The organism is Exiguobacterium sp. SH1S1 (assembly GCF_004337245.1).
In the GTDB taxonomy this organism is placed as follows: Bacteria; Bacillota; Bacilli; order Exiguobacteriales; family Exiguobacteriaceae; genus Exiguobacterium; species Exiguobacterium aurantiacum_A.
Genome location: NZ_SJUZ01000009.1, coordinates 1 through 57,671, shown reverse-complemented (window position 1 = coordinate 57,671; position 57,671 = coordinate 1). Strand labels below are relative to the sequence as shown.

Below are 57,671 nucleotides of genomic sequence, written 5' to 3'. Positions count from 1 at the left end.
TCTTCCCCAGCCTCATGCCCTTGCATGATACCGAAGACTTCTATGACGTCCTGCTCGTCATATAGTGACAACTTTCTACCATTGGCATCCACCCAATTCCCTCGCGGTTTTAATCTATACGGATGTATAGGGTAAGATACAAATTGTTTTATTCGTTCGAGCGATAACCTCTTCGTCTTTTCATATGTATCGTCTCCTGCAAAAAGTTGAAGACCCACTGATATATCGCCTGATGTCAGAAGGATGTCGCTTTTCACAAAAAGATCATGGGAAAAACTCATCTCTACTGAATCAAATATTCCGGATTCGACTAAAAGGAAATAGAAATGGATATCTGTCAACAATGACTTGTATGCGATATTGACTTGTGTCCTCGCAGCCTCACGATCAACTCCTGGATAATACTTGTCAATGATTCTCTCTTCGAATGCACTACACGGTGGGACACATTCTTTCTCGATAATCATTTCATAGAGTTCTTTTGTGAAGAGTGGGGCGCTCCTGTTTCTCGTCCGTGGTTGCACATATGAGTGCTTATGTCGAATATACTCCGTTCTCAGAACGTTCTCGATAGTACCAGAACCGTCTATAAATCGTAGGACCTCTTTCATATCTATCAAACAGAACACCTCCAGACATACTTGATTCTTTATTTTGTTGCTCTCCATGGTGTTTCTTATGTATACATTTCGGTTTCGAAATAATTCTACCTCCATATTTCATGAGTTGATTTCCAAATATCATTTCTATCGAATTGTAATAATACGATTCCGAATTTGGTCGATTCTTCAATAAGATGAGCAGACAAGAAAGAAATGGGCATCAAAAGACGCCAGGGACTTCCCTGGCGCGGATATCGTTTCTTTCATAGCTTATTGAGTTATGAACTCTGCTATTTTTTGCCCTGATTATTAATATAAAAATTCAAGGCTCGACGTATAATCTCATCCTCAGAGACATCTTCTTTTCTTGCGACTTCCAACAAAGATTGATAAAGAGCATCTTCCTTGCCTTGAAAGCGGATTCGAATATTCATCGGCTTGCTCTCTTGTGTCTCGATGACTCCTCCTCTGTCTTGCCGATTAATCAACATCCGTTTGATTTCACGAAGTTCATCTCGTGTCATCTCATAGACGGTTTTGTCACCGTTCTGAGTGGGATATCGTTTTTCTTCGAGGAGCGCCTTCTTCGGGTCTTCGGGCCAAGAAAGAAGTTCCGCGAGTTTGGTCGCACTAAAATCTTCTTCTATTGTTTTTTGTAATATGTTCGGCCCAAAAATATTCCAAAATGAGACGAAACGGCTGACTTGAGGATGTGACATCCCAATTTTACCTAAAAATTCTTTCCAAGATCCTTGTTCTTTCTGAAACTCTTTTTTCGTTTCTGGATTGCGGAACAGACTATTAGCATGGGCGAGGATTCGACATTTCTCGACAAAACTGGTCGCTTGAATGGCATCAATATGGTTGTAGTATTGAACGATTCCATCCATGTCCTCAGGAAGCTTCTTCGTGATGATACGCGATAATCCTGTGGCGGGGAGTGCCTGATAAGGGTTCGGGACATTCGTCGTTGCAGAAAACTCTTTCACGGCCTCAACTTGATCTGTCCGGCTATCTGCAGCTTGTTGATTTTGATTCACGGGAAGATTCGCACTGAAAGTCGAGATTTTTGGTATGTGCTTCTTTCGGTTGCGTGTCATAACGAAAGTACCTCCTGAGCTAGTTGTAAATAGGCGTCGGTTGCTGGGCTCTTGTGATCAATGACGGGACGCGACTCCCGTTGCAACGTCTGAACCTTCACCGCGTAAGGTATCGTCGTCAAAACCGGAATACCGACCTCTTTCCCGAGTTCTTCAAGTTCTTCGACTGTCGTGACATCTCCTTTCGAGCGGACACTCACCATCGTCGGGATGAAGGCAGCGATATGGATGTCTTCCCGGAATCGTTTCATCTCTTCCAACTCTTCAGGTGCCGAGTAGACGGCATCCATCGAGAACTTCTGCATCTGGACAGGCATCACGATACAATCTTGGGCGACAAGCGCGCAACGCGCATATGGGTTAAGCGCTGAAGTCGAACCCGGACAGTCGATGAGACAGATGTCAAACAGCTCATCGATTTTGGTAAGTTCTTCGCTGAGGCGATACTCATACCCGATTTGGCTCGTCAGGTCACTCGGTGAAGCTGAACGTCTCGTTGGAACAAGGTAGACCGTTCCCGTTTCATACTCGCAGGTCACGATCACCTGTTCGATTGGTGTATAGAATGGATCATTCTCTTCAAGCAGGCAATCGAGTAAGACTTTTCCTTCGTAGTCATTTGTCAGACCTAGTCCGTTTGTAGAAGAAGCCTGGTCGTCCGCATCGATGACGAGGACGCGCAATCCGTCACGTGCATAAGCATGAGCCAAATTGATGGTAGTCGTCGACTTACCGACTCCACCCTTTCGATTGTACAGGGCGATTTTCTTCATGATTCGTCTCCTCGCTTCTCGTCTGTGTCATTAATGATGTTGTCGTTCACGGTCCGCTCAATGATTTCCGTCAGTAGTTCACTCACACTCCGATTCTGGGCATGCGCATACTGTTGAAACTGATCTGATAGATCGGATGGGATTCGTGCTGAGAGAACAGCAGATGGTCTCTTTGTTTTATGAAACGGACTGACTTTGACCTGTTGCACGGCTTCACGATTTTTACGGGCCTCGCGGATTTGTCTGACTGTCAACTCGTCAACGCTTCGCGACTCTCCGTCAATATAGAGTCCTTGTTCGACGACTTCCTCGACATTGTCGAGATACATCAGTTCAAACAGTTTAGAAGCCGGTAAGCTCGCAAGTGATGCTTCAAGTGGATGTAATGTCTCATAGGTTTTGATATACCGGGATGCAAGAGAGTTCGACATCGAAACTGCCTCGAGGAATCCAATCCATTCTTTTTTGTCATGCATCTCGGAACGAGCGATGACGAGACGTTTCCCAATCTCGAATACAGAAATCGTTTGGACCCTCGAAAGTTCATTGATTTCATGAACGAGATCCTCGACTTCTTTTGAGACCGGAAGTTTTTGAACGAGCGCACTGATATTCGTCAAACCGCTCTGGTAAGGATGCTGCTCACTCGGTTTGATTTTATGAATGTTGCGATTACGTGCTTTCATGATGATTCACCTGCTTGTTCGACGACTTGTTTGGCCAATAGTCGAAATGGTTCAGCGAGCATCTTCGATTCCTTTGAGCGATACTGGATGACACTCTTTCCACTATCGGCAGCTTTCTCAATGAAGGTAGATCGCTTGATCATCGGAAGAATCTCTAATCCCTCCACCTTTGCGATTGCTTCCATTGCTTCATAGTACTCTTTATCTGCCTTTAAAGAGGCATCCATGGCGACAGGAAGAATACCCGTGATGACGAGATTTGGGTTATAGAACTTTTTCACTTTTTGTACAGTTCGGACTGTACTCGCAAGCTGGTCGAAAACGAGCTTCTTTGGCATGAACGGGATGACGGTCATGTTTGAAGTCGAAAGCACGACTTTTGAAAGTTCGTTGATCGATGGGACCGAATCTAAGATAATCCAATCAAACTCATCCTCGAGCGGTGCAATCATATCCTTTAATAGAAAGAGCTTGTCTTGCTCGGAAATCAAATTGATCAATCTGGCATTTCGTTCATTCGAAGGGAGAAGACTCACATGATACGTTTCGTCGTCAAAAAGGACTTCTTTGATATCGAGATTACGTGTATGTACATCAAACATCGTCATGTACTTGATTGTGTCGGATTCTTTTAACATCAGCTTACTGAGTGAGCCTTGAGGATCTAAATCAATAATCAGGACTCGTTGCCCCAGCTCACCCAATGCGTAAGCCATATTCAAAGAACAGGTCGTCTTACCTGATCCACCTTTCGAAATGTAAAACGTGAGTATGTTCATCTTCTCTCCCCTTTCTCTCTCATATCATGTCACAATCTCTTTTTCCTTACAATATAAAAACAGTAAAGACATCAATATATTCCGTATACTAATGTATACAACCGCATTTTGAGTATGTATACGCAAAATGAACTGTAAACAGTTTCTGTATACATTTCGACATCGAACTGTATACAGCTTGTTATTTGAAGTACTAACGATTTTATACAATGTTGTTGTCACCAAGCTAAGTCGGGCTCTTAAATCGATTAATAAAGGAAATGCGTTATACATCTGTATATGACTAAAATAATAGAAGAAGATATAAAAGCATATTCTTCTGAGTTAAAAGAATATAAATAGATTATAGAGAGTTAAATAAAGATTAATAGAATTAGAAAAACAAGAAGGTCTCTAGAGCCAGTCATACGAATCGTTCTGACAGGTTAAGTAAAAGGAGAAATTTCAAATGGATTACCATTTCTTTCACTACGACTCTTTTTTTTTCAATAATGATTTGGAATTTAAATAATAAGAGATGATTTATTTCGTTCAATGCTTGATTCTTTAGCTAATCGATTTGATTTTTTTCCTAAAAATAAAAACAGGACACTTGATGTGCAGAAATGACTTAAGATGAGTGTTAAACAATATAATCAGATGGAAATCCCTCTAATAATGAGGCATTTTCATATCTTTTTTCAAAACAGAGCATGCCAAAAAGACCATCATGCGATAGCCATTTTTGCCTGGGCCGATTTTAGTTGTTGATGAAGGTAGAAAATCGGCTCTTTAAAGAACAGCTTATGGGTGCTCGAGTGGACCAAATCCTCACGGTGATGAATGAATGCTTGCTTTACCTCTTCGACGACCTGTTTGAATATTTCGGCCCCATACGTATCGCTCATCGAGAAGAGCGAATCGCGGTTGACCTTGAGCGCGTCAAAGTCGAAGAATTCCCCTACTCGCTTTCGCAATTCAAACCAAAGGAGCTGAACTTCAGAGCGGTCCTTCTCTTTGATCTGCTTACTGTCTTGCGCAGCGGATAGGTGAACTTCAAGTAAGAGCGGTCTCGTCACGTCTTGGACTCGTTTCTGGAGAGAGACATTCTGTTTGATCATATTCAAAAAACGCTTACTATCTTCGACAAGAGAGACCTGAAGGAACTTGAGACCGGACATCATCTTTTGGATGGCGAGCTTGTGACCACAGTATTTAGGAAGGAATCCTTTAATCTCATCGTAGGTCAGGATGGCCTGTTCATTTGCCTGGACATGAACATCTTTTTCAACCTGAACAAGTGTCCGTAACGCGAGTCGCAATGTATTCACGTTATCGAGCGCAATCAATTCGGATAAGAGGCCGTGCCAAACAGACGTATACCCCGTCTTCGAACCAACCGTGGCACCGTCTATAAACAAATCACGATAGTTTTCAAGGTAATCTGTCAATTGGATTGAAATCACTCCTGGGAAGTGACGTACGACCGTCATGAGGCCATTCTGTTCAAAGGTCTTCAAGTTGTTATGTAGAGAACGTACCGACGTGCAGGCAAAATTTGCGAGCATGTTGTCTTCTGCAAATTCCATCTTCCCTTGGTCATCAGCGTAGGCGAGAATAGAGAGAATATGACGGATTCGGGACTTGGTCCATTTAAAGGCAGTGAAACAGGCCGGGATGTTATAGTGGTGTTGCTCGTAGCGATAGTGATCTGCGCGCTTCGTCCAACGCGTCAATCCGCTCATTGCGACCAATAGCTTGTTTGCGACCAAAATATGTCGATTCGTCTCCATCATCTCTCCTACACCTCCCCTATCCTAAAATATGCTAGTTTCAGTATCTTGTTCTTTCCAAGTGGTGTCAAAGTGCGGTTTTAGTACGACGAATTGCGACCAAATTTTAAAAAACGTTGATGTTGAGCCATTTCATAGGGAGGAATAGATGTCGTTTCAGTACGACGAATTGCGACCAAATTTAGAGGAAGGGCTTCGTTAAGCCGTTTTTAGCTAATTTAGAGAAGAATTTTCAACGTAAAAGAGTGGGGAATGTCGTTTCAGTACGACGGTTTGCGACCAAATTGGTGAAAGTGTCGTTTCAGTACGACACATTGCGATTAAAACCATTACAAATGTCATTTCAGTACGACGAATTGCGACCATTTTTATGGAATGGTCGCTTTAAATTATTTTAAAAACTCATCAAAAAAGTGAGAGATGTCATTTCAGTACGACGGTTTACGACCAAAACATCAAAAATGTCGTTTCAGTACGATGATTTGCGACCAAATTGATGGAGGTGTCGTTTCAGTACGACGATTAGCGACCAAATTTAGCAAAAATATCGTTTCGGTACGCTGTTTTACGACCAAGTCGAGTGAATTATAAGGGTTCAATGCAGATGTTCCCTCCTAAAAATATAAAGATGTCGTTTCAGTACGATTGACTTCGCACCAAAGCGGTCAGGAAAAAGATTGTTAATGAGAGATACATGTGAGCTTGAAACTCTGACGTGACTTGATTGGCTCATCGCAAATATTTACTCAGTTTTCTTTCGCTACATAGTAGACAACACGTAAATGTTCCATGTGAAACAGTAGCTGAAAAGCATGTACATAAGAAAAGAAGCCTGTTTGTAAAAAGGCTTCTTCTGAGCAGTCGCTTCTATTAAAGGAGTAACGTGTCTGTATGGTTCAACAATTCCCATGATTCGAGCGGATAGAACGTGAAGAAATAGTAATCGCCGGAGCGGTGCCAGTCTTTCAAGATGAACTCGTGTTCTTTGATGCGGTCAAGGTTTGCCTCAAGTTCTAGTAAGTTCTCTGACTTACGAGATTTATTGAAGCGAATGGAATAAGTAAATTGACGCCAATGTCGGCGGACCGGACTTTGTTCCCCTGTCTGGATGGCAGCCATTCGTTCCTTTTGAAGTACGAACGCTAAGTGATAAGCGAAGCTCCCCTTCAACTGTTCAATCTGTTCACCATAGATACTAACAATCTGCTGCTTGAGCAAATCGTCATAGACTTCCTCTGTCACTGTGACGATCACCTGGCTGTCTGCGAGTGTCGTCGCATTCTTAATTGTGACAGAAGAGAAGAGTCCACGGATAAAAAAGTCCCCTTCATCGTTGTGTCCCGCGACACGGTAGTAGCCAAGCTTCATCAGTCGCTTTGTTGTCAGGTCGTAGCTCTTCCCGCTCTTGTTGGCATAAAGCTTTTCAACCAATTGAACTAACGGAAAGATGATTTTACGACTTGTCTGGAAAGAGATATCACGGTAAGACAAAATCTCGGTGAAGGCTTCAAAATCCTTCGAATCAAGATCAGGTACTTTACCATTCAACTCTTGGATGAACTCTTTACTGACTAAGACGGAGAGGTTTTGCGGAACGCCCTCTTTGTATTTTGGTACGACGGAGTCATAGTTTAGCAGTTCAAGATTGAGCTGTGAGGCGTCATTGAGTTTCTCATCAAGTTGATCGGTTTTGTTCTTGATGCGATCTGACATCCCGAAAAACGGGATGTCGACAGCAAGTGTCGGTGAATGGTGGGCAACACGTTTGGTTGAATCGATTTCCTTGGCGACTTCCCCTAATATCATGAGCACATCTGTTTTCAACGTCGTCGTTTTTTGGTTGATGGTCTTTTGAGACCAATACGGATAAGTATGGATTAACTGATTTGGGTCTTCTGCCCAATCCTCAATCTCGGTGATGCAGAGAGTCATATAGTCTTCAATCGTTTTCACGTGAAACTCTTTGTAGAGTCCTTCGAGACCTGCGACTTTCACATATGCTGAAATCATGTCGTGCTTGGCTCGTAGTTCTTTATTGTACCCGCGAGACTCTTGGTAATTCCGGACGGCTGTTTTGACCCACCGACGTTTTAATTTCATGAAGGAATAATAGCGAATTTTTTTATAGGCACTTTCGATATTCTCAAGCGCGTAGTGTTCTTGATAAAGTGATGCGACAAATTCATTGATATCGAAAATAGATACGCTATGGAGGATTTCTTCCATACCGTGCCGCTTGATCGTATTGACCGCTTGCGAGATAATGAGTTGCTGAGAGCGGCCGTTGGAGGATGAGTGGTTCTCCATGTTAATCACCTCTTCTCATCTAAATATAGCATAGGTCTTTGAGATAAAAATTTAAAATCAAAAATTAGTTTTATTTCAAATACCGATAATGAAAAGTGTGCGCCGGCGCACACTTTTCATTATCGGTTTATGTTCGGAATCAATCATTCAAATTCAGTTTATATGGTAAAATTTATTAAATAGTAATGATAAAAAAGTAAGGATGAATTTCATGATTGAGAACAAACTGAAACTACACTTGAATGAAGGCGTCGTCAAACTCCCTGACTGGGTCGTCTTTTCTCTGGAGATTGGGAGATATTTAAAGGAACATACCCGTTCACAAGGTAAACCGATCCGTATGATGATTTCCCTTCCCAACAATGATTACATACCTCTATTGATTGCCATCGGAATCGCTGATGGGGATTTTGAGCTGAATGAAGATAGAGGAGCGGTCAAAGAGAAAATCATGAGCCTTCAAGAAGGGCACCGAATTATCTACTTAAAAGATGGGCAACCGACGAATGTGTCCGTCATTGAGGTCGGTCCTAGTCCCGTGACTGAAAGTGAGATGATGTTACATGTTCTGATAGAGGGTATGAAGTTTGGTATCCCAGAGAGGCAGTGGTCCGATCGCATAATATTGACGAACGGAGATGAGGGGATGGTCAAGCGTTCAAGAAAAGTGAGCGACAAAAAGACACTCGGAATCAAGGGGAACGGACTCTTGAAGAAAATATACCCCCTAGAAAATCTCCTCAACTCCTCCTCTTATTCAGAAGACATCTTTTATATGATAGGAAATCTTAAAAAGGTTCACGAGCAGATGAATGAACATTTCTTTTACACGGACGATGTATATGGGAGTCCGAAGGACTTCTTATATACTGATGACGAGAACAGTTATACCAATGGTAAGGTGATCTCTTCTCAAAAACGAGACATGGATTTCAAGGTGATGGAGAGTGTTCCAGTGATTTATTGGGGTTGCGATAGTTACTTGAGACAAAGGCACCACTTTAAAGGCAACCCTTCCATTACTATTTTTAGCAGAACCGAAAACGAGAGTAGAATTGCTGAATTGCTGAATGATGTCGAACGAGAGATGATCCATGGAGGTCGCGAATATATGATCGACCACATGAGACGTTATCTGGATGAAAAAAGAGTAGACTTACCTAGGGGTATCGAACTGATGGTATGGAGGTGACGGTATGATTTCTGAAGTTAACAAGCTGTACAGGAAAACAGACATCAGTATAAAGGTGGAGGAAGTTTCTTCGGATACGGTCACACGATTTTCGGCGAGTATGAGAGAACTTAAATCCGAAGTGGTTGCCAACTATCAAGGTTATGAAGATGTAACGGATTTGGTGTTTCTCTTCCGAAAAATCTTATACAAAATCACGACCGGGCTTTTGGATTACAATGAAATCTTGAAGAGTGAAGATAAGGACGAATTGCGTTCATCTCTGTCCCAGGCCTATAAGTCTTATCCCTCTCTATTTGATGCCCATTTGAGAAAGGTCGGCAATAGTTTGAAAAGTGTCTTGGAGACAGAAGGGAATCCACTCACCGAAAGGGTTATAGATTCAATCAATGATCTTAGATTCGAGATGAGAGATATGAGGGTGGCCGTCGTCACCAAGAAATCGTTGATTGAAGAAGAAAGATACAAAGTGACCAGTCATTTAAGACTCACAACATCAGTTAGTTTCTTTACTGAGAACGGCTTCAGGGTTGACACCGAAGGCTACGACAAAGTCATTTACATAGGAAGTCCAAATCATTGTGGTATGTATGCGACAAATACGTTCAAATCGGAATCGGTTACTTTCATCACCTATGACTTTTATGACAATTCGTTTGTGAGACGCGAAACCCTCAACAGGTTTGGGAAGGATCGTTCGATTAGTACGGTGTACGAAGATGTTGAGATTGAACAGCCTTCAATGAACAAGAAAGGATTATTGATGCCACCCTCTATGGAACCTTCAGAACTGCTAGAGCGCTTTCTGATGAAGGCTCAAAGAGAGAGTCGGGATGAGGATTCGGAATTGGTTGAAGCAATGGTGGTATATCTTGAAAACAACCGCTTCATCTTCATTCCAAGGGGTGTGAAGATGAAAACACTGACATCTGAAGGGGAAGTGAACGACACCGAGGTAGAAAGCATAGATGAAGGCTCTTACATCATCGTTCGAAACAAGAGTGAGAGCAAACTGATAGGTGAGGTTGCAGATGAATTCTTCCTAAAAGACAGCAGAGATGAGTTCAGGGACTTGCAACTTAAATGGAAAGAGCGACTCGTAGAGTCAATAAAAAAATATGGGTTGGATCGGTTTTCTTACTTGTTACGGACAAAACACTCAATCGCTTACGCCAATCCGATCATATTAAAAACATGGATTAAAGAAGAGACCATTGCACCAAGGGCCATCAAGGAACTGTTGTCAGCCTTGAAATATGGTGAAGCAGAAATAGAGGAGACTCTGATTGCGACGAAGGAAATCCGAAGCGCACACCAAAAGGCTGGCAGATTGATTGCTAAGAGCATCATGGACGCTATCTCACCTGAGATGATAGAGATTGTGAAAGAGAGAGGGTTCCACACCTTCGAGTCTGAAGAGTTCACCGATGTCACCTTTAACATAGAAAAGGTCATATACATCGATAATGAAGTCAGAGAAGTGACAGCAAGCCAGCTCATGAAACTGTATAAGCTTATATAAGAATAAGGGGGATACCATGGGAATTCAACTTGAACAATCACTGAAGAATAGAGAATCCATTATAGACGGTGTAAGAGAAGAAATGATTGGGCCCTCGACGGTAATGGAGCATTGGCATGAGTTCAATCCAATCGGGAACGCGACCGTCACAAAGATGGACGCTCCATTATTTTGGAAAAAGGGAAGTCTCAAAGAGGAAATCCTACAATTTCAAACCCCGACACAACGTTATGTAAGCGGATTGTTGTTTCCGCTAGGAATCTCTGAAAATGAAATGGAATCACTAGAAACGTTACTTTTAGACAAAGAAAAAGACGAAGATACCACCACTAGTAAAGAAGATGATGTATCTTTTCATGCAGATGACGAGGAATCCATTACCGAGGAAGAGGGCGACATGGAATTGCTTCCTCAGAAGAACGATTACATGCCCTCCTCTATGGGAATCACTTTTTGTTTGGATAAGGACGTCGAGACCATCCATGTAAATGTCACCGGAGGGACGTACGATCCTCAAAACATCAGAGTGGGGGATAAGGACAAAAACAGCACGTTGTGGCTACGATCTTCACTTCGAGGGGGGGAAGATGTTGATATTGCAACGGCTCTGAAGCAAGGTACCTTGATACGCGATGTTCGCATGTATGATGCCACGTCGCAAGAGGTCAACCGTTTCAAAATGCAAATCCAAATCGTCATAAGGGACGTCGGTGAAAAATACATCACCACGATCAGTTTGACCAATCGGTCCGAAAAAGCAATCGAGCAAAGTGAATCGAACGAGACGTATCATAGGAAGGAACAACTGATATTGTTCCAGGCGATGATGGAGGTCCGTGTGAAGGAAGGTCGGGGATTCTCAACTTATCCGAGCAGATATGACCTGACATCAAAAAAAAATCCCGACAGCGAGCTTGAGACTGAAGAATTATCGATGGAGTTACTGTACAGGAAGAATGGGAACTATGCTTTTGGACATGGGTGTTCGGTTCATTGGGACCAAAATGTCGAGAATGTCGCTTCTTTGAAAACGACATTCTTACCAGAGTACCAAGCGATGAGCATGACACCAGATATACAAATCATGGTCGATGGAAGAATGGTTGAGTTGAAGATACTGATGGCGGACCTGGCTGGAATCACAGCAAACAGGAACCCTAAAAAAATGTTAGAATCGCTAATCAAAGGATATCAGAATTGGATTATATCCAAAGAAAGAGAGCTAGACCTGATACCCGCCCATTTGAAACCTGTAGCAAAAAAACATCTCAAGCTGTGTACTGAAAGTCACGACCGGATGCTGAAAGGACTAGATATCCTAGAAGAACCACAGGCGCTTAAAGCGTTTCAATTGGCGAACCTCGCAATCTTGTTACAACAGAGAAACGGCAAAGAAAAACGAGATGGTGTGATCGACAAGGGTTCCCTGGTATTTGATGAGGAAATCGATGTAGAGAAAAACAGTCTACAAAGACTCGCTGAGAGTGAGAACTCTTGGAGAGCTTTTCAAATCGCGTTCATTCTCATGTCTCTCGATTCGTTCGTAAACGAGACCGGCGAGACGAGAAATATAGTCGATCTCATCTGGTTCCCAACAGGTGGAGGGAAAACAGAAGCCTATCTGGGAGTGGCCGCTTTCCAGATGATATATAGAAGACTTAAGAATCCTGATGACGCTGGAGTGGACGTCATCATGCGATATACCTTACGTCTGTTGACGGCAGACCAGTTCCAAAGGTCATCCAGGCTCATGTGTGCATTGGAATACATCAGAAGACGACATGAGAAAGATTTGGGTAAGATTCCTTTTTCGATAGGTATTTGGGTAGGGTCAGCGACCACGCCTAATAGAAACAAATATGCAATTAAGCAATTGAATAAACTTCAGGGGAACAACAAGAAAGACAATCAATTCATCGTGAACAATTGCCCTTGGTGCGGAGCCAAGATGGGATACTACAATGACAAGATGACTAAAGGCAATCCTCAATACCAAGGCTTCAAGAACGAAGAAAAGAGTTTGATATTGTATTGTCCGGACAGGAACTGTGAATTTTCTGAGAGTCTCCCCATCTATATCGTCGATGAGACCATCTATAAAAAACGTCCAACATTTTTGATAGGAACCGTGGATAAATTTGTTCAATTGGTCTGGGAGCCTGAAGCAAGGTCACTGTTCGGATTGGATGGGAACGGGGAACGGATTTATAGCCCACCCTCCCTGATTGTACAAGATGAGCTACACCTTATTTCAGGACCCTTGGGCACATTGACAGGGTTATTCGAAGTATTGATAGAAGAGCTTTGCCTTAAATATATAGACGGACGAGTAGTAAAGCCCAAAATCATCGCTGCCACCGCGACAATCAAACAATATGAAGAACAGACGAAAGCACTCTTCGGAAGGCCTGTCGCAAGGCTTTTCCCTAGTCCCGGACTGGAGAGTGAAGATTCTTTCTTCGCCAATCCTGCGCTGGATGCCGTCGGGAAACCGATGCCAGGACGGAAATATGTCGGCGTATACACGACCACTGTACGAATCATGATGTCGCAGGTCATGGCGTTCTCATCCATTATTCAGAGTGCAACAGACATTGACCCTCTAGAAAGAGACCCATATTGGACGCTCCTGGCTTTCTATAACACGCTGAGGGAGCTCGGAGGGGGGCTGACCTTGACACAGATGGACATATCTCAGTATTCGAATGCCATGTCCAAACGGAAAGGCAAGAAAGGGTCGTTGAGATATTTAAACAATGTACTGGAGCTGACGTCGAGGAAACAGAGTCACGAAATCTCAAAGGCTATTGATGACCTCAAAACAAGTTATAAAGAGCCTGTCAAAACGACCGGTAGGAAAAGGGAGACGAAACAGACCATTGATATGTGCCTGGCCTCTAATATCATCGAGGTGGGGGTGGATATCGATAGGCTATCTGTCATGGCCATCGTCGGACAACCCAAAATGACTGCACAATATATTCAAGTGAGTGGTCGGGTCGGACGTAAATGGTGGGAGAGGCCAGGTCTCATCTTCACACTGTACTCGAATACCAAATCGCGAGATAAATCCCACTTCGAGCATTTCAGAGAGTACCATGAGAAACTGTATTCACAGGTCGAACCTACGAGTGTGACACCCTTTTCAGACGCAAGCCTAGAAAAGGGATTGACGGCCGTGATGGTAGGTTATTTGAGACAAGCGTTAAGCAGAGATTTAGGGAAAGCTCCTTCTTCGGAGAGTATTAAGAAGCATCGGGGCAATATCCAAACTTTTTTGCGACGAATTATCGAAAGAGCTGAGATGGTCGACCCTGAACAGGTGCCTGTATTGAAAGAAAAATTAAATAGAATTATGAGAGAGTTATTAGTTACCCCTTTCTCGACCTGGGAAGTAAAGGGCGATGATACCGCATACATGTATCGGGCAGGGATGGTCGTTTCTCGTACGATTGAGAGCGAATCTGTCCCTATGATCAACTCGTTACGGAACGTGGATTCCGAATGTAGAGGGATGATCACCTCGCTCTATAACAAACTACCTTCGGATGATGAAGATGTAGATGGATGGGAGTTTTTAAAATGAAAGACCTACCATTAAGAAGAGGACAGTTGGTGACGACATTCGGACCCGGCTCTTTGGTCATCAGCCCGGAAGGTGAGACTGCGATGGTCGGTGCTCTTGATAAATGGTATATCAATGATCAAGGGAATCGAATCGATATCAACCAATATGAGCTTCAAGAACCGAGATTAAAGACCTTATTGAAGGTACAAAGATTATTGGCACCCCCAGACTACAGGGCGGGTTATAAGATGAAAAATGTCTCTTCAGCGATGAAGCAAGAAAACACTGACATTTTCATTCCGCTCTTGCGTTTTCCTCAGTGGCATTATTGCCCGAATTGCAGAACCATGCACAAGAAGGGTTTGTCGGAACGGACGAACCGTTATTATTGTAGGGGATGTGAAAAGGAAGTCAACATGAATCAGGTCCCATTTGTCATGGTCTGTAGTCATGGTCATATCTCTGATTTTCCTTGGCGTGAATGGGCGCATAGAGACGAACATACCAAGTGTGAGGGAATGCTTAGATTAATCAGCACTCCCGGCGCGACACTAGACTCTTTAGAGGTAAGGTGTTCTTGTGGCAAGAATCGATCATTGAGAGGAATCACGACTCGCAAAGGCGTCATTTGGGAGGGTGAGGAGCCAGTCAGTGAACTGAGCAAGAAAATGAATCAAGGCGGGGATGAAATATACATCTGTCCGGGATTCAAACCGTGGTTCGGGTCAGATCAGAATGTCGGCGGTTGTACACAGTCTCCAGTGGCCGTCTTGAAAAACTCGCTCAATGTATACTATCCCAACACAATCAGTGCGATATATCTGCCAGGAAAAACCAAAGAAGCAGAAGAAATCATAGATTTTCTGACTAAAAAACATGTGACTGCGACGCATCTGTCAGGATATTCGACTCCAGAAGATAAATTGCACTATGCGATGATAGGGGCACCAATACATATCAAAGACATCGATAGAGATATGTGGGAGCTAGCTATCGCTTATATTGAGAATGGTCCAAGCATCGATTCGAGCAGACACGAGGGGCAGTCAGACGATGCGAATGAGCGGTTGAAGCAGGCAGAGTACGATAAGTTGTTAAAGGAAATGGATAGTAAGCATTTAAAAATACGAAAAGAATGGAACCATGCCGATTCTCAGAATCATCATAGGTTCTCGGGAAAATTCAATCTAATCAATCGTGTGACGAAGCTCAAGGAAACTATCGTCCTCACGGGGTTCAATCGCCTGACGACCGGAACAGAGGCGATGACTCAAGAGAATTTGTTGGAGGGAAAAAAACTGCTGTTCAACGAACCGGATGCCCCCCAAAATGACTGGTTGCCCGCTCATGAAGTATATGGGGAAGGAATCTTTTTCACTCTCCCCTTGCAAAAGATTAAAGCATGGGAAAAAGACCCCGAAGTAAAAAGATATTTTGAGAAATTCAAATCTAGATTAAGAAGACAAAAATCAAGAATCGATCCTGAATCCCTGCTTCCACGAAAAGTATTGCTGCACACGCTGTCACATCTTGTCATAGATGAACTCGCCCTGACATGTGGGTACAATGCATCCTCTATACGCGAAAGGCTTTACGTTTCTGACGAGCATGTAGGCGTGCTTATCTATACGTCATCCGGGGACGCGGACGGCACCTTCGGTGGATTGGTACGGATGGGAAGGGAGGACCACTTCTTCCCCATCATCGAAAAAGCCATTGAGAAGGCGAGTTGGTGCAGCTCAGACCCGGTCTGTACAGAAATCGGGAAGGGTTCGGGCCAAGGTATAAATCAGTTGAACGGTGCGGCATGTCACAACTGTTGCTACTTGCCAGAAACCTCTTGTGAGCTTGGTAACCTACTATTGGACCGATTGTTATTGATTGATCCTAAATTGGGATACTTCTCTTAAAGAAAAATCATAAAAAGAATAACATTAGATTCGAGCTATAATTGTTCATAGAACGAGACTGGGACATAACTAGCCAGTTCTATAGTATTTCAATCAAAAAGAGGGGTCCGGTCACCGATTTCGGTGGCCGGACCCCTCTTGTAAAAGCAACGTTCTCGTCATATGCTTTTGTTCTTCCCAGGCCAAGTTCACGCCGACCTGGCGGTGGTTCCCTTCCCCTGCCTTTGTGCACAGGTCGTGGAACGGACACCCGCCGCAGCCCTCGCTAAGATACATGCAGGACTCGCGGACGAATCCGTCCCTGTCGGTCTTCGAGTAGCTGTTTCGGTTTCCAGGCAACGAAGTCGAAGGCCTGTTTGTCGAGGCGACGGGGTTCCCTTCATTTCGCGCGCAGTCTTTGCCGTTCCTTGACGTCGGTCGTCGAACCGTTTTTCTCTTCGATCGAGTCGACCTTTTCCCTGAGTCGCGCCAGGTGGCCTCTTTCTTATAAAACTACTGAGTTATTTCTCAGCCTCGTCGACTTTTATGAAATCCCTTCAATTGTTTTCAAATGTGTAAATTTCATCGATGAGTAAGTCATCTAACTCGAAGAGTGTTCATGGACAATCTTAGCAAATTTTGTCCAATCTTCTGGGGTGTTCCTCAACCATTCTATGGGTAACCCGTAATTGACAGCGCAGTCCAGCTTCGGTCCAATATGTTTGTGTGAACCTCCAGGCGCATCGTTTATCAGTCTGGTCAGATTCCCCTGAAACGATCGATGATTAGAAATCACATTGTTGTTCTTACCTCGAAGATTTTTGATTAGCTGGGGGTTATATAGACGTTCGCCGGCCTTATATTCTATCCAACCTTTCCTCGTTTCGGGATCAACCAGGTCTCTGTTCAATGCATACCCCAGTATGCTGACCCTCCAGTCATGCCCTCTAAATTTATATGGGTCATTTTCGAAGTCTTTCCCATCAGGCATGTTTGAGAGGATTCCAATCACGTATATCTTCGTATCAAAATCAGTCATCTTTTGTTTTTCGACTAGTAACCATTTCGAAGAGCTCCTGCTGCCTTTGATGTCTGTCTTGAGTCGGAAAGGTCTCTCTTTCCCGTCTATGTTCACCACAGCCATATCGTGTCCGTTGTCGTGCACATGTGGGTCGTCCCAAACCGTCAAATCGACGGAGAAGCTAATATTGAAGTTTTCTTCTAAAAAACGTCTGAAGCCAAACTCCACAACTTTTCCAATCACGTGGTCAGCGATATAGTCATTTCTTCTCCTTAAGATATCTGGTCTTCCAAACTGTTTATTGCTTGCGGCCTTCTTGTCATGTAGTTCTTCAGCGAAAGTAAAACTTTTGTTCACCTCATATTCAGTGATACTTACGTCCATAATTAATCTTTCTTGGTCCATCCTGACACCTCGAGAATTTTTATAAGTAAATTATGTGAGAAGAAAAAATGGATTACACCTTACAATCGATTATAGATAAAAGTGAGATAACCGAGAGCAAATGTGAGGATAAGAGATGATGAAGGAATTTATATCGATAAATAAGAAGACAATCAAGTTGATTCTGTCGGTAGACAGACATCACAGAGCCTTATCATTGTTGAGCAATCTTGACAGGTCTTTCCCTCTAATCCAAAGGTCTTGTCTATATAACTCTAATCCGTTTATAGATAAAGTTTTTTTGGTGGCGTCCGACCCTGTCCCTCTTAAGAAGAACAGATAGTCTTTTGATTTCGGAAGATTGGTCTCCGTTTGGGGGACCCTGGTCTTAGGTGAGAGTTTCAACTGACCATCTTTTTTATACATTTCCTTCACTTCTAATCGATTTTCTATCATGAGGGAACGGACATCCATCCAAGTCCTTTGAAGCTCACTGTCAAAAACTGAACTCGAAAGACTTTGCAGTTTGAAACCCACGAACGTGCTGTCCAATCGATTTGACCCTCTTGCAGGAATCTTGAAAATCGCAAAAAGAAATTGTATCTCATTTAATCGGGAGAAGAAGTCAGATTCCTCGAATCTTTCTTCTGTCACGATTTGCTGAAGATCGACAGGGAACAGTTTGGTGTCCTCTGTGTTCAATCTCGATTCTGTCAATGTGACCGATTTGGCGGTAATGTTCAACTTTGAGAAAAGATCTATGTCGTTCAATCGAGAACTGTCCGCCTCGAACATGTGAATAATTATCTTTTCAGTCATGGATTTTGAAAGGGTCCCTTGTACTCCAGGAGAAGAGTTGATGCCAAACGTTGTCATCAAGTCATTAACTTTCATACCGGCATAGAGATTGGAAAGGCGTTGTAATTCTTCTTTAAATTGGTCGATGGCGGTGACTTTTTTCTCGATAGAATCATATTCCTTCCCTAGCCTCTTGTTTACCATGTTGGATACGACCGCACGCTTTATTCGAAAACGAGGAGGGTTCGGATACTTTGGGGATGTATCTAGAAACATCAGCCGGTTACGTAGTGCTGAGGAGAGCGTATGATAGTGTTCCTTCGGATTATCGTATTTTTGATGAAGGTCGCGTACATAGTCACGAATGATTTCCCAGTCGTTCTTTAACGTCTCTATCTCTTCCATCGAGAAACGGTGAAAATCGTATCCTTTTATCGGGAACGACCTATATTCGGCTGCTGGGACCGTTACATCTGATAAATACTCATAGTAGACCATCAATAGGTTGTTTACTTTTTTCCAGAAATGAGATGTGAAGAACTCTTCATGAATCAAAGCATCTGGGCTGACCGCAGTTATAGTGAGTGGTTCTTTGGCCTCATACATAACTAATTTGCTTCGTTTAGGTTTTCTGATTCCCGTGGTCTTCAACTCGACATCAACCCCATCTACAATGAGATCTGGCTTGCGACTAGAATTGGCGGGGCTCCCCAACAAAGACTGCTCAACAACGTCCCCCGCAATGCCAGTAATCTTTTTGTGTGTCAAAGTCCTCGCGAACACGTTCCTGGAATCGATTTCTTCCAGGGTTTTATCGATGGACCTCTGTAGTATTGCAGTCAACCTATTTTTATCAAATTCGAGCCTTGCCAATGCACACACTCCTTTTTAAATATTTTGTAAAAATAGACATACATTAGACTATTTCACTCTGATTATAGAGTATAAATTATTTTATCGGTAAAAATTTGATAATATATGAACATATTATAAGTTATTTTATTAATAAAGATGTGTTCAAAAATATTGTTGATATTGAGAATCTAGGAGGGTTTTAGATGAAATTTAGGGGAGGGATTGTCATGCTCGTCAAAGATAACTTTGGCTGTGTCTATCTCTATATAAAAAATCTTATTCTATAAATTCATTTGAAAAATACCGTGATTATGTATTAAAAGTTAAAGAACAGGAAAAAAATAATCTACTAAGAGCGTATATCTTTCAAGAATCAGATAAAGGTTATGAATATTTATGGGGAACAGAGCCATTCAGAAAAAAACTCGGAGAAGAACTCGGGCATAACGAGAAGAAATATATAACCTATATACAAGAAAATAGACCGGATGTTCTGTTAAGGGGGCCATATAAATCTAAAAAGACAAAAGCACTACATCTCTGCAAACAAGGGAACGAGTTCTTGCAGACCCCTTCAGCAATAATGGAAGGAAAGAAGTGTCCGAAATGCAAAATCTTGACTAGAGAATCTAAAGGAAGCAAATACATTACTGAACTGCTCTCTTTGAATAACGTAGAATTTGTAAAAGAAGTTTCAATGAAAAACTTAGGATACGAGGGTGAACGTAGGTTAGATTTTTTGGTGGTAGATAACAATCTCCCGATGTTTGCAATCGAGTTCCATGGAATTCAACACTATAAGAAAATAAGGAACAGTTTTTTCGGGGGAATCGAAGGGCATAGGAGTAGAGTCGAGAGGGACCGCATCAAAAAAGGACAGTGTTGGAATTCAGGAATTCCACTGATTGAAATCCCTTACACCGAAAGCGAAGATGAAATTAGATATACAGTCGAATATTTTCTGAATGTCTATGGGCTCGATAAACGTAGATGCTAAACTCGATTAACTGGACATTCACGTTTAATATATGTATTGAAATTAGTGTAATTCATTAATTTTTTGATAAGAGTGGCCATGTCTATTAAACTTCACAAATAAAGGACTAAATTTAGTTTCATCGAGACTTTACTTTAAAAGTATTAACGACGACGGACTTTAAACTTCAAGTCATCGTGGAATATTTATTTATGTTTCCTGTCGAGAAATTGAAATGTGCAGTTTGTTTAGTAAGTTTTCGCATAAAGAATCGGCATTTGAGAAGAGGGTTAATATGTATAGATTTCGAAGGGTTGAAAATTTAATAGGTAAATATGAAGAACTTGAAAATCAACAAATTTATTTTGCAGACCTTGCAGAGTTAAATGATCCAATGGAAGGTATGCGTCGGTATTTCTGGCAGGGAGATCGAATTGTGTGGGAGAATTTTTTCAAGCATTATCTTTTATGTATGGAACACGTTATTTTTTTTGCAAGGTTGTCCCCTGACGAGAGTAAGATTAAAAAAGGTGATATTCCAATATTCAAAAGTGAAGCTACTCTCCCAACTGAAATTTACAGAGGACGTATCAAGAAAATCAATAATCAGTTTTTCAATAATGAATTCGTTCAATCGTATTTAGATTTTATAATAAAAAATCCTAATAGAATTTATATTGAAGAGATGTATATACATCTAAAAATACTTTCACATGTCGCTATTAATTCTATACTTGAAATAGACATAGAAGAAGGATTGATTTCAGATAGAGTTAATAATGAGAATCGAATGGTATTCGACTTAAAAAAAAATTGGGAAAGTCATAAAGTTACTGAAGAATCGTATGTGACCTTAAAAAAATCGATTGAAACTTTACACGGTATAATGAAAAGTCAAGAAAGCATATTACAGCATATGTATAGAGAGTCGCCCAAACTTCAAAGCATTCTTATTGAGTTCACTCAGATGTATCTGGACTCTATTGTAGAATTAACTTATCCGAAAGCATATGTAGCATGTTTCATGGATAATTGTACGGACTCTTCTATATGGGGAACTTACGGTGATAATCATACTGGAGTTTGCTTGAAATTTAGAGTGGATAATGAATCAGAGCCCTATTTAACGTTGAAAACCCCAATTGGAGTTAGTTCGAACACTGGAAAGGTTTATAATTATGTGAATCATGATTTAAAATCAATTGATTATTCTTCTGATTTTGGAGACTTGGACTTTTTTAAAAATCTAGGCACGTTATCACTTGGACAATTAAAGGAACAATGGTATACAAATGAAAACGGTGAATTAAGTATATGTGGCAAGCAGTTATTTGCAAACAAAGATGAATGGAGGTCTGCGTATTGGAGCGAATATGAAGCTGGCTTTCTTAAAAAGTTACCCTCTTGGGCTCATGAAAAAGAATATCGAATAATTATAAAAAGTTCATTAAGTAGTTTTGATAATGCTGAAGACAGAGTGTTGGAATACAAATTTGAAAGTCTTGAAGCGATTATTTTTGGAATGAAAACATCGCAGGAACACCGCTCTAAAATTATTGAAATTGTAGTGAAAAAATGTAAAGAGCTTCAAGTGGAAAAATTCGATTTTTTTGAAATGACGTATTCTAATACAACCGGAAGTCTATTTCAGCGTAAATTATATTCGGTTGTTAAAGGACAATTGCAATTCTAAATAAGCGCAACACTCTTGTAATTACAACGCGTGCACTTATACCTTCACGTCGAATATTAAGAACACATTTCGATTAAAGTGAAAAGACATTCATGCATTCTGTCTTTTTTAATTAACACATGTATATGTACTATTCATATGGCAAGTCTGTGTTTGATACGTTTGAGATTTGATTAATAGACTGCAAATAACCGTTTGTAGTATTGATTGATTCATGGCCCGCCAACTGCATGACACCAATCAACGAATTACCGTTTGCCAAGAGTTTTGTAATATAGGCCCGACGGAACCAGTGGGGCGGGGTCTTCTCTTCGTTCGCGACACGATCGACTGCCTGATGAGTCATCAGCCGCAGGGCCTCATAGGTGATTGCCTTGTTGGCTTTTTTCGTGCTGAAGGCGATGAAAGGGGACGAGACCTCTTCAATCATCATGAGGGTCTGCAACCGGTTCACCAGATGTGCAGCCTTCTCGGTGAGCGGGATTCGGCGCCATTTGCTTCGCTTACCTTTCACCTCAAGGTAGAACGTGTGCTGATTCCGTTTAATGTCGGTGAATTTGACTGAGAGGAGTTCAGTCGCACGCATACCCGTCGTTAACAACAGATAGCCGATTGTCTCGTTCCGGAGCTCCATGAGCTCTTTTTTTTGTGCTCGTTTGACAGTATGACGGAACGACTCAGCAATCCGTTCGATTTCGTCGAAGTCTACCTCACGACGGAGTAGATCAGGACGTTGCTGGTTTTTCACGTGTAAGGCGAGATTGTGAAGATGATAATGGTTGACATGGAGGTAGGTCAGGAGACGCTTCAACATGTTGTTCTTTCGTTGCGCCGTTCGTGGGGCATACTGCTCATTTACTTCAAACAGATAACGATGGATGTCGAGCACGGTCAGGTATTTTAATCCGCCTGTCTTTGTCATCACAAAACTGAGGACGAACTCGAGGTCCTGTTTATACGCACGTCGCGTGTGCGGGCTCTTGTCAGCATAGATTGGGAACAGTTCCGTCGCCCAGAACAATTCGATGACCTCGATGTCATTCAATGTTTTAAGGTCGATATGGTCCTTCTTCAATGCCTCAGTCAATTTCGGGTTCGCCCCGGTCAGTTCTCTCAACGCTATTTCGAACGCTTGTTGCTTTTTATCCATCTCCATGCTTCTACCTCTTTTCGCTCCCGATTTTCAATTAATTTCCCTCGAAACTTGAAATATACGATAAAAATATGTAATACATATGTATTTATCAATGAATACAAGTCTAATCAAATTAAAAAAGTGGATAAAAGTGTATTACTAGAATAAATTTAATTTCAATTATAATGATTATACTTGTGATAATCTTATATTATCACAAGTTAATAGGCTGGATGTATGTTTAAAATTTTCGAAATGAGCGCACTAACCCAAAAAACGAAAAGAGGTTACCTCGCATAGATAAATCGCGTTAGGTAGCCTCTTTCTAAATCTACTGGGTTATTTTCTCGGCACCTTCTGGTTGTGTTTTTATATCGTTGAATTCTCTTTCGTATATTTGAATACTTAAATCTTTAGAGAATTTTCCAATATTTTTATCATCCAGAGAAATCATATTATATTCTTTGGATTTTATAGAAAGTTTTTCAATAAAATAATTAAAGCCATTAAACTCGCTTAAGCGAGATTGTTTAATTTGATGCTTATCTATCTCCTCAAAGTCTAACTTATCTAACAAATGTAATTGAGCTAATATCATAACAATAGTTTTTGAAAAACAATAATCAAACGAAAATGTATTAAAAGATGTAACTCTAATTTTTATAGTTCCTGAATAGGTAATAGCTTTATTTTTCGAGTAGGAAGAATAAATTTGGTTTAATTTGTCTATCAGCTCTTCGTAAGAAACATAGGAACTTAAGACTTTGGTTATATAACCGGCAGTTTTATACTCTTCGATTTCATTTGATTTAATAATCGAAAAAAGTAATGCGGTTTGTAATGAGTCTGAAATTGTCACCTCTTCAATTTCTTGATTTATTTGTATAGGAGTATTAGACATAACGTCTTGTTTAGTGTTACCGAAAATAGCACTTACGTTTAATGGAGATGTCTTCTCGCTTTGTACTCTTTTCGACGAAATATTCATTAAAAGAGACATGATACTTGAAATGACAGAAGTATCTCTCTCTTCTATCATATGGTTTAGTACAGCCACAAAAGTTTCTTCGAGGTTGTCATTAAAAGGGGCACCATCTTCAATCGCTAATCGATCGGAAGAAATAAAGGCGTTGAAAAATGATTTATTGACCATTAATAATTCAATAATTCTAAAATTTTCTGATTTTATTAATTCTGTAACTAGGCTATAGAGTTCTTTGAAAAAAATCGGATGTAAGATTTTCATTCTATAGTGAAAATCGTCAATAGAAATAGTATAATCCTGTTCTTCTTTATAGAGAGGAAGTGCATTTAAAAATGATATTAAAAGTTTTCTGTGAAATTTCTCATATTCATATTTTTGTGAGGTTGTGACAATTAAATTAGCGTGATCTTCTAGAACTGAAGAAAATTTTCTTTTTAAATCTAAATCTTTATTCGTACCAATACTACGGTGAAATATTGACGTATAGACGGCTGAAATAATATTATTAAATTTTTTTATATATGTATCTGAATTTGACTTAGAATTTTGATCAATCAAATATGACATTTTTTGAAACAAAATCTCTATATCTAATTGCATGTTATGTAATTGTTTTTTAGTTAAGGGACTGGTTTTTTTAAATTTAATACGTTGGAAATCATTATAAATATCAGTAGCTACTGGAACTAATAAACCTAAATTAATTTTATAAAGTGAAATAGATTTTCCAAAACCATAAATCCAAGAATTTGTATTAAAATCATTCATAGGATAGTCAAATTTAATATGGTTATCGAATTTAGTTAAATAAGTTCTCATCCAAGAAAAAAACAACTTATAAGAAGTGAATAAGATGAAATATTTATTAAACGTTATTCTGCTATTAACTTTGTCTAAAAATTTATCTATCATTCTTTTGAGATTAAAACTTTTAGTAAATTTTAATAACGTAATCACAAATAATAAAAAAGAAAAAATATTCAGAAGAGACAATAAAGATAAAATTATTATCAAGTTAGCTTGCGGCAATACTAATTCTTCGCCATATAAATAATCTAAATGAGAGAGAGATGTAGTAATTATTAAAATAGTAATGTTTAGAAATAAACTTAAAGTCATTACTGGAATTTGCTTGGAGATCAAAACAGAGGATGAGCTCATTTTACTTTTTGTTGTGAATAAATAAACATTAGCAGAAATAGTGAGACCCATGATAAAAATAATCAAACGGTTTATGTCAGCTAGAAAACTTTGCATTTCAGAACTTTCAGTTAGATTGACGTTATTGATGAATGGAATTAAGTTTCTAAGAACAACCGGCGAGTAAGAGTATAACACTTCTGAAGTGTGTAGTATAAAACTATAGAAAAAGTTAAAAAAACTGTCCATTTTTTCTCCTAATTATCAAAGTGATTGAAAGAACTCACTTATAGAATTTTCTGAGATATATAGCCACTCAGAATCCTTAGCTTCTTGCCACGGGGCTTCGGCATGTGTAGAGTCTACTAAATTGAATGCGGAAAAATCTTTTAGTTGGTTCCAGACAGCTTGAATGGTCTCTAATTCATTTTCTTGCAAGTCTAATTCCGTAATGTCGATGTCGACCTCGATATCATTTTGTCCAAACTCTTTAAACTCATAATAAATGTTTCTAATGACCGGGCCGTATGTCCAAGCTTCAAATAATTGATCTTCAATTAGACGTTCTCCATCCCAAGTGTAGTGTCCACCTTGACAGTAATATAATAATTTTTGCAATTTTAAATTTGAAAGAGAATAAAACTGTCCATTTTTTTCATCAGTGTTCTTTAAATAGATTAAATATTTTGCTACCTCAATTGCCCTTGCCATCATTGACCCTCCTAACTAAAATTTTTAATTATCAATCTCTTGATTAACAATAAATGTTTTACCTATATATAAAATTTTATGCGGAAATCAAGTAACTTAATCTCCTATTCTACTAAATAAATTATAACCCTTTCAAATTTTTTATATAATAGTTTTTTTAAAACTAATAGGTTTGATAACACTAGTAAAAACGTGGATTATTAAAAAAATCATTAAGGGTCATTTCCAAACCATCACAAAATTTTTGAATTGTACTCACCTTTGGATGCTTTGTGCGTCCACTCATCAATTCTGAAATTGTTGCTTGATTCAATCCACCCTTTTGAGTCACTTGATGAATCGTCATGTTTCGTTCCGCCGCGAGCTCCTTCATCCGCTCGATGATTGCCTCGTTCAATTCCACTTGCTCACCCCACGATTTAAGTACTCTCTTATCTCCTTATTCTTTACGAACACTTCTATTCCTCTACCCTACCATAATCTCTTGAAATCAAAATAATTGTCATTATTTTCTATTATTAAAGCGTTATTTTTTTACAATTGTGCTATAAAACCAAAAATATTGAGTTACTGTTGCTCTTTATCCCTTGTATAGAGCGGATTCGACAATAATCGTCAACTGTAAAATTTCTGACATATCAGAAAACTGATGATTTTTATCCCTATCCCTGCTATATTGGAACCAACAAAAGGAAACATCTGTTTGGTCGCCGCTCTGGTTTATAGAAAGGGGAAGGCTTATGTATCGATTCGGGGAGTGGTTGAAGGAGAACCGCCGGCTCTCGGGCTGGTCACAGGTCGAACTATCGGAGAAGACGCTCGGGGAGATCTCACAGCCCGCCATCAGCCAGTATGAACAGAACCGTTCGGTACCGTCAATCGCGGACATCGATCACCTGGCCCGCGCGTTCGGGCATACGCTCGCGACGGTCCCGTGGGACGCCATCGACTTCGGCTACGGGGTTAAGCGTTCCGTCACCAAGCTCAAGCGACGCCGGTTCGACCTGAAGGAATTGCCGCAGGCCGACTCGGTCCGCACGTTCGACGGGAAGACCTATGAACTGCACGGTTTCATCGGCATCGAGAAGGCGAGCGGCGAGGCGGTCCAGCTGACGCAACTCTACTACCGGATCCGCACGGTCGTCTGTGACGCCCACGTGCTCGCCAAGCGCAAGAACCCGGATGACGAGCTCATCCATGTCAAGAAGCGAAAGAGAGTCCGCCAGTAACCGACATCTATGCAGCAGCACATCCTTAAGGATGGTCTCCTCCAATCACATACCGGCGTGTCCCTCACCAGTGACCGGGTGGGCGGGATCTACGCACAGATGGTTCAGCGAGAGTCGCCTAAAACTCGCCACAAGGTCACCGCATCGTTCCGGGTCATCGAAAAACCCTGTACAGTTCCTTTAATTCATGAGGAACAGAGTTCGTGGGGGAACGGCTAGAAACCCACCGCACCGAATCCGACTGTCCTTAATGATGTGCTACTGCACATCAAGAGATCAAGGGAAGGAAGTGTGTACCGTGGCATCAAAAGAACAGAAACAGAACCGTAGCTTCGCCGAGAAACTCTTACGCATCCGTGGGAAGGACTACGAGGAGTGGCTCGACGAGCAACATCAACAGGTCATCCAGGACAACCAGGAACTCATCATGGAGGCGCTCGAGGCGAAGCTCAGCTTCAAGTCACCGGCGCACCAGGACTAAGGAGGGAACGACATGGGACTCAATGAGACAGGGCTCAGCTTGCTTCAGTTCTTCCAGGGACTCGCCGTCATCGCCGCGGCCATCGCTTTCGCGATCGGGGGCTTCTACTTCATCTTCGGTGGGGATCGTGGGCGCTCGAAGGCCGTAGGTTGGCTCGTCGGAGGTGCCGTAGGTCTGATCATCGTCATGGGAGCGTTCACGCTCGCCGAGATGGTCGACCAGAACATCAAATTCTAATGCACACGCACACAGCGTTCCAACAGGAAGGCTTTTTTTGTTGCTTGAAACGAGAGGAGGAACGAGATGCTGTTTGTACGATTCACCGACGTGCCCGACACACGGATCCAGAACTATGAACGGCTCCCCTTCGCCGAGGCGGTCGTCGCGACCCATGACCTGCACCAGGCACTCAGCGAGGAAGGGACGAGCTGTTCCGGTGACTTCCGGCTCTTCGACCAGAAAGACGAACTGCTCTATCGGGGGACGTTCACGTTCGGGAATGAAGGCACCTATCCGAACCTGTACCATCAGGTGAAGGACCGGGTACAACGGATCCGGACGAAGAAAGAGGATAACGCAAAGAAACTATGGATCCTCGACGAGATCGAGGCCGAGACACCGGACGACTACAAACGCCAGTCCGCCAAATCGAACCCGATCGTGTCGTCGACCTATCAATCACGCTTGACCCGCTTACAGCGCCGCCTCATCTACGGGGCGGCCACAGCTGGAATTCTATTCACCTCCCTGTTCACTGCGACGCAATGGTTCATCGACAAGGAAGCGCACGCCGAACAGATGACCGGTGTCGAACAGACGTGGTTGGATGCCTACGAACAGGCGCTCCAAGGCGAGGAATCCTCGCTCATCGATTTACTGGAACGGAAAAACCGGTCCGAGGAAGAGGATGCCCTATTAATCGACCTCTATTTGGCGGAAGGAGAAGACCAAAAAGCACTTGAGCTCACGGATGACCCCATCCTGATTGAAACGAAACTGGCCGGGCTCAATCTATCCGATAAAAAGAAATTGGAACGGCTCCAGGACTTCCAAGTGGCACATCCGACCGATGAGGGTGCGTTCGATATCGCCGTACTCGAACGGGATCATGAGACCGTGACCAAGACAGATGACGTGGAGTGGACCGCGCCCCGCGTCTCGGCGAAAGTGACTGCCTATCTCTATCTCAAAGACATCGAGTCCGCGAAGGAATGGGCGTCCAAGACGAACGCCCCTAACGTACAAGAAAAAATCGACGCGTACCAAGACATTATGGCCACGATCGACGGACTGAATGAGAAACTGAAGAAAACTTCTAGCAAAGACACCTCGGCCCGTGAGAAGATTCAAGCCGCTATCGTTACTGAAGAAGTTAACCTAGATACAATTCTTTATTCAGATTAAGGTAGGTGAAATAATTGAGAACTCAGTCTCTGTCACCACGATTCCCGATACGTCTGATCTTCCCTGCCCTGTTCTGCCTGTTGGTACTGCCGGTCGGGATTTTTTATCTGCTGAACGGGGTCTACAACATCATTCGACAAATCATGACCCCAATTCTAAAAGAAGGGCTTTTGGCCGGAGCGGCGATTCCGACGCTCTCACCCTCCTTGTTCTTGGAGGTGAGTCTTCCCTCTTCGACTGTCTTGCTCGTACTGATCGCGTTCAGTCTGTTCATCGGTCTTGTCGTGTTCGGCAAGGTATGGCTGAACTTCCGGGATCTGCGGAAGAATCAGAAAGGGAGTGCCCGCTTCACCTCGTTCGATGAACTGAAACAACAGTACCGCCGCGTACCGGACCGGAAGAAACGGTATGACGGATTAGGTGGTGTCCCCGTCGGACGGGTCAAAAACGAGCTGTTCATCGATGACTCGCCAGTCAACAACCTGGTCATCGGGACGACCCGGTCCGGGAAGGGAGAGACGTTCGTCTTCTCGACGATTGACCTATACAGCCGGGCGCGTGACCAAGCGAGCCTGATCATCAACGACCCGAAAGGTGAGCTCTTCGCCGCCTCGAAGGAGACGCTCGAGCAACGCGGCTATCAGGTCGAGGTGTTGAACCTGATGAATCCACTCCAATCGATGTCGTACAACCTGTTGCAGCTGACGATTGACGCGTTTTTAGAAGAGAACTACTCGCTCGCCCAACAGTATGCGCGCTCGGTCGCCTTCATGTTGTACCATGACCCGAAGGCACGTGACCCGTTCTGGGCCAACTCGTCGATCGACCTGTGTACGGCACTCATCCTCGGGCTCTGTGAGGAGGCGAAGGACACGCCGGAGAAGATCAACATGTACAACGTCGCCCTCATGCTCTCGGACTTAGGGTCACGGACGGTCGTCACGCGGCAAGGGCAGGAAATCTCGGCGCTCGACGAGTTCTTTCAACGGTTCCCGGAGAATCATCCGGCCCGGCTCCAGTTCGCGACGCTCCACTTCTCCGGTGGCCAGACACGGGCGAGTATTTTGGCCAATACGAACGCGAAGCTCGGCATCTTCACGTTGAACGGGACTGGGAAACTGACGTCAATGAACTCGCTCGACATGCGACGCATCGGATTCAACCGCTGGATCAGCGGACGTAGCGAGCCTTTAACAAGGCTCAAGTTCATGTTCCCCGACGGGACGACCCATGCGCTCACAACGGACGACGACGGCAGCTTCATCGTATACCATACGTCACCACTCCGAATTGGAGACGTCGTTCAAATCTCAACCGACTCAAGCACTGCGACGATCCAGCTGGAAGCGCATGACGAGAAGAGTGGACGGTTCCACTACGCAATCGACGGGACGATACAGATCCGTGAGGTGATGCACCAGCTCCGTCCCGTGGCGGTGTTCCTCATCGTCCCGGACTATGACCCGACATTCAACGTCATCGCGTCGCTCTACATCAAGCAGGTATACACGGCGCTCGCTCGGGTCGCCTCGCAGACGAAACAAGGTAAATGCGAGCGTCAGGTCGTCTTCCTTCTCGACGAGTTCGGCAACATGCCGCCGATCGAGGGCATGGCCAACATCATCACCGTCTGTCTCGGCCGGAACATGCGCTTCAACCTCGTCATCCAGGCCTACTCTCAACTCGAGAACCTATACGGTGAGGATTGGAAGACGATTGACGGCAACTGCGGGAACACGCACTATCTGTTGACCGCGGACGAATCGACCGCCGAACTGATCTCGAAAAAGCTCGGTGAGGCGACCATCGTCACGAAATCTCGGTCCGGGCAGACGTTCTCGCTCAAAAAATCGAAAACGGAGAATGTGGACGGCCGTCGGCTCATGACGGCGACCGAGGTCATGGGACTCAAAGAAGGCGAGATGCTCATCATCCGTGTCATCAAGCGTCAGGACACGAAGAAGCGGCGTATCCAGTCGTATCCGATCTTCTTGAGCGGCAAAACGGCAATGAAGTACCGCTACGAGTACCTGGCGGACGACTTCGACACGGACCGCTCCCTGCATGACATCGACATCCCCTGTCGTCACGCCGGTCTCGACTTCGAACAGATCCGTGTCCGCTTCGCAAAAAAAGAAGACGAGACGGATACCAACGCGTCATCGAATCAGGAAGGCAACTCCTTGACGGTACGTGACGTGCTACAGGACAGCATCCTCCGCTCGATGTTCGAGGGTCATGACATCGGAGGACTTTCCCTCCCTGAGTTCGAGACGAACCTGAACTTAGGAGTTTACGACGTCACCGACAGCCAAAAGAGCTTTCTGAGCACGATGATTGCGAAGCGACTCGAGAAACTGAAGCAAGGCACACTGTAGAGAGGAGGCCGAACCCATGGCCGAGAGTGCGAGAGAGAAGCGAATCCAGAACGAATTGCGTGTCGTCGCGAGGATCATCGAGACGCAGCGCGTCCGACTCGAACGGGGCGACGTACTCAATATCCAGACGACCGACGGCTTTCTGACCGTCTATCAGGACGACACCTCAGACACCCCAAAAACTGTTACACTAATAGATAAGTTCGACTTCCGCGTCAATTTAAAAGCCGCGGATCTATTGAAGGGGAAAATCGTCTGACGGAGGGGTAAACGTTATGAGGAAACTACTTGCGGGTACTTTAGGAATCAGCTTGTTTTTACTTGGAGCTTGCTCAAATTCCGATGAGTCTTTGGTTCAACGTGATATTGAACACGTTGAGAAGGTCATGACAGCCGAAGAGGATGATTATTTGCTGATTGTAAAAGAAGAAGATGGTGAATTCGAAGAGTTCGTTGAATTCGTAAAAGAGGTAGCGAACGAAGAGAGCCAACAAGTCACGCTCTATAATACGTTTCAGCCAGATGGCGATGCACTTGTCGATCGTGGTAACTTTGAATACACTGACGAATTAAAAGGTGCCGTTCTATACTCCATTCAAGATGGGAACGTCATTGATGAAATCAATGTTGGAATGTTGACGGCGGACACTTACGAACAACAGTTAGCGGACTTCTTTGCTAGGACTCAGTAGATTGGGGGTCTTTCAATGGCTGATTCCGATTTAATCACCAAATTACAGGAATACGAAGACGTACTCCAAATAAGTAGTATGGTAAATGACGCACTACGCTCAATGGGATGGATTCTTGTCAGAGGACTATCAGTCTTGATTGACGGCCTTGAATCAATCACGAATCAAATCCTATTAACCAATACATTCTTCAATAATGACCAAGTGGTTGAATTCGTTCTTACGATTCAACCTTTTTTGTATGTTCTTTTAGCAGGAAGCTTCTTGTTCACTGGGTACTTGTTGATTTTCCAAAAGAAATTTGAACGTGAGAGTTTTTTGATCAACCTGTTCATCACACTATTGATCTTAGGTTTACTTTCACCAACTATGAGCCGAATTCAGGAGTTCTCTGATGAAGCCATCGTAGAAATCGGAGCAGATTCGCTTTACGACGGAGAAGCCTCATTATCTGAGAGTATCTTAAAGCGGAATGTACATGATTTGATTGAGCACGATTCAAACAATTTTGATGCTGCTACAGGCGAATCATTAAATGCCATTCCGACTGAGTTGATTGATAATATCCGAATCAATGAGATTTTCGACAAGAACAACTATGACTTATCGGCAACCGGAAACAAATTGGCCGAGTCCTATATTCTATGGAACGGAAAAGAGACAAGTCTCGGTAAACTCGATCAAGGTGGCGTCGAGTGGAACAACCAGTATTACTACCGTTATCAGCCGAACTGGTTGACCATCTTCGTCACGCTCGGGATCATGGGCTTCACGCTGTTTTCAATCGCCTACAAACTGGCGCGCCTGTCTTTCGAGCTCGCCTTCAACTATGTATTGGCGATCCTCGTCGCACCGGCCGACCTTCACAGTGGTCAAAAGACGAAGAAGGTCATCCAAAGCATTTTGAACACGTTCCTCGTGATCATCCTGATCTTCGTCTCCATCAAGCTGTACACGATTGGGACCGCCTATCTCGCGGAGACGTTGGACGGATTCGCCTATCTGATTGCCCTCATCGCTTTCTCGGTCGCGCTGATCGACGGTCCTAACATGGTCGAGCGGCTGTTCGGGATCGATGCCGGACTCAAGCGGGGCTGGGGTGTCGCCCTCGGCGCCTATGCCGCCGGGAAAGGCGTGACCTCGGCCGGTGCCAACGCGGTCTCGAAGATCGCGCGTGCCACACAAGGCGCACCGAAGATGCCATCACTCCATGAGGCTGCGACGGCTCGGATGGATTCGAATGCCATGCCGCAAAGTGATTCACCGCTTAGTGTGGCGACCCAAGCTTCAAAGCGGATGGACGCCGAGAGACAAACCGATCCAGATGGTGTTGCTCAGACGAATCAAACCTCAAGTCACACTCAACCTGACCAAGAAAAACCGACAAATCCAAAGGACGTTGCGCAACCAAACAACGGTCAAGAATCCGAGTTGGAAGCGCAAGGTTCTCCACACGTGAACGAAGCATCGGGCCGCCCGTCTCCCGAATCAATCCATGCGACGATCCCTGAATCAAATGCCGAACGTGGACCCGACCATCAACCAACGTCATCGGAGACGCAAAGACCGGAATCGATTCACGATCATTCAAGCTCTGGTCATTCTTCAAGCCCGGCTTCATCGACTCTCGAACCGGTCACTGGATCCATCGATACCACATCCGGATCAGACAATCGTCACAATGAATCGATAGCAAGAAACGACGCGACGTCAGCGACACCTCATGAGGCACCACATTCAAACGATTCATCCTCGTCTTCGTCCTCTGCGACAGATTCGAGTGATACGGAAACAGAGAAACGCCAAGGACGCGCCCGCCGGACCATCCATCAAGAGACCGTGCTCGACGTCGAGACCGAGGTCATCGAACAGGTGCGCGAGAACCAGACATACCGTCATAGCCAGCACCATGATGAGTCGCGACGGATCTATCCGACCTCTCCACCGCGACCTGACAACATGAAGAAGAAGGAGTGATGACCCATGCGTAAATACCGGATCCCGAACGAGGTCACGACCGAACTGAAGATCAACAAGATGCTCTATCTGCATGACTTCCTGTTCCTCGTCGGGCTCATCGTGCTCCGGCTCGTGACGCTCCCGTTCATCCCGTCCGTGCTACACATCCCGTTCACGGTCTTCCTCGTCGTCTTCGGGCTGTTCATGGTAATAAGACCGGCGACCAATCCGCAAAAGCGGATGGTCCACGCGCTCTATTACGCGCTCATCAAACGGAAAGACACCTACCTCGCGCTCGACGCGCACACGAAAGGACGTGATTGAGATGGCTTTCATCGAGGAGTCGCTACAAGAACCGAGACGCACAGGCACCTGGCTCGACGAACAGGACGTGGTCGAGAAACGGAAGGTCAAAGACAAGGTCGTCGTCAAACCGACGGTCGCCGAACTGATGCCGGTCGTCGACATCACCGGGAACGAGGCGTTCGAGATGCGGGATGGGACCTATCTCGACATGGTCCAACTCACCTCAAAGGACATCTATTCTTTGAACGAGGAAGAAAAAGACCATGATGTGTTCTCCCTCGCCTATCTCCTGCAGGCGTACACGCATCCGCTCAAGGTCGTTCCGCTGAACACACCGCTCAGTCTCGAGCGGCAGAAGATCAGCATCGAGCGACAGATTCGACAAAATCAGACACCGGCCTACCTGCCCTTTCTACTTAAAAAGAAGCAGGAGCTCGAATACCTCGAGGAGCATCGCACCAATCGCGATTATCTCCTCTTTTTTTATGCCGATGACGAGCGGACATTACGCGAACGGAAGACGCATCTCTATAAACTGCTCCGCCGCTCGAACCCGATGCGCGAGCTGACACTCGATCAGAAGGTCCATGTGCTCTATCAACTGAACAACCCGAACACGAAACCGCAACTCGACGCCTGAAGAAAGGAGTGACGCAGCATGTGGCAGCGTCTGCGTGACAAGTTATCCAAACAACAGGACCCGGAGACCGTCAAGATCGAGAAAGGCTACAATCCCGACGTCATCGCCAAGATCCAACCGCAGGGCGGCATTCGGTTTGAGGCCAACTTCGTCCGGCTCGGTGACGGTTACCTGTCCTGTCTCCATGTCTATAAATATCAGTCGCTCGTCTATGACTACTGGCTCGAACCCATCCTGAACATGCCGGGCGTTTTGACGACGCTCGACATCGGGACGGCCGACAAGCGTGAGATCATCCAGACCATCAACAAGTCGATGGCCGAACAGAACACGCGCTTCGAGAACGCGAAGGACAACATCGACCGTATCGACGCCCGGGAGACGTATAAGGAGCTGAACGAGCTCTACGAACAGATCACCCAGGGCGAGACGATGAAATATCTGCACCTGCGCCTCTATGTGAAGGCAAAAACGCTCGACGCGCTTGAGGTGAAAGTGCAGGAAGTGATGGAGGAGCTCGAGGCCCGGAATTTCCGTTCGACGATTTTCCTGAACGAACAGGAATGGGAGTGGCAGAGCCTGTTCACGAGCTATGATCAGCAACAAAAACTCCCGAACCGGCGCCGCGGGAAAGAGATCCCGTCCCTCTCCATTGCCGGCGGCTATCCGTTCCATTTCACGTCGCTCCAGGACGCGACCGGCACGTATTACGGGACGACCGACACGAACGGCAGCGTCATCTTCGACCTGTTCCACAAGGACAAACAGCGCAAGTTCTATAACGCGCTCATGATCGGCAAGATGGGGTCCGGTAAGTCGACACTCCTCAAGAAGACGGTGCTCGACCAGGCGATCAAGGGCAACAAGATCCGGATTCTCGACGTCACGGGCGAGTTCTCGGACCTCGTGCGTCAGCTCGGCGGGAAAGAGATCGCGCTCGACGGGTCGGCCGGTCTCATCAACCCGCTCCATGTCTATAAGACGGTGACGAACAACGACGGCAGCGCCAACGAGGCACTCTCGTTCATGCAGCATTTGTCGAAGATGGCCGTGTTCTATCACTACATCAATCCGGCGGCAACACAAGAAGAGACGAACGAGTTCGAGATTCTACTTCGGGACCTGTACGTTCGTCACGGACTCTGGGACGAACAGGGTGAACTGCCGATCACGACGCATCTGGCGAACTGGTACCCGACGTTCTCTGACTTCTTAAAACTCGTACGTCGTGAGCTCTACACGGACGACACGCGCACCTCGATCAAGGAGGCGATCAGTCCGAACCGGGTCCGGCGTCTCGAGAATATCGAGCTCGCCGTTACGAACCTCGTCCATAACTACGGCAACATCTTCGACGGGCACTCCTCGATTGACCGGTTCGACGAAGAACTCATCGTCTCGTTCCCGCTCCGGAACCTGACGAGCCTGCGGGATGAGGTGTTCCAGGCGCAGGTGTTCTCGCTCATGAACATGCTGTGGGACGGGATGATCGCCAACGGCTCGAGCCAACTGAAGGCTTATAACCAGGGCGTGCTCCGGACCGAGGAGGCGTGCAAGTATCTCATCGTCATCGACGAGGCGCACCACTTGATCAACACACGCGATATCGCCCAGCCGGCCATCCTGTATCTGCAACGCTGTATGCGTGAGGCGCGCAAGTATTTCGGTGGCATCTTCTTCGTGTCGCATCTGATCACCGACTTCGTGCCGGCCGGGTCGAAGTCCGAGAACGCCGAGAACGTCAAATCGCTCTTCCAATTGACGCAGTACAAGATCATCGGCGAACAGGACGCGGAAAGCATCCCGATCATCCAGACGGTGTTCGACGGACAGCTCTCAAACTCTGAGATGCGCATCATCCCCTCGCTCGAGACGGGACGCGTCGTCCTCAGTATCTCCGGCGTTCAGAACCTTATCTTTGACGTCGATGTCGCGCCCGAGGAGCTCGCTCTGTTCGGTGGGGGTGCCTGATGTGGGCGGCCGCGAAACGGACCGCTCGCTTCGCCATCACGGCGAAATGGCAGCTCGCGACGCTCAAGTGGCGGCTCATCCTGCTCGGCATCGCGGCACTCGTGTTGTTCCTGGTCATCCTCATCGTCGGGATCCTCGACACACTCACGGGTGTCCAGAACGAACAACCGACCGACGTCCCGTTCGATACGGCCGGTGGTCTCCAGGTGAGTGACCAGGTGCTCCAATATCGGGGCTTGGTAGAAAGTGAACTGACGAAGCACGGGCTGGCCGAACAGACGAACCTCGTGCTCGCGCTCATGATGCAGGAGAGCGGCGGACGCGGGAACGACCCGATGCAGGCGAGCGAATCGAAGTGTGGACGGATCGGCTGCATCACCTCCCCCGAGGAGAGCATCGTCTACGGCGTCGAGCATTTCGCTTCCGTCTTCGAACGGGCGAACCGTGACGTGCAGCTTACGTTACAGAGTTACAACTTCGGTGGCGGCTTCATCGATTACGTCCAGGAGAACGGCGGACGTTACTCGAAAGAGCTCGCCATCTCGTTTTCGCAGATGATGTATCAGCGCGTGAAACACACCGGCATCTACCGCTGTCATCGACCGAGTGCGGTCCAGCACGGTGCCTGTTATGGGGACATCGAATACGTCGACGCGGTGTTGAAATATCTAGCGCCGGTCGCCGTCGCCGACGGGATCATCACGAAAGAATTGTTGTCGGGACTACGTTCCCCTCTCGCCATTCCGCTCAACGTGACATCGCGTTTCGGATGGCGCGTCGTCTTCGGACAACGCGACAACCACACCGGGATCGACTTCAGTTGCACCCCGTCCGACACGATCCACGCGGTCAAAAGCGGCACCGTCATCTATAGCGGGAACCGCGGACCGTACGGCAATCTCGTCCAGGTCCGGCACGACAATTACATCACGGCGTACGCACACCTGAGTCGTCTCGGCGTCCAGACCGGGCAACAAATCGACGCCGGACAGGCGCTCGGCTATTGCGGCACGACCGGCCGCTCGAGCGGGAACCACCTGCATTTCGAGATCAAGACGAGTGAATGGTCCGGTCATATCGACCCCGCCCCGGTCTTCGGATTTTGAGTCATGGATGTATGGAAAGGAGGAGGAAGGATGAACTTCACCGCACGTCACCTCGCGTATCTGTTCGGGGTACTGCTTCTCATTTCGCTCGCGGCGAACGTCTTTTTTTATCAACAAGTGACGGCTGTCACGAGTACTTCAGACACGAGTCAGACGGAAAATGAGAGTGTCACTCCCTCTGAACCGGCAACCTCCGAAGAGTCGTCAGCGGACACCGAACCAGTCGTGGCTTCGACGGAGACTGAACGAATGGAAGAGCTGACGACACGCGCGACGCGCTTCGTCGAGTACGCCTTCACCATCACGAAGGACAGTTACACGACCCAAAAACGACAGGCGAAAGACGTCATGTCGGAGGAACTCGTGACCACGCTCTTCGCCGCTGACGGGAGCGACGTCGGCACGTTCGAGACGACCGTCCGCGACATCGAAGCGTTTCCTTCTGTTTCTGGAGATCATTGCCTCGTCCGGTTCGAACAGGACCTATTGATCACTGAGACGGGTTATGAAGAGACGACGCAAGAACTGTTGGCCCTGACGTTCGAGTCCATCGACGGACATTTGATCGTCACCGAGATGGAAGACCTGACACCGGAAGGAGGGAGCTAAATGCGGCGACAATCGCGACGGCGTCTCACCCAGAACGTCTCCCGGTTCTACCTCGGACTCGGCGTGTTCTTTGTCATCGGCTTCCTCTTTTTCGGCACCTCGTCGTTCTTCTTTGCCGAGGAAGTGCCGGTCAATGAGACGCCGGTCAACGAGGCAATCCGCCTCTCGAATGGCGAGGTCGTGACGCTTCATGCATGGAGTTATGACATGGATAAACGGACGATGCGCATCCGCCTCTCACTTGATGACGCACCAGGTAACACGAACGATCATGTCTTTCGTTCCGTCTATAAGGCACGTCCAGATTCTGAGAAGGAGGTTGTGTTGCTCTATGAACGGAACGACCAATACGTGCTCGAATTGAAGGACGTGCCGAACGACTTTGACCAACTCGCTGTCCGGATCTATGGATTGGATGAATCCCAACCACTGGATGAACTCACACCTGAGGAACGGGAGAACAGTCTATTGACGTCGCTCTATGCTGACCATCGGACCATCGGACAGGCGAGTCACACCTCATCTGACGAGACAACTTTCACGAGATTGTTCGTCGAGGACGAGCTTGTTGGGACCGACCGACAGTTGGAAACGGCGCAGCAGTCGGTCGAGGCGCAGCGGCAACAGATCAAGCGACTCGATAGTGACAAAGAGGAAATTGAAAGCGAACTCCCCTACCTCTCGCTCGACGAACAGGTCGAACAGGAGAATGAAATCTTCGACCTCGGCAGGAAGCGTGACGAGCTCACACTCGAACTCGAGAAACTCGAACAGTCGGTCAAAGCACTTGAAGAAAAGCAAGACAAACTGCGCGTCCGGCTCCGGGAACTGTCGATTTAAGTGGCACATTTCGTGCCAAATCGAGGGTTTTACTGGCACATTTCGTGCCACTTTCGGACTTTTGGTGATATCACGGAAACCCCAGGCTCTGCCTGGGCTATCACGACGAGTGATAGCAGTTTCCCCTTATGCTCTTTGAACGAACTTTTAGGACGTTGGCAATATGTAACCTCTAGAAAGGTGGTCAGGCAGATGGATCTATTACTCCGCGACATCGACCCCGTCATCGTGAAGCAAATCGATGAATGGGCAAAGCGAAACAATCGCTCCCGGCAACAATATTTGAAAGAACTACTCGCCTCCTGGTGCGCGAACGGCATCCAATCGACGCAGGTCGAGCGGCTCGAACGACAGCTCGAGGCGAACACACTCCACCTGAAACGGAGCGCAGACGAGCTCGCCGCAGTGACCCGGTTGTTGAACGAGGTGATGCAGGATGCATGAAACTCCGGGTGTCGTCATCAAGTCGAAATTCAAGGTGCCGGGCATGAAAAAGAAGTCGCGTCGCTACACCACGTACCTCGACTACATCAATCGTCCCGACGCAAAAGACAGCCGCGAACAGTTCGAGACGTACCATGATTACATGGAAGACGAGATGAAATCGAGCGGTCTGTTCACACGCGAGGACGACCGATTGGACGACGAAAAGCGCCGTTTTGTCCGCGACATCTTCAAACACGCGCAAGAGAACGGGAGCATCCTCTGGCAAGACATCATCTCGTTCGACAACGTCTGGCTACGCGAGACCGGCGTGCTTCACGACGATTTCATCGACGAAAAACGGCTGATCCAGGCAACGCGGAATGCGGTCGATTCGATGCTCCAAAAAGAAAAGATGGTCCACGCCTACTGGACCGGTGCCGTGCACTACAACACTGACAATATCCATATCCATGTCGCCATCGTCGAGACGAGCCATATGCGCGAACGCGGCAAACGAAAACCGAAATCAATCGAGCTGATGAAGTCGAAGGTCATCCATTCCCTCGCTGACCGGACGAAAGAACAGGAGAAACTGAACGCATTCATCCGCGACGAGTTGGTCGCCCACAAACGGAACCGGAAGATCCAAACGCTCCCGAATCGTGTCCTGCATCCCGATCTCGTCCATCAGTTCAAGGATATTTATGAACGCTTGCCGGAAGACAAAAGCCAGTGGCGCTACAACATGAACGGGATGCAGCCACTCCGTGAGTCACTCGATTGTCTGACCGACCGCTATATCGATATCCACTTCAAATCGGAGTTCAAAGCCTTCAACGATCGGCTCGAACAGGAAGTATCGTTCCATCGTCGCAGCTACGGCGATACGGAGAAGGCCAAGCGTTACCGGACGACGAAGCGACAGGACCTCTACACCCGGATGGGGAATGCCATCCTCTCCGAGATGCGAGACTTGTCAAAAGAACAGGTGACAGTTGAGAGAAATGAAGCTCGCAACCATCCGGTCCGACGCGCATTTAAACATCAAAAGATATTCAACGAATCACTTTACCGGATCGAGCGACACATGAACGACGAATTCGAACACTTGAAGAATCAACGTGCTTTCGAACAGTTAGAACGAGACATCGAATATGGAAAGTGAGGGAGGACGATGGAAGAGTTGAGACAGACCCGTCTCCGGTTGAAGCCGGAGACGGTCGCGTATTTGGAGGAGTTCGCCGACGACAAACGCTTCGGCCACCTCGGCCAGGTCATCGACCATATCGCAGAAGAACATAGACAACTGGCCGACGAGAAGTGGGACATGCAGTTCCTCACCCACTCGATCAGCACACAGGTCTCCCGTCATATCAAAGAGTTGATAAACGAGCAAATATCGACGGAACTCGAGCGCATCCGGCTCGCCGCGAACCGCTCCGACCGCCACGGGCAGATCCTAACAGAGCTCCTACAGGCGCTGATGCAGACCGAGGGTATCGAGGACATCATGACGACGGACCAATTCAAGCCGACGTTCCTCGATACGGCGGAACGTGTCGTCCAAGAGCGCATTGAGCACCAAAAACAGAAGAAGGACACACTAACTTTTGAGAGAGGATGAATCCTATGCGACCACTTGACCGTCCCTTCACGATGGGACAACTGTTGACACTTCAGACCGATACCGTCACGGTCCTCATCTATGGAAAACGGTACGACATTCCGGTGTCCGTTTCCGAGCACCGACTTTTAACCGCCATCGCACAAGACGAGATCGTCTTGCTTCCCGTCAATTTCGAGCGGACACGACTGTTACTGGAAATCCCGGAAACGTCGCCACAACTCGAACGTGAGTTGAACGAATTCACGGATACTGCAGAACCTGTCACCGACTTGTTGAAGGAAGGAGTCTGACACGATGGCCAAGATGAAGACGAACGAAGAACGGAAAGCCGAGCTCGAGGCCTTGACCGAACAGATGGGAAAACAGATCGACAGCTACTTTGAGAGTCCGGAGAAAATCCGGGAACATCTCCAGTTTCTCGGCAAGTTCCATCAATACTCGATGCGGAACGCGGTCTTGATCGAGTCCCAATTCCCCGGAGCGGTCGCGGTTGGCTCTTATCCGTTCTGGGAGAAGCAAGGCGCACAGGTCCAAAAAGGTGAGCGTGGCATCAAGGTGTTCGTCCCGAATCCGGTGACGTATGCCCTGCACAAAGATGAATGGGTACCACTCAGCAAGGCACCGAAGCCGGTCAAAGACGGCGTAAAGCAAGGACGCGTCCCGTCACGTAAGATGATGTACTTCAAGATCGGTCACGTGTTCGAGTACACGCAGACCGACGCACGCGAGAAAGGAATCGAGGTCTCGGACATCTTCAAACGGTATCACCGGGACGGCGGGCTGGAAAACGAACAAGACATCCGTGACGCCTTGACGACGATCGCGGATGCCCGGAATGTGACACTATTGGAGGAACCGCTCGACGAGATCGGAACAGCGAAGGGCTGTTACTATCCGGAGCTACATTCGATCGCCTTGAATCCACGGAACACATCGATTGAGGACATCACCGTCCTGATCCACGAGCTCGCGCACGCGGAGCTGCACAACCAAGAGCGGAACCTCGAACGAGACAAACCGCTCACGGCACCCGAGAAGGAGTTCCAAGCCGAGATGATCGCCTATGTCGTCTCGCATCAACTCGGTTTCCCGACGGACGATTTCTCGCTCTCTTACTTGGCCGGTTGGACGAAAGACAAGGAACTCCTCGACAAGGAACAGCTGTTGCAGGAGGTCCATCAGACGTCCGCAGGCTTCCTCGACCATATCGAGTCACACTTAGAAAAAGTGCACGCCTTACAACAGGAGAAAGAACAGAGCCCTCTTGATTACCTTGAACAGCTGGAGCGGCGTATGGGATGGAAAGACGCTGACCTCAGTCTTTATGAACGGGTGCATGCCGTACAAAGTGTGTCTCCCGAGGAGGTGGAGCCCTATCTGAACGCAAAAGCGACCCTCGAGACGAACCTGAAGATGGATCGCGTCGATGAGCCGCTCATGTATATTCACGATAAAGGATTCGGGTTCCAGTCATTCGGTGTCGCAAACAATCACGACTTTAGTGAAGATGCACTCGTCGCCTACACGGTCGCCTTACCGGGTAAATCATTGATCAGCGGTCACTTTGATCCGGATAGAACTGTGCATCCATTACACGACCTTGAAAAAAACAAACGGTTAGAAAAACCCTTTCTAAAGTCTCTTGAAGACCGTTGGCATGACATACTACTTGATAAAGAGAAGAAGTCCCTCTCTAGAACAGCAATGTTTAACGTCGAAAGACTAATATAAGTATTAAGAGATATGGGCTTTTAAATAGAGCTCATATCTTTTTTACATAATCAATCAATATCAGTTTACTGTTTATTTGATGTTGGGCCTCTCGTTTGTATCCAAGCTTTTCATAGAAATGATGATTTCTAGTATTCAAATGAGGTGTATCTAATCTCCATTCCTTAGCGAGTGGGAATTCTGCTTCAATTAAATTTATTATTTCAGTCCCAAAGCCTTTGTTTTGATACCGTTCAGATAAAAATATTCGATTTAAACGATATCTCCCTTCACTCATATCTCGAATGTCAGCTCCGCCAGCAATTTTTCCATCAATCCAAATGGTGTAATGAATGAACAGCTCAATCTTCTTGATTAGCCGCTCTATCGGCTCGTTAACAGGACTGGTATCATAATCTTCATACTTTATTAAATCCTTTTGAAAGGCTTCCTTTTGTATGTCCAATAATACAGATGCTTCATGTTTACTCGATCTTTGGATAAGTAACATATCAGTTCTCCAATTCTACAAATTATGCAATCCTTAAGCTTTATTCATTTCAACCCTAAAAGCGTCAAAAACAATCTGATATATGATTTTTCAGGTTATAATTTTGTCCCTATGTTTTCCCATCCATAGACAATCTCTCGATAATCAATTCCGTGAATTTCAACTGAAGTAACTTCTATTTCCTTACCTCCCAATGCTTCATAAAAAAGTCTGCTGGGGTTCTGATCTAAAACAAAAACCTTCAGAGAGGAAAATCCTTCATTCACCAATTCTAATGCAACTGCATCAAATAACAACTTACCTAGTCCTTGATATTGATAGTGTTGAAGTAGATAAATAGAATACAACTCTCCTGTAAATGTCGGACAAACTGCTTTTTCGGACGGCCCTCCATGTGCAAACCCAACAATCTCTTCATCTAAATTCTCGACCACATAGACCGTTTGATTTTGGAGAATGTTGTACCATTTCAATTCTTTGGTTTTATAGTTTAAGTCCTTCAAGTAATCTTCTGATAAAATGCCTTTATATGTCGATTGCCAACTATCTATTTGTACTTTTGCAATATGATAGGCGTCAGATGGTTTTGCGATTCTGATTTTCATAAGACTTCTCCCTCGTCATATTTTTCGTACTTTGCCTAACAAATTTGCGCTGATGTTTAAGAAGGTTAATCCTCCCAAAGCTCATCCATTAACTCATCGATTTCTTTTGATAACCGTTCTTTTTCCCCTGTATCCACCTCAACTCGTCCATCTTCGTAAAACCAAAGCACATCGCCCGACTGCGTCGATTCAGGGAGCCGTGACTTTGGAATATCCTCCATCACTTCTCCGAATTCGACGACAGCCAAGTCCCCTTCGAATCGATCGATGATTCCCCGTCGTCTCTTCATTTGGATTTTTTCACGGCATAACTCGAGCCGTTCCCCGTGATGATAATTGTGCCATTCTTGTCTGTTCGAAGCGTGTTCGCTTTTTGTCGCTTCAAGTTCGTCACCACTTCGGACGTCGGGTGCCCATAGCTGTTTTTCCCGACGCTGATGATGGCATGCTTCGGTTTGACCGTGTTCAGGAACGTGCTGCTTGTCGACGTCTTGGCACCGTGATGGCCCACTTTCAATACATCCGCCCGGAGCGTCTGCTTCTTGGCCATCATGTCCTTCTCAGAAACGTGTTCCGCGTCCCCTGTGAACAAGAACGTGTTCTTCTTGTATGTGACATGAAGGACCGCACTCCAGTTGTTCAAGTCACTGTTCGAGTAGGATTTGACCGGACCGACAAACTTCGCACTAACACCTTTGATCGGCAGTTTCACGCCGGCCTGTGCCGTTTTGATGGTCTTCCCTTCCCGTTTGACGGCTTGAAGGAAGTCTTTGTAGGCCTGGGTCGTGTGCTTCACTTTCGGTGCGTAGACGTTCTCGACACGATAGGCATCCAAGATTTCATCCAATCCACCGATATGATCCGCATCCGGATGCGTCGAGATCAATACCTCGATGTCATCCACTTTTTGTTTTTTGAGATAGGCGACGATGGCATCACCTTTTCCTTTGTTCCCACCATCGATGACCACGTCCTCCCCGCTCGGCATCTTGATGTAGATGGCGTCTCCCTGTCCGACATCGACGTAATGGACTTTGATGCTCGCAGCGGCCGATGCCTCTCCGTATGGCGACACCAATAGCGCTCCACTAAATAGAACGGCACTCCCGATTTTAATCAATTTATTCATCTTCTATCACTCCGCTTTAAAAATATTGTAAAATTATCCAACACACCTTTATTATAATCCGGCATTTGTTAAATAGCTTCTAAATACTAAGCACCATCAGACACAAGAATGATTATGGTTTTTATTTGATGAACGGAGTTTCATGTGCAACACCTCCTAAGGTTTTTAAGAACCGTATTCGATTTGTACATAAACTCGTCACTGTTTGCCATACGTAACACGAGATACACTTAAATCAAAAAGGAGTTATCTCATGAATCTTCAAGAGTGGATTAGACTGTTTTACAAGACGGAAACACTGCGATTTGATCACCTTTGGACATACTTAAATACGACACCCCAAGAACTTGAAGAGTACATCAATCGACTCAATCCTTGGTTGAACATTGCTTTGAAGTCCTCTGACGGCATCGATGACGCGGAAATCATCGACGAACTTGAGCATTACCTGCTTCGTCGATTCAAGAAACGAAAAAAGAAAGCCAAAGTTACGCTCGAGGTCGAGTTGGAACTCCCGGAAGATGCCTTCAATTTTTCTCAGACCGAAAAAATGAGAATGATTGAACGAGTCACAAACCATATGGAAGCCCAAAACTTGAAGGATTGGCGCATCGTGAGGATGCAAAGGATATAATTGGTTGATGTGTATGTAGATCTGTCTACGTATATACGCCTATACATACCATGTACGAAAGAGTAGAAAATGAAATTCACTTATTTAGTCCTACCTCTGGCCTTACTACTGATAGCCGGATGTACCAGGCTTCCACGAATGAGAAAGTGGAAGAAACTGCTCCACAAACCGAAACACGGTCGTCGAGACGACTGAAGCGAGCACTGACGAATCAAAGAGAGATGATTTAAGTCTAGAGAACGTATAAATAAGGAGCGTTTGAAGGGAATCCGCTCCCCTTCGAACATGAAGTAATCAAGCAGGTATGGGACTCGCGGTGTCGCGTGACCCCATGTGTACTTTGAACACTGTTCCCATACCTCTTTTTCAATCTGATATGCTCAATCAACGTCTGCAATCATTTATACATAAAAAATTACAGATAAAATTATGGAGGTCTTTATCATGTCAAAATACGGTCCTTATATATTGGTGACATTTCTATTCGTTGTATTTTTAAAGGACTTATTAATTTTTTTTAACGGAAGTAATTTGCAATGGCTAAATGCTTTGATTTTACTTTTAAGTGCACTAACATTAATGATTGCAATTCAAGTTGCAAAGTCTATTAAGAAAGAAAATTGACCTAGATGATAGCAGAGCAATACGAACCACAGCTGGACATGGTACTCTTATATTTTTAACGCAATCATCAATGTATAAAAACACATTCTTTTTCTCAAAGAATGTGTTTTTTCATCTCTCATTTGCTTATACGATCCGTTGACCATATTGGAAAGTAGGTCAATTTCTATTAATTATAGTTGGAGGAATCCGACTCCTTATTGACTAAATTGTGCTTTCATAGATATCATCCAGCTATCCCAGTACTAAGAGTTTTATCTGCTATCAGATTCATTTTTATACATTCCTGATTTCTTTTTCAATCTAACATGCTCAATCAACGCTTGCATGATTTGTTCTTCTTTAATTCCAAAATCCTGATCGAACGGCACTCGCTCTCCTTCGAATAGAAACGCATCAACCAAGTAAAGGACTCGTGGTTTTTTACGCGGGGCGCTTTCCTTGAGACATCGTTCCCAGACGAACTGCTCGAACTCTTTTGAATGACCCCTATGCTCGATCGCACGTCGTACCATCGCCCGTGTGATTTCAAGATGATCTTCCCATAGCCAACGTCCGGCCACTTGGTGCCACATCTCGATTCGCCCCTGCTCCTTGATTGCTTCTACATCGACTTCGACGCGGTACGGCGCCTCATCCTCATTTTTAACGACATCCCGTGAATCACCTGTCACCGAGTCTGGATACATCTCCCATCCTTCAGGCATCCGTTCTTTGATGAACTGCTCGAGCGCCTCCTCACTGATCCGATAGCCTTTTTTACGCGATTCGAGCGGTTCCGCCTGGATCACGCCTTTTCGTACCCAGTTGCGAACCGTCTCCTTGTGGCTTGTGAGCTTGTTCTTCGATAAGATTTCAAATGCTTCGTCAATCGTATACATGATGGACCTCCCTTTTAATACAATGATGACTTTATTAAATAATACCATAATCATTGCATTAAAGTGATAAGATTCCTTAAGTGATTTCAAATTTATTAGAAATCATTTAATGGATTCCAATCAAAAACACCATTCAGTCGAATGGTGTTCCTTGCGTGGCGTTAGACGCGCCCACGGTCTTGCTTTTGACGTTGCCCTTACGCTCCGTGCCTCCCGTCAGAAAGGGCCAGGAACATAGAGATGCGGCTAAACCAGCAGCTCTTGTTATCGGGCCGTCAGGGGGGCAGCGGTGCGATGAGCGACTTCGCCATATGGCGCTAGACGCTCACGCATGAGCCCGGGTCACCATTCCTTCTCCCACGCCCCGTCCTCGGACACGCCCCAATCCTCGAACCGATACTTGATGAGTCAATGGACATGCATCACTTCATACTCGAATACACCCTTAGATAGCTCTGAGACGACAAGACTGACATCCCCATCTGCCACCCATGTCCCATACAGATACACTTTCTTGATTGGTGCGGTCACTTGAAACGAATTATTATCCTCCAAAAAAGAATACCCAGGCTAAGAGCGAAAGAAAAAAGGTGATTGTCCTATAGAACTCGAATTCACGACCGTCCCTCTTTCCTACGCTCGAGTAAAAAGTGGTTTTTTAGTGTATTCGTAGAATACCTTAGCCATCTCATAGACTATTAGAAAGCAGAAGGTCTTTTGTTAGACTACCCAGAGTACAGAATTCATTTATACAAGATGATTAAGTTTGACTCATTCCGGATTACAGAGAGTGCGAATCATCATAGCTTCTGACACAATCGGTCGTCCTACTTCTATATCCCAGCTTCCAGCTAACGCCCCAAATACATCGTAATCAAAGTGACACTTGTACTGCTTGTACATTGATCCTTTATCATTTTTAATAACACTATATTTTTTCCCCAACTCAGTCCATCCAGCTTTCATAGTTGGACCATATAACCGTACAGACCATTTTGGTTCCATAGAATAAGTTTTCCACCCACCACGGTTACTTGAATACCATGTCTTATTGAAATATTTACTTACATTATGTGAAGCGGTTGTTGTTGCACTCATTGTACTCATACTGAAATTTGAAATATTTGTTTGTTTAAGTGTATTAAATCCTGTTTCACTTGCAGAAAAGTCATTATTCAAAAGATTTTTTACTATTTGATCTTGTTGCTCTGCAGGAAAACCTGCTAGATAATCATCTAATCTTGTACCTACCTCATCAATCCATTCTTCATTTTGTTCCATATACTCATCTGTTTCCTCAAAAGGAACTGAATCAATCTCTGAGAGAGCATTTTTTAAATAATCAAATTCCTCAGTATTAGTGGATGCTGACGTAGGAACAGCACTACTCACTAACACAAAAATAGCAGACGTAACAAATAACTTTTTACCAATATTTTTCATTTTAATCCCCCTGATTAGAAAATTATTCTATTTGAACCAACAATTAAGATATTACTAGTATTTAAGTGTTAGATAAATAGGATGATATGTTTAAAAAGGAAGGATGCCTTTAGTGCTTTCCCACTATGTAGGTCTATTTTGTCCCAATCAAAGATTGAATTTGTTTGATTTATACAATTTTCCTGTCTTTCAAAAAATTTATAAATAATATCGTCACATCAAAAAAATGGGTTATTTTTATCTTTATTCAAGTCAAGAACTTTAATAATAGAACAACATTTGATGATTAGTTTTGATTCAAATCTCCAGCCTAACTTAGGAAGAGTATCCATCCATTAATGCATTTCATCTGAATATAAGTGTAAAGTACCGTTCTTATATTGTTATATAAATTCCCAATTGTTACACTGACTCTGAAATCAAGTTTCTTTGTTAAAAAAAATATGGAAGGGGGACGTGGTTTGAAGATTAAACTTTGTGTAGGTCAAAATCGATTCGATGAAATAAAATCATTTTTGAAAGAAAAAGGAATAGAAGTGGACGACAATGCTGAACTCGTATTGAGTGAAGTGAATAATTTTATTAAAAGTTTAACCGTGAGAGATAAAAAAACCAATGAGAAACTCGTTGTATTTGTAGAAGACATTATTTGCATTGAGTCTTACGGCGATAGTATTGAAATTCAGACCAATGACTCTTTATACCAGTGCAATGAGCGCCTATACCAAATCGCAAACTCCCTAGATCCTCAAGCATTTTTACGCATTAGTAACTCTGTCATCATCTCCACAAATAAAATAAAACAAATAAAGCCGACACTTTCGTCAAAATTCATCCTTACGTTAATTAACGGGAAAAAAGTTGATGTCACAAGAAGTTACTATCATATTTTTAAAGACTACTTTCAAATTTAAAGGAGGAATATTTCTTGCCATTTCCAAACTATATCGTTGCTTCATTAATACTATTATTGATATTTATTGTCTCAATCGTTATTTACTTTCAAATTTACAAACGTCATATCAATAAAGCTTTAAAACGTAATAATGAAAAACGTTCTGCGCTTACACCCCCTTACAAAATCACTATAATTATGTCTGGCTTTATATTATTGATGGGCATTTTAATTAGCTATTTTGCAGGCTACACGAATGCATATAAGGACTACGAAAAAACGTTGTGGGAGTTCAAGCCAACAGATGTGGAGACTTTTTATGCGCAAATCACAGAAATTGATAACAATTCCATAGTAGTTGAAGGAATTGAATTAAATAAAGAAGAATTTCAAGGTACACTCAATTACGACTTTTTTGAAGAACAAATCACAATTTATCAAAATGATGATGTTATTGGTCTTCCCGAGTTATCAAATGGAGATTTAGTCTCCATTACACTTTTAACGGATCGCTCAGGTAGTACAGATATTTTTAAAATAGAATTATTAGAACGTGAATGAATACACAAAAAATATTTGCAGATTGTTACTTAAAAAGGCGATTCTCTAATCATAAGAGAATCGCCTTTCATGCTTGTTCACTTTTCTATTCACTGAGTCAAGGCGTATCTTTCAATCAACACGTGAATGATTCGTTTATTCCATTCAACAAAACCTTTATTAAAGGGAATCCAATCCACTTCGAACATCAGGCAATCAAGCAAGTACGGGAAACGCCCAAGTACTTGCTTTTGGTGTTGATTTTACGCTCCTTGTCTCTCGTCAGAAAGGTCCAGGAACATAGAAATGCGGCGACCAGCCAGCAACTCTTGTTATCGGACCGTCAGGGGGATAGCGGTGCGATGAACGACTTCGCCATGAGTCGCTAGACGCTCACGTATGAGCCTGAATCACCATTCCTTCTCCCACGCCCCGTCCTCGGACACGCCCCAATCTTCAAACCGGTACTTGATAAGCCAATGCACATGCATCACTTCATATTCGAACACACCTCTCGATAGCTCCGAGACGACGAAACTGACGGCCCCGTCCGCCACCACCCATGTTCCGTACAGATACACCTTCTTGCGCGGACGCTCTGCCCCGTCCAAATAGATCAACACCCTGAAGTAAGGCGAGTTTCGCCCCTCGTCGAAACGGACGACCTTCTCGACGCAATGTTCCTTGTCGACGACACGCATCCATTCCGGATGTTCCATCAGTTCCGAAAACACCGTCCGGACGAACGGATCCAACCCTTCGAACGCATAGTCATCTAATCGCGTGTCGTCCATCACGTCTCATCCTTTCCGATTTTTATATAAACCTGTTCCCCGTCCAAAGACAGTTCAGTCCTTGTCCATAAACCAAAAGAGATGATGCTCACAAAATGTATACACGTATACATGTATACGTGTATACAAATCTACATGTATACATATCTACACAATAAAAAAATCTTATGGCCGATTATGTACCTGAAGCGCATCCGTGTTGAAGAAGATTGTGGCCTGCGTCAAGAGCTCCCCTTCTTTCACGTCACAAAGGATGTCCATGCTCACGAGTTTGAATTCCCCATTCTCAACGTTCAACCGATCCCGAAGCCGTCGAAGCAACACCTCGGTCATCTCATCCATCGTCTGTTGATCTAGTTTGTAATCCTGCATCTGAATTCACCCTCTCCTCTTGATAGCCTAACGATACCGCGTTCACGATGACGTAGCATCTCAGGCTACTACACGTAAGCCCTAGTGTTGTTTCAAACAAGCCCAGGGCTTACGTAAGGAAAACGACTAGTTTCGACAAACAAGCACTTTTTTATCTTCTATGGATTGATCGCAACCCGTCCCCCCCCTCACGAGATGGAACAAACCACCCTCCTGTGACTTCGAACGAGCCCATTCGTTTTCGTCGTGCGAAAACATTCCTTTTCCCGGATCCGCTGGGCGGATCCAGGCGAGAGCAACGCGAGTCGCCCATTTTTTAAAAGAAAAACTCAGGTTTTTCTTCCATGCCCTTCCCGGACAGACCGGGACCGGTACCCCGGCCCCACTCCATTCACCCCATGTAGCCCCGCTGTTTCAAGCTAATGTACGATTCCTCCTTCCCGAGTATCACATGGTCGAGCACCGGGATGCCGATAAGCTGTCCCGCTTCATATAAACGCTCTGTCACTTCGATATCTTCCCGGCTCGGGGTCGGGTCTCCGCTCGGATGCTGATGACAGACGACAAGGCAGGCTGCGTTGTTGAGGATAGCGCATTTGAAGATTTCCCGTGGGTGGACGATGCTCGAGTTGATGCTCCCGATATGCGCCCGATGGACACCGATGACATTGTTTTTCGTATTGAGCATGATGACCAAAAAGATTTCACGGTCGTCCTCTGCGATGAATGGTGCCGCGATGGACCGGGCACATGCGGGTGAACGAAGTGTGGCGTGCTCAAGCGCGACCATCTCCTCGCGAATTTCCTGCTTGATACGAACGACTTCGATGATGGATGTGAGTTCCATGTTTGTTTGTCCCCTTTCGGATAAGCTGACCTCAGAACGAACACCGTTGTGCGTCCTGTTGACGGGAACGAAGCGAGCGTCGGGAGACGGTGCAAGGGCGACCGCAGGGAGAGCCTCAAAAAAATGCGTAGAGCGCACGGAGAACCAGGCTTCCGTAGCCAACGAGCGAAAAGCTCTGCTTTGAGCCTGAAGCGAAGGAAGACGGGCCGCAGGGCGCGTCATTTTTTTGACGTCCCTTGCACCGCCGCCCAGCGAGCTAGAGTACGGAAACAGGACGCACGGATCACGATTCCGTAAAAAAGCTGTTCAAAACAGATAAACCGGGTATAAAATAAGAACAAGTGTTCGTTTTTAAAGAAGGGAGTTACTCATGATGACGATGTATCGCGATCGGGGTGAACTGAAATGGATTCCATTCCTCATGCCCGAACACAAGGCGTTGCTGACGAAGTACTATAAAGAGATTCAAAAAATCGAGATGCCTGACATCGATGAACAGGTCCTATCGGTCTATGAGAACGTGCTGAATGACGCGATTTTCAGTGGGGACATGGTGGAGGTAAGATATATGGAGGAGAGGGAAATGAAGCGATTCAAGGGGTTCGTGCACCGGACGAACTATATGGAGCGGACCGTCGAACTGGCCAATCAGCGGGACGATATCATCCATGTGCCTTTCGAGGCGATTATTCACGTGGAACAATCGATGGACTAACGCCCTGGCGGTTGTTCGAAGTCTGCGTCGCGAAACGAAGTGTCGCTCCTCGACTTTCCAAAAAATAAAAGGAAAGAGCGATTGTGCTCTTCCCTTATTGACTAGCTTCACTTGTATAAACAGATGTGTATCTTGAATTATACAAATTGCTTCAAATCATTGAACCCTTTGTTTTTAGCATTCTCAATAAATAGACGGACCCGTTCTTCTTGAGGGATTTGGTTCTCCAAACAATAGTCAAGAAAACCAATCAACACTTCACGCGTGATCATTAATCCTTCAATCGTTTCACCTGTTAATTTTTCCGCAAGCGACGTGATCGATTCTAATTTTTTCTCACCAGTGAAATCTCCAGAGGTGACATACCCATAGAACTTAAGCGTACTTTCGTCATAAGTCATATAGTTTTGAATGTACTCAGATGCCATGTAATTCGCGAGTTGTTGCGTTAATCCAAATCCATTCGGATAGTGTTTGGTGTCGATGATACCATGAATAGAACCTGAACGAATCAAAATTTCGATTTCTGTCTGTTTTCCCTGAATTTTAGGTTGATAGATTGTCTCGAAGCCGATTGCCTTCAAAATTTCAGTGGTCGTTCGTTCAAATTCATTATGCGTCATGTCGCCTAAATAGTTCTCCACAAACTCTTCAGAAAGATGGTTCATTGATCCTTTTTCAGCCTGTACCGCGCTCATGGCTTTCAAGGCATCGCTTTTCCCAAAGACAGGTTCGAGATAAGACATAAATTCTTCAGGTGTCAATTCTTTGGGATTAGGGATTTTTTTTAAAATATCTCTAATTTTCCTGGCCATTTTAAGCGTGTTACTGGCGGGTTTGATGTCTCCAAACTCATTTGATTTGTAGCTATCAATATCTAGACCGCTATTTTGGGCCATCCGTTCAACTGAGATGAGGTACCGAGTATTGAACGGATAGCGCGAATCGTAATAAGCGATACTCTCCATCGCCGTCTCGACCAAAGTCGAATCTGTTGTCAGAATCGAAGTTCCCCTTTGATATTCAACGAGTCCTGTATACTCACATAGCAACATGAATGTATGTGCAACGTCTGAATGAGCCTGATAGTAATCGCGAGCGGCCTTGTCGTTTCGGGCCCGATGATCGTAGTGAACCGCGATTTCTTGCTTCATTAATTCTTTTTGTTCTGGAGACGCATTTCGGAATGATAGGATTTTTGAGACAACCTCTTGTTCCTGCGAATCTTTTTGTGCGGTCAAAACGAAATACGTGATTTCTTCTTTAGATAGACGGTACTCAAGCTCTGAACGTTGTACGAGTTTGATTAAAAAGCGCGCTGGGCGAATACGGAACCCTTCTTCGAATTTCGGTCGGAATCCTTTTTCCATGAAATAGGCATTCGGAATTTGAAGCGTGAGAATTTGCTTTTTCACGTTTTCATACGGTTTGACTCCATCTACTAAAGCCTTCCCTACTTTAGTCGGCTTTACGAATCCTTCTTTATCAATGTAACAGTACGAGAATGTCTTCAACATCGCGCACCACGTACGTCCCCCGGACCCGTCATTGCTCACGTTGTTACGCTTTAACCCATGTGCCGCTAGGACCGATTCATAACGCTTGTGCAGTTCTCGGTTCCCTTCCCATTTCTTTGTGAAATTGTCTGTCGCCTCTTTCAATGCAGTAACGGCTTCCGCGTGGAAGCGCGGATCTCTCTCCGGTCGTGTGATAAACCATACTTTACGTTCAGCCATATTGTTTCATCCTTTCAGTTCTCAATTTGTTTTTCCGTTCTCGTATGTCTGGTCGGTCATTTAATTCGGTCAATAGTTGCTTTTTGACCATTCGGTTTTCCGGCAATGGATTTTTGTCATAATATTCGACGACTCTATAGATGACATCGAAATGATTTTGGACTGCCTCATCAAATCCAACCTCGCCATCCAGCTCAGATACCGAATCGATGATATCCCCATACTTTCCAATAATTTCTTCGATGTCGAGAATCGATATATCTGACGGATCACTGTCTTTTGTAAAGGAAGACATCGTTCCATTCTTTAACTCTTCTTTCATCTCCAGTGCAGCCTTCCAGTATCGAATCAACATGATTGCATTGAAGACGTTCCCCGCACGTTCGTCTCGATAAATCGAGTTGAGTTCTCGTCCTGTCTTCTCCGATAGGATCCTTCTGATGTCTTTTTGTGCCAGATGTTCCTTGAACGAACTTATAATTTCTTCTGTAATGAAACTCGAACAGAGATACATTTCACATAACTCTCTTAAGTTTCTAAGACGCTTATCCTTCAATCGTTCCTCCCCCTCTTAGGTATCTGCTTCTGAATTCAGATTATAATAGGCTATCAAAGTAAAATCATTCAACGTTGAATGATTTTACTTTGATAGTGTCCTGTATTTTCGTTTTTTACGATTTGAGCTTTAGGGCTGCTATTTTTTGAAAAGAGATGTAGAATAGGCTTATGAGTAAGCAAGAACATACTTTCGTTTTTTTGAAAGCGTTGAAAGTGAGGAGTTTTATTATGATATTTAAAAAAGGTGAACTATTTAATGGCCCAGGTGGCCTTTCTCTTGGTGCGAAAAATGCACGTGTGATTCATCCAGAGACGAATGAGGAGTACCGAATTGTACATGAATGGTCGAACGACTACGATGAGCAGGCTTGTAAAACGTTCCGATTCAACATCTGTGATGACATCGAGGATAATTCCGTCCACCACGGTCCCGTCGAACAACTTCCAATTGGAGACAAGTCGGTCCTTGGTGACATCGATTGCTTCGCGTTCGGGTTCCCATGCAATGACTACAGCCAAGTAGGTGAAAAACATGGATTGAATGGTACATTCGGCCCTCTCTATTCTTATGGGGTTAAAGTGTTGAAAGAGTATCAACCAAAATTTTTCGTCGCTGAGAACGTCGGTGGCCTCCAAAGTGCCAATGAAGGCAAAGCATTCATTCAAATTTTGACCGAACTAGAGGAATGCGGATATGTATTGACGCCTCACCTGTATCGTTTCGAGCTTTATGGCGTCCCACAGGCTCGTCACCGGATCATCATCGTCGGAATTCGTCAGGATTTAGCAAATCAAGGAATCGAATTTAAAGTTCCAGCACCACTTAACACGCTCGACAACGTGAAGACGGCAAGTGAAGCGATTTTGAATCCTCCAATTCCAGAAGATGCAATGAATAATGAATTAACTAGACATAATCCTAAAGTCGTAGAAATGCTTGGACATATTCCACCTGGCGAAAACGCTTGGTACTTAGGGATCCCAGAACATTTGCGATTAAACGTTAAAGGTGCGCGTCTGAGCTCGATTTATAAAAGATTAGACCCGAACCGTCCAGCGTATACCGTGACAGGAAGCGGTGGTGGTGGTACGCATATGTATCATTGGGAGGAAGAACGTGCTTTGACAAATCGTGAGCGGGCCCGTCTCCAAACGTTCCCTGATGATTTTGTGTTCGTGGGTAGTAAAGAACAGGTACGGAAACAAATTGGCATGGCGGTTCCTCCGGCAGGCGCTCAAATTGTTTTCGAGGCCATTTTAAAAACATTCGTTGGAGTCGATTATGAATCAACAGAACCTACACCAAAGCTCCAATTGCATAATCTTAAAGGAATCAAAAAAATGCCAAAAATCGTAACGACTTGATACTTCGACGTCAACATTTCATAAAACCAAAAAGCGGATTCACTCTAGTGTAAGAACTGAGTGAATCCGCTTTTCTTTATTGCGGTAAAAATTCTAATTCAATTGTCGTGGGAGACGTCCACGTTATACGAACCGCATCATCAACCTGAGCATTCACACTGTTAAACCAATCTCCTAATAGTTGTAAATTCCCACTCCCTTGAAGATTTTTTGCATATACACCACCAGCTCGGCTGTTCCCTGATGCCCTTAAAGTTTCATTTGCTAGAAACCCATCAACAGAATTGCAATTGTATAAAATATTCGCTCCTTCCTGATTACTATTAAAGATATTGTATTCTCTTGCGATGTGGGAAGGAATATGAAGATATCCTTCTCCATAAACATTCCCCCTAGTACTCGTATGCCTGTGCGTACCCCATTCTAAATACGCTTGCTTCAATGTAAGAACATAACAATTTCCTGCTTCCGGCATATAAAGACCTCCACTCCTAATTTTATAAACAATAGAGTTCAAGGCCGATCGAATTAGAAAAACGGTATTCTACATTCAATCGTGCTGTAACAATATTATCGTTTGTATTTTATCACCAAAAATAGCCATTTATGTATTTCGAAAATAAAATAGCTTGGTGTGCCTTTCCGTCTTTTTAACGAACGTTAAACGCACAAATAACTAACTCAAAAAAATACTAACCAGAACAGTTTCAAACAGCCGTTCGTCTTTTATATCAAACGTTCATTTTCTAATTCTTT

The 57,671-nt window shown here is 44.7% G+C and carries 57 protein-coding genes (1 of these 57 running past the window's edge); 31 read left to right on the top strand and 26 right to left on the bottom strand.

What is annotated here, in order from left to right; translation table 11 throughout:
• From EVJ23_RS13420 to EVJ23_RS13390, 7 genes are all read right to left on the bottom strand, one after another.
• Window positions 1-467, bottom strand: the 5' end (the start) of a protein-coding gene (locus EVJ23_RS13420) for a UvrD-helicase domain-containing protein (protein WP_161567038.1). The gene continues 2,389 nt to the left of window position 1, outside the view; only the first 467 of its 2,856 coding nucleotides appear in the window; the start codon lies at window positions 465-467; its stop codon lies off the left edge, out of view.
• Window positions 468-892: 425 nt separating this feature from the next.
• Entirely contained in the window at window positions 893-1,702 is an 810-nt protein-coding gene (locus EVJ23_RS13415) for a hypothetical protein (protein WP_131466375.1), read from the bottom strand.
• Window positions 1,699-2,475: a ParA family protein gene (locus tag EVJ23_RS13410; protein WP_131466373.1), complete on the bottom strand. Its 777-nt coding sequence runs from the start codon at window positions 2,473-2,475 to the stop codon at window positions 1,699-1,701. Before EVJ23_RS13410 ends, EVJ23_RS13415 begins: the two co-directional genes overlap by 4 nt.
• The gene (locus EVJ23_RS13405; RefSeq protein WP_131466371.1) at window positions 2,472-3,161 is read right to left on the bottom strand and encodes a hypothetical protein; all 690 of its coding nucleotides are present in this window, start codon (window positions 3,159-3,161) and stop codon (window positions 2,472-2,474) included. Before EVJ23_RS13405 ends, EVJ23_RS13410 begins: the two co-directional genes overlap by 4 nt.
• The gene (locus EVJ23_RS13400) at window positions 3,158-3,940 is read right to left on the bottom strand and encodes a ParA family protein (RefSeq protein WP_131470822.1); all 783 of its coding nucleotides are present in this window, start codon (window positions 3,938-3,940) and stop codon (window positions 3,158-3,160) included. Before EVJ23_RS13400 ends, EVJ23_RS13405 begins: the two co-directional genes overlap by 4 nt.
• 707 nt (window positions 3,941-4,647) lie before the next feature.
• Window positions 4,648-5,712 carry a hypothetical protein gene (locus tag EVJ23_RS13395; RefSeq protein ID WP_161568397.1) on the bottom strand — a complete coding sequence of 355 codons (1,065 nt, stop codon included), beginning with the start codon at window positions 5,710-5,712 and terminating at the stop codon, window positions 4,648-4,650.
• 870 nt (window positions 5,713-6,582) lie between these two features.
• Window positions 6,583-8,019: a hypothetical protein gene (locus tag EVJ23_RS13390; protein WP_131466486.1), complete on the bottom strand. Its 1,437-nt coding sequence runs from the start codon at window positions 8,017-8,019 to the stop codon at window positions 6,583-6,585.
• 211 nt (window positions 8,020-8,230) lie between these two features.
• Between EVJ23_RS13390 and EVJ23_RS13385 the strand changes: the two genes are divergently transcribed.
• The 4 genes from EVJ23_RS13385 to drmB are packed head-to-tail and all read left to right on the top strand — an operon-like array spanning window position 8,231 to window position 16,211.
• Window positions 8,231-9,211 carry a hypothetical protein gene (locus EVJ23_RS13385; RefSeq protein ID WP_131466484.1) on the top strand — a complete coding sequence of 327 codons (981 nt, stop codon included), beginning with the start codon at window positions 8,231-8,233 and terminating at the stop codon, window positions 9,209-9,211.
• A gap of 4 nt (window positions 9,212-9,215) precedes the next feature.
• Window positions 9,216-10,733 carry a DrmE family protein gene (locus EVJ23_RS13380; protein ID WP_131466482.1) on the top strand — a complete coding sequence of 506 codons (1,518 nt, stop codon included), beginning with the start codon at window positions 9,216-9,218 and terminating at the stop codon, window positions 10,731-10,733.
• A 16-nt stretch (window positions 10,734-10,749) separates the two neighbouring features.
• The gene (locus EVJ23_RS13375) at window positions 10,750-14,319 is read left to right on the top strand and encodes a helicase-related protein (protein ID WP_131466480.1); all 3,570 of its coding nucleotides are present in this window, start codon (window positions 10,750-10,752) and stop codon (window positions 14,317-14,319) included.
• The gene (drmB, locus tag EVJ23_RS13370) at window positions 14,301-16,211 is read left to right on the top strand and encodes a DrmB family protein (protein ID WP_370252606.1); all 1,911 of its coding nucleotides are present in this window, start codon (window positions 14,301-14,303) and stop codon (window positions 16,209-16,211) included. The genes EVJ23_RS13375 and drmB overlap by 19 nt, the downstream gene beginning before the upstream one ends.
• Window positions 16,212-16,791: 580 nt before the next feature.
• Here the strand turns inward: drmB and EVJ23_RS13365 are convergent.
• A complete protein-coding gene (locus tag EVJ23_RS13365) occupies window positions 16,792-17,616 on the bottom strand; it encodes a hypothetical protein (protein ID WP_131466475.1) in 825 nt (274 codons plus the stop codon).
• Between the two features lie 180 nt (window positions 17,617-17,796).
• Window positions 17,797-19,266 (bottom strand): MutH/Sau3AI family endonuclease, encoded by a 1,470-nt coding sequence (locus EVJ23_RS13360; protein ID WP_161567039.1) that lies wholly within the window; start codon window positions 19,264-19,266, stop codon window positions 17,797-17,799.
• A 565-nt stretch (window positions 19,267-19,831) separates the two neighbouring features.
• On the opposite strand from EVJ23_RS13360, the gene EVJ23_RS13355 reads away from it, so the two are divergent.
• Window positions 19,832-20,245 (top strand): DUF2726 domain-containing protein, encoded by a 414-nt coding sequence (locus tag EVJ23_RS13355; RefSeq protein ID WP_131466471.1) that lies wholly within the window; start codon window positions 19,832-19,834, stop codon window positions 20,243-20,245.
• A 274-nt stretch (window positions 20,246-20,519) separates the two neighbouring features.
• Window positions 20,520-21,917: a DUF2971 domain-containing protein gene (locus EVJ23_RS13350; RefSeq protein WP_161567040.1), complete on the top strand. Its 1,398-nt coding sequence runs from the start codon at window positions 20,520-20,522 to the stop codon at window positions 21,915-21,917.
• 130 nt (window positions 21,918-22,047) lie between these two features.
• Here EVJ23_RS13350 and EVJ23_RS13345 read toward each other — a convergent pair whose 3' ends face one another.
• The 4 genes from EVJ23_RS13345 to EVJ23_RS13330 form a co-directional block, all read right to left on the bottom strand.
• Window positions 22,048-23,073, bottom strand: a complete 1,026-nt coding sequence (locus EVJ23_RS13345; RefSeq protein ID WP_131466467.1) for a tyrosine-type recombinase/integrase — start codon at window positions 23,071-23,073, stop codon at window positions 22,048-22,050.
• Between the two features lie 310 nt (window positions 23,074-23,383).
• On the bottom strand, window positions 23,384-25,294 hold the full coding sequence (locus EVJ23_RS13340) for a hypothetical protein (RefSeq protein ID WP_145963267.1): 1,911 nt from the start codon (window positions 25,292-25,294) through the stop codon (window positions 23,384-23,386).
• Window positions 25,295-25,441: 147 nt separating this feature from the next.
• Window positions 25,442-25,888 (bottom strand): Panacea domain-containing protein, encoded by a 447-nt coding sequence (locus tag EVJ23_RS13335; protein ID WP_161567041.1) that lies wholly within the window; start codon window positions 25,886-25,888, stop codon window positions 25,442-25,444.
• A 181-nt stretch (window positions 25,889-26,069) separates the two neighbouring features.
• Complete coding sequence (locus tag EVJ23_RS13330; protein ID WP_131466461.1) at window positions 26,070-26,261, bottom strand: helix-turn-helix domain-containing protein; 192 nt, start codon at window positions 26,259-26,261, stop codon at window positions 26,070-26,072.
• Window positions 26,262-26,628: 367 nt separating this feature from the next.
• Here EVJ23_RS13330 and EVJ23_RS13325 point away from each other — a divergent pair, with 367 nt between their 5' ends.
• From EVJ23_RS13325 to EVJ23_RS13235, 19 genes are all read left to right on the top strand, one after another.
• Complete coding sequence (locus EVJ23_RS13325; protein ID WP_131466459.1) at window positions 26,629-27,117, top strand: helix-turn-helix domain-containing protein; 489 nt, start codon at window positions 26,629-26,631, stop codon at window positions 27,115-27,117.
• Window positions 27,118-27,415: 298 nt separating this feature from the next.
• Window positions 27,416-27,598: a hypothetical protein gene (locus EVJ23_RS13320; protein ID WP_051627825.1), complete on the top strand. Its 183-nt coding sequence runs from the start codon at window positions 27,416-27,418 to the stop codon at window positions 27,596-27,598.
• Between the two features lie 12 nt (window positions 27,599-27,610).
• On the top strand, window positions 27,611-27,835 hold the full coding sequence (locus EVJ23_RS13315) for a hypothetical protein (RefSeq protein ID WP_012390467.1): 225 nt from the start codon (window positions 27,611-27,613) through the stop codon (window positions 27,833-27,835).
• A gap of 66 nt (window positions 27,836-27,901) precedes the next feature.
• A complete protein-coding gene (locus tag EVJ23_RS13310; RefSeq protein ID WP_131466457.1) occupies window positions 27,902-29,002 on the top strand; it encodes a hypothetical protein in 1,101 nt (366 codons plus the stop codon).
• Window positions 29,003-29,016: 14 nt separating this feature from the next.
• Complete coding sequence (locus EVJ23_RS13305; protein ID WP_131466455.1) at window positions 29,017-31,380, top strand: VirD4-like conjugal transfer protein, CD1115 family; 2,364 nt, start codon at window positions 29,017-29,019, stop codon at window positions 31,378-31,380.
• Window positions 31,381-31,396: 16 nt separating this feature from the next.
• Entirely contained in the window at window positions 31,397-31,639 is a 243-nt protein-coding gene (locus EVJ23_RS13300; RefSeq protein ID WP_131466453.1) for a hypothetical protein, read from the top strand.
• Window positions 31,640-31,655: 16 nt separating this feature from the next.
• Window positions 31,656-32,072 (top strand): hypothetical protein, encoded by a 417-nt coding sequence (locus tag EVJ23_RS13295; RefSeq protein WP_131466451.1) that lies wholly within the window; start codon window positions 31,656-31,658, stop codon window positions 32,070-32,072.
• Window positions 32,073-32,087: 15 nt separating this feature from the next.
• Window positions 32,088-34,049, top strand: a complete 1,962-nt coding sequence (locus EVJ23_RS13290; protein WP_370252596.1) for a pLS20_p028 family conjugation system transmembrane protein — start codon at window positions 32,088-32,090, stop codon at window positions 34,047-34,049.
• 6 nt (window positions 34,050-34,055) lie between these two features.
• Window positions 34,056-34,355: a DUF5592 family protein gene (locus EVJ23_RS13285; RefSeq protein WP_131466447.1), complete on the top strand. Its 300-nt coding sequence runs from the start codon at window positions 34,056-34,058 to the stop codon at window positions 34,353-34,355.
• Window position 34,356: 1 nt separating this feature from the next.
• A complete protein-coding gene (locus EVJ23_RS13280) occupies window positions 34,357-34,977 on the top strand; it encodes a hypothetical protein (RefSeq protein WP_131466445.1) in 621 nt (206 codons plus the stop codon).
• Between the two features lie 18 nt (window positions 34,978-34,995).
• Window positions 34,996-36,948 (top strand): VirB4 family type IV secretion system protein, encoded by a 1,953-nt coding sequence (locus EVJ23_RS13275; protein ID WP_201739243.1) that lies wholly within the window; start codon window positions 34,996-34,998, stop codon window positions 36,946-36,948.
• Window positions 36,948-38,054: a lysozyme family protein gene (locus tag EVJ23_RS13270; protein ID WP_131466443.1), complete on the top strand. Its 1,107-nt coding sequence runs from the start codon at window positions 36,948-36,950 to the stop codon at window positions 38,052-38,054. The genes EVJ23_RS13275 and EVJ23_RS13270 overlap by 1 nt, the downstream gene beginning before the upstream one ends.
• Window positions 38,055-38,084: 30 nt before the next feature.
• Entirely contained in the window at window positions 38,085-38,663 is a 579-nt protein-coding gene (locus EVJ23_RS13265) for a hypothetical protein (RefSeq protein WP_131466441.1), read from the top strand.
• Window positions 38,664-39,503: a hypothetical protein gene (locus tag EVJ23_RS13260; RefSeq protein WP_131466439.1), complete on the top strand. Its 840-nt coding sequence runs from the start codon at window positions 38,664-38,666 to the stop codon at window positions 39,501-39,503.
• Window positions 39,504-39,695: 192 nt separating this feature from the next.
• Window positions 39,696-39,947: a hypothetical protein gene (locus tag EVJ23_RS13255; RefSeq protein ID WP_131466437.1), complete on the top strand. Its 252-nt coding sequence runs from the start codon at window positions 39,696-39,698 to the stop codon at window positions 39,945-39,947.
• Window positions 39,940-41,094 carry a MobP2 family relaxase gene (mobP2, locus tag EVJ23_RS13250; protein WP_131466435.1) on the top strand — a complete coding sequence of 385 codons (1,155 nt, stop codon included), beginning with the start codon at window positions 39,940-39,942 and terminating at the stop codon, window positions 41,092-41,094. Before EVJ23_RS13255 ends, mobP2 begins: the two co-directional genes overlap by 8 nt.
• A gap of 9 nt (window positions 41,095-41,103) precedes the next feature.
• Window positions 41,104-41,553 carry a hypothetical protein gene (locus EVJ23_RS13245; protein ID WP_131466433.1) on the top strand — a complete coding sequence of 150 codons (450 nt, stop codon included), beginning with the start codon at window positions 41,104-41,106 and terminating at the stop codon, window positions 41,551-41,553.
• A complete protein-coding gene (locus tag EVJ23_RS13240) occupies window positions 41,550-41,846 on the top strand; it encodes a hypothetical protein (protein WP_236641237.1) in 297 nt (98 codons plus the stop codon). The genes EVJ23_RS13245 and EVJ23_RS13240 overlap by 4 nt, the downstream gene beginning before the upstream one ends.
• A gap of 4 nt (window positions 41,847-41,850) precedes the next feature.
• Window positions 41,851-43,287 (top strand): ImmA/IrrE family metallo-endopeptidase, encoded by a 1,437-nt coding sequence (locus EVJ23_RS13235; RefSeq protein WP_131466429.1) that lies wholly within the window; start codon window positions 41,851-41,853, stop codon window positions 43,285-43,287.
• A gap of 31 nt (window positions 43,288-43,318) precedes the next feature.
• Here EVJ23_RS13235 and EVJ23_RS13230 read toward each other — a convergent pair whose 3' ends face one another.
• The 4 genes from EVJ23_RS13230 to EVJ23_RS13215 form a co-directional block, all read right to left on the bottom strand.
• Entirely contained in the window at window positions 43,319-43,777 is a 459-nt protein-coding gene (locus EVJ23_RS13230) for a GNAT family N-acetyltransferase (RefSeq protein WP_131466427.1), read from the bottom strand.
• Between the two features lie 95 nt (window positions 43,778-43,872).
• On the bottom strand, window positions 43,873-44,382 hold the full coding sequence (locus EVJ23_RS13225) for a GNAT family N-acetyltransferase (protein ID WP_131466425.1): 510 nt from the start codon (window positions 44,380-44,382) through the stop codon (window positions 43,873-43,875).
• Between the two features lie 65 nt (window positions 44,383-44,447).
• Window positions 44,448-44,672 carry a DUF3006 domain-containing protein gene (locus tag EVJ23_RS13220; RefSeq protein WP_131466423.1) on the bottom strand — a complete coding sequence of 75 codons (225 nt, stop codon included), beginning with the start codon at window positions 44,670-44,672 and terminating at the stop codon, window positions 44,448-44,450.
• Entirely contained in the window at window positions 44,669-45,511 is an 843-nt protein-coding gene (locus EVJ23_RS13215; protein ID WP_131466421.1) for a ComEC/Rec2 family competence protein, read from the bottom strand. Before EVJ23_RS13215 ends, EVJ23_RS13220 begins: the two co-directional genes overlap by 4 nt.
• A 253-nt stretch (window positions 45,512-45,764) precedes the next feature.
• On the opposite strand from EVJ23_RS13215, the gene EVJ23_RS13210 reads away from it, so the two are divergent.
• Both EVJ23_RS13210 and EVJ23_RS13205 read left to right on the top strand, forming a co-directional pair.
• Window positions 45,765-46,145: a hypothetical protein gene (locus EVJ23_RS13210; RefSeq protein WP_131466419.1), complete on the top strand. Its 381-nt coding sequence runs from the start codon at window positions 45,765-45,767 to the stop codon at window positions 46,143-46,145.
• 444 nt (window positions 46,146-46,589) lie between these two features.
• A complete protein-coding gene (locus tag EVJ23_RS13205) occupies window positions 46,590-46,769 on the top strand; it encodes a hypothetical protein (protein WP_131466417.1) in 180 nt (59 codons plus the stop codon).
• Between the two features lie 254 nt (window positions 46,770-47,023).
• Here EVJ23_RS13205 and EVJ23_RS13200 read toward each other — a convergent pair whose 3' ends face one another.
• The 3 genes from EVJ23_RS13200 to EVJ23_RS13195 form a co-directional block, all read right to left on the bottom strand.
• Window positions 47,024-47,650, bottom strand: coding sequence for a helix-turn-helix domain-containing protein (locus tag EVJ23_RS13200; protein ID WP_161567036.1), 627 nt, complete (start codon window positions 47,648-47,650; stop codon window positions 47,024-47,026).
• Between the two features lie 408 nt (window positions 47,651-48,058).
• A complete protein-coding gene (locus EVJ23_RS15245) occupies window positions 48,059-48,205 on the bottom strand; it encodes a hypothetical protein (RefSeq protein WP_161567037.1) in 147 nt (48 codons plus the stop codon).
• Window positions 48,206-48,421: 216 nt separating this feature from the next.
• Complete coding sequence (locus EVJ23_RS13195; RefSeq protein ID WP_131466413.1) at window positions 48,422-49,093, bottom strand: DUF2599 domain-containing protein; 672 nt, start codon at window positions 49,091-49,093, stop codon at window positions 48,422-48,424.
• Window positions 49,094-49,554: 461 nt separating this feature from the next.
• Between EVJ23_RS13195 and EVJ23_RS13190 the strand changes: the two genes are divergently transcribed.
• The gene (locus tag EVJ23_RS13190; RefSeq protein WP_131466411.1) at window positions 49,555-50,007 is read left to right on the top strand and encodes a LytTR family DNA-binding domain-containing protein; all 453 of its coding nucleotides are present in this window, start codon (window positions 49,555-49,557) and stop codon (window positions 50,005-50,007) included.
• A 14-nt stretch (window positions 50,008-50,021) separates the two neighbouring features.
• A complete protein-coding gene (locus tag EVJ23_RS13185; RefSeq protein ID WP_131466409.1) occupies window positions 50,022-50,549 on the top strand; it encodes a hypothetical protein in 528 nt (175 codons plus the stop codon).
• A gap of 389 nt (window positions 50,550-50,938) precedes the next feature.
• On the opposite strand, the gene EVJ23_RS13180 is transcribed toward EVJ23_RS13185, so the two are convergent.
• The 3 genes from EVJ23_RS13180 to EVJ23_RS13170 form a co-directional block, all read right to left on the bottom strand.
• The gene (locus tag EVJ23_RS13180; RefSeq protein WP_131466407.1) at window positions 50,939-51,322 is read right to left on the bottom strand and encodes a hypothetical protein; all 384 of its coding nucleotides are present in this window, start codon (window positions 51,320-51,322) and stop codon (window positions 50,939-50,941) included.
• A gap of 165 nt (window positions 51,323-51,487) precedes the next feature.
• Complete coding sequence (locus EVJ23_RS13175) at window positions 51,488-51,694, bottom strand: hypothetical protein (RefSeq protein ID WP_131466405.1); 207 nt, start codon at window positions 51,692-51,694, stop codon at window positions 51,488-51,490.
• Between the two features lie 391 nt (window positions 51,695-52,085).
• Entirely contained in the window at window positions 52,086-52,541 is a 456-nt protein-coding gene (locus EVJ23_RS13170; RefSeq protein WP_131466403.1) for a JAB domain-containing protein, read from the bottom strand.
• Between the two features lie 370 nt (window positions 52,542-52,911).
• On the opposite strand from EVJ23_RS13170, the gene EVJ23_RS13165 reads away from it, so the two are divergent.
• Window positions 52,912-53,256, top strand: coding sequence for a YolD-like family protein (locus EVJ23_RS13165; protein ID WP_131466401.1), 345 nt, complete (start codon window positions 52,912-52,914; stop codon window positions 53,254-53,256).
• Window positions 53,257-53,393: 137 nt separating this feature from the next.
• Here the strand turns inward: EVJ23_RS13165 and EVJ23_RS13160 are convergent, their stop codons facing one another.
• A complete protein-coding gene (locus EVJ23_RS13160) occupies window positions 53,394-54,992 on the bottom strand; it encodes an AlwI family type II restriction endonuclease (protein WP_131466399.1) in 1,599 nt (532 codons plus the stop codon).
• A complete protein-coding gene (locus tag EVJ23_RS13155; protein ID WP_131466397.1) occupies window positions 54,985-55,548 on the bottom strand; it encodes a hypothetical protein in 564 nt (187 codons plus the stop codon). Before EVJ23_RS13155 ends, EVJ23_RS13160 begins: the two co-directional genes overlap by 8 nt.
• A gap of 230 nt (window positions 55,549-55,778) precedes the next feature.
• Between EVJ23_RS13155 and EVJ23_RS13150 the strand changes: the two genes are divergently transcribed.
• Window positions 55,779-56,915, top strand: coding sequence for a DNA cytosine methyltransferase (locus tag EVJ23_RS13150; protein ID WP_131466488.1), 1,137 nt, complete (start codon window positions 55,779-55,781; stop codon window positions 56,913-56,915).
• Between the two features lie 76 nt (window positions 56,916-56,991).
• On the opposite strand, the gene EVJ23_RS13145 is transcribed toward EVJ23_RS13150, so the two are convergent.
• On the bottom strand, window positions 56,992-57,390 hold the full coding sequence (locus EVJ23_RS13145; RefSeq protein ID WP_131466395.1) for a hypothetical protein: 399 nt from the start codon (window positions 57,388-57,390) through the stop codon (window positions 56,992-56,994).
• Window positions 57,391-57,671 lie beyond the last annotated feature (281 nt).

Excerpts from the sequence above, each read along its gene's own strand:
- EVJ23_RS13415 (WP_131466375.1), bottom strand. The coding sequence starts at position 1,702 with ATGACACGCAACCGAAAGAAGCACATACCAAAAATCTCGACTTTCAGT.
- EVJ23_RS13410 (WP_131466373.1), bottom strand. The coding sequence starts at position 2,475 with ATGAAGAAAATCGCCCTGTACAATCGAAAGGGTGGAGTCGGTAAGTCG.
- EVJ23_RS13405 (WP_131466371.1), bottom strand. The coding sequence starts at position 3,161 with ATGAAAGCACGTAATCGCAACATTCATAAAATCAAACCGAGTGAGCAG.
- EVJ23_RS13400 (WP_131470822.1), bottom strand. The coding sequence starts at position 3,940 with ATGAACATACTCACGTTTTACATTTCGAAAGGTGGATCAGGTAAGACG.
- EVJ23_RS13395 (WP_161568397.1), bottom strand. The coding sequence starts at position 5,712 with ATGGAGACGAATCGACATATTTTGGTCGCAAACAAGCTATTGGTCGCA.
- EVJ23_RS13390 (WP_131466486.1), bottom strand. The coding sequence starts at position 8,019 with ATGGAGAACCACTCATCCTCCAACGGCCGCTCTCAGCAACTCATTATC.
- EVJ23_RS13385 (WP_131466484.1), top strand. The coding sequence starts at position 8,231 with ATGATTGAGAACAAACTGAAACTACACTTGAATGAAGGCGTCGTCAAA.
- EVJ23_RS13380 (WP_131466482.1), top strand. The coding sequence starts at position 9,216 with ATGATTTCTGAAGTTAACAAGCTGTACAGGAAAACAGACATCAGTATA.
- EVJ23_RS13375 (WP_131466480.1), top strand. The coding sequence starts at position 10,750 with ATGGGAATTCAACTTGAACAATCACTGAAGAATAGAGAATCCATTATA.
- drmB (WP_370252606.1), top strand. The coding sequence starts at position 14,301 with ATGGGAGTTTTTAAAATGAAAGACCTACCATTAAGAAGAGGACAGTTG.
- EVJ23_RS13365 (WP_131466475.1), bottom strand. The coding sequence starts at position 17,616 with ATGGACCAAGAAAGATTAATTATGGACGTAAGTATCACTGAATATGAG.
- EVJ23_RS13355 (WP_131466471.1), top strand. The coding sequence starts at position 19,832 with ATGGAAGGAAAGAAGTGTCCGAAATGCAAAATCTTGACTAGAGAATCT.
- EVJ23_RS13350 (WP_161567040.1), top strand. The coding sequence starts at position 20,520 with ATGTATAGATTTCGAAGGGTTGAAAATTTAATAGGTAAATATGAAGAA.
- EVJ23_RS13345 (WP_131466467.1), bottom strand. The coding sequence starts at position 23,073 with ATGGAGATGGATAAAAAGCAACAAGCGTTCGAAATAGCGTTGAGAGAA.
- EVJ23_RS13340 (WP_145963267.1), bottom strand. The coding sequence starts at position 25,294 with ATGCAAAGTTTTCTAGCTGACATAAACCGTTTGATTATTTTTATCATG.
- EVJ23_RS13335 (WP_161567041.1), bottom strand. The coding sequence starts at position 25,888 with ATGGCAAGGGCAATTGAGGTAGCAAAATATTTAATCTATTTAAAGAAC.
- EVJ23_RS13330 (WP_131466461.1), bottom strand. The coding sequence starts at position 26,261 with ATGAAGGAGCTCGCGGCGGAACGAAACATGACGATTCATCAAGTGACT.
- EVJ23_RS13325 (WP_131466459.1), top strand. The coding sequence starts at position 26,629 with ATGTATCGATTCGGGGAGTGGTTGAAGGAGAACCGCCGGCTCTCGGGC.
- EVJ23_RS13315 (WP_012390467.1), top strand. The coding sequence starts at position 27,611 with ATGGGACTCAATGAGACAGGGCTCAGCTTGCTTCAGTTCTTCCAGGGA.
- EVJ23_RS13310 (WP_131466457.1), top strand. The coding sequence starts at position 27,902 with ATGCTGTTTGTACGATTCACCGACGTGCCCGACACACGGATCCAGAAC.
- EVJ23_RS13300 (WP_131466453.1), top strand. The coding sequence starts at position 31,397 with ATGGCCGAGAGTGCGAGAGAGAAGCGAATCCAGAACGAATTGCGTGTC.
- EVJ23_RS13295 (WP_131466451.1), top strand. The coding sequence starts at position 31,656 with ATGAGGAAACTACTTGCGGGTACTTTAGGAATCAGCTTGTTTTTACTT.
- EVJ23_RS13290 (WP_370252596.1), top strand. The coding sequence starts at position 32,088 with ATGGCTGATTCCGATTTAATCACCAAATTACAGGAATACGAAGACGTA.
- EVJ23_RS13285 (WP_131466447.1), top strand. The coding sequence starts at position 34,056 with ATGCGTAAATACCGGATCCCGAACGAGGTCACGACCGAACTGAAGATC.
- EVJ23_RS13280 (WP_131466445.1), top strand. The coding sequence starts at position 34,357 with ATGGCTTTCATCGAGGAGTCGCTACAAGAACCGAGACGCACAGGCACC.
- EVJ23_RS13275 (WP_201739243.1), top strand. The coding sequence starts at position 34,996 with ATGTGGCAGCGTCTGCGTGACAAGTTATCCAAACAACAGGACCCGGAG.
- EVJ23_RS13270 (WP_131466443.1), top strand. The coding sequence starts at position 36,948 with ATGTGGGCGGCCGCGAAACGGACCGCTCGCTTCGCCATCACGGCGAAA.
- EVJ23_RS13265 (WP_131466441.1), top strand. The coding sequence starts at position 38,085 with ATGAACTTCACCGCACGTCACCTCGCGTATCTGTTCGGGGTACTGCTT.
- EVJ23_RS13260 (WP_131466439.1), top strand. The coding sequence starts at position 38,664 with ATGCGGCGACAATCGCGACGGCGTCTCACCCAGAACGTCTCCCGGTTC.
- EVJ23_RS13255 (WP_131466437.1), top strand. The coding sequence starts at position 39,696 with ATGGATCTATTACTCCGCGACATCGACCCCGTCATCGTGAAGCAAATC.
- mobP2 (WP_131466435.1), top strand. The coding sequence starts at position 39,940 with ATGCATGAAACTCCGGGTGTCGTCATCAAGTCGAAATTCAAGGTGCCG.
- EVJ23_RS13245 (WP_131466433.1), top strand. The coding sequence starts at position 41,104 with ATGGAAGAGTTGAGACAGACCCGTCTCCGGTTGAAGCCGGAGACGGTC.
- EVJ23_RS13240 (WP_236641237.1), top strand. The coding sequence starts at position 41,550 with ATGAATCCTATGCGACCACTTGACCGTCCCTTCACGATGGGACAACTG.
- EVJ23_RS13235 (WP_131466429.1), top strand. The coding sequence starts at position 41,851 with ATGGCCAAGATGAAGACGAACGAAGAACGGAAAGCCGAGCTCGAGGCC.
- EVJ23_RS13230 (WP_131466427.1), bottom strand. The coding sequence starts at position 43,777 with ATGTTACTTATCCAAAGATCGAGTAAACATGAAGCATCTGTATTATTG.
- EVJ23_RS13225 (WP_131466425.1), bottom strand. The coding sequence starts at position 44,382 with ATGAAAATCAGAATCGCAAAACCATCTGACGCCTATCATATTGCAAAA.
- EVJ23_RS13220 (WP_131466423.1), bottom strand. The coding sequence starts at position 44,672 with ATGAAGAGACGACGGGGAATCATCGATCGATTCGAAGGGGACTTGGCT.
- EVJ23_RS13215 (WP_131466421.1), bottom strand. The coding sequence starts at position 45,511 with ATGAATAAATTGATTAAAATCGGGAGTGCCGTTCTATTTAGTGGAGCG.
- EVJ23_RS13210 (WP_131466419.1), top strand. The coding sequence starts at position 45,765 with ATGAATCTTCAAGAGTGGATTAGACTGTTTTACAAGACGGAAACACTG.
- EVJ23_RS13205 (WP_131466417.1), top strand. The coding sequence starts at position 46,590 with ATGTCAAAATACGGTCCTTATATATTGGTGACATTTCTATTCGTTGTA.
- EVJ23_RS13200 (WP_161567036.1), bottom strand. The coding sequence starts at position 47,650 with ATGTATACGATTGACGAAGCATTTGAAATCTTATCGAAGAACAAGCTC.
- EVJ23_RS13195 (WP_131466413.1), bottom strand. The coding sequence starts at position 49,093 with ATGAAAAATATTGGTAAAAAGTTATTTGTTACGTCTGCTATTTTTGTG.
- EVJ23_RS13180 (WP_131466407.1), bottom strand. The coding sequence starts at position 51,322 with ATGGACGACACGCGATTAGATGACTATGCGTTCGAAGGGTTGGATCCG.
- EVJ23_RS13175 (WP_131466405.1), bottom strand. The coding sequence starts at position 51,694 with ATGCAGGATTACAAACTAGATCAACAGACGATGGATGAGATGACCGAG.
- EVJ23_RS13170 (WP_131466403.1), bottom strand. The coding sequence starts at position 52,541 with ATGGAACTCACATCCATCATCGAAGTCGTTCGTATCAAGCAGGAAATT.
- EVJ23_RS13165 (WP_131466401.1), top strand. The coding sequence starts at position 52,912 with ATGATGACGATGTATCGCGATCGGGGTGAACTGAAATGGATTCCATTC.
- EVJ23_RS13160 (WP_131466399.1), bottom strand. The coding sequence starts at position 54,992 with ATGGCTGAACGTAAAGTATGGTTTATCACACGACCGGAGAGAGATCCG.
- EVJ23_RS13150 (WP_131466488.1), top strand. The coding sequence starts at position 55,779 with ATGATATTTAAAAAAGGTGAACTATTTAATGGCCCAGGTGGCCTTTCT.
- EVJ23_RS13145 (WP_131466395.1), bottom strand. The coding sequence starts at position 57,390 with ATGCCGGAAGCAGGAAATTGTTATGTTCTTACATTGAAGCAAGCGTAT.